Origin of the sequence: uncultured Rhodospira sp. (assembly GCF_937138205.1) — a bacterium.
Classification (GTDB): domain Bacteria; phylum Pseudomonadota; class Alphaproteobacteria; order Rhodospirillales; family Rhodospirillaceae; genus Rhodospira.
On the sequence record NZ_CAKZOT010000098.1, the window covers coordinates 1 to 44,401 of the forward strand.

Annotated in this window: 48 protein-coding genes and 1 other RNA gene; 25 read left to right on the plus strand and 24 right to left on the minus strand. The window is 68.8% G+C overall.

The genetic code is table 11. The features are described from left to right. Positions 1–272 precede the first annotated feature (272 nt). From Q0309_RS13950 to Q0309_RS13965, 4 genes are all read right to left on the minus strand, one after another. Positions 273–848 carry an exopolysaccharide biosynthesis protein gene (locus Q0309_RS13950; RefSeq protein ID WP_299442276.1) on the minus strand — a complete coding sequence of 192 codons (576 nt, stop codon included), beginning with the start codon at positions 846–848 and terminating at the stop codon, positions 273–275. Positions 849–992: 144 nt separating this feature from the next. After that, on the minus strand, positions 993–1,574 hold the full coding sequence (locus Q0309_RS13955) for an HdeD family acid-resistance protein (RefSeq protein WP_299442280.1): 582 nt from the start codon (positions 1,572–1,574) through the stop codon (positions 993–995). Positions 1,575–1,807: 233 nt separating this feature from the next. Beyond that, positions 1,808–1,936, minus strand: a complete 129-nt coding sequence (locus Q0309_RS13960; protein WP_299442283.1) for an entericidin A/B family lipoprotein — start codon at positions 1,934–1,936, stop codon at positions 1,808–1,810. 52 nt (positions 1,937–1,988) lie between these two features. Continuing rightward, positions 1,989–2,168 carry a DUF1328 domain-containing protein gene (locus Q0309_RS13965; protein ID WP_299442286.1) on the minus strand — a complete coding sequence of 60 codons (180 nt, stop codon included), beginning with the start codon at positions 2,166–2,168 and terminating at the stop codon, positions 1,989–1,991. A 454-nt stretch (positions 2,169–2,622) separates the two neighbouring features. Here Q0309_RS13965 and Q0309_RS13970 point away from each other — a divergent pair, with 454 nt between their 5' ends. From Q0309_RS13970 to Q0309_RS13990, 5 genes are all read left to right on the plus strand, one after another. Next, positions 2,623–3,036, plus strand: coding sequence for a DUF1523 family protein (locus Q0309_RS13970; RefSeq protein WP_299442289.1), 414 nt, complete (start codon positions 2,623–2,625; stop codon positions 3,034–3,036). A gap of 127 nt (positions 3,037–3,163) precedes the next feature. Next, on the plus strand, positions 3,164–3,403 hold the full coding sequence (locus Q0309_RS13975; RefSeq protein WP_299442292.1) for a hypothetical protein: 240 nt from the start codon (positions 3,164–3,166) through the stop codon (positions 3,401–3,403). Between the two features lie 79 nt (positions 3,404–3,482). Next, positions 3,483–3,710: a hypothetical protein gene (locus Q0309_RS13980; RefSeq protein ID WP_299442295.1), complete on the plus strand. Its 228-nt coding sequence runs from the start codon at positions 3,483–3,485 to the stop codon at positions 3,708–3,710. Between the two features lie 150 nt (positions 3,711–3,860). Beyond that, the gene (locus Q0309_RS13985; RefSeq protein ID WP_299442298.1) at positions 3,861–4,826 is read left to right on the plus strand and encodes an OmpA family protein; all 966 of its coding nucleotides are present in this window, start codon (positions 3,861–3,863) and stop codon (positions 4,824–4,826) included. A gap of 108 nt (positions 4,827–4,934) precedes the next feature. Next, complete coding sequence (locus Q0309_RS13990; protein WP_299442301.1) at positions 4,935–5,963, plus strand: sodium:calcium antiporter; 1,029 nt, start codon at positions 4,935–4,937, stop codon at positions 5,961–5,963. A gap of 81 nt (positions 5,964–6,044) precedes the next feature. On the opposite strand, the gene Q0309_RS13995 is transcribed toward Q0309_RS13990, so the two are convergent. Beyond that, positions 6,045–6,695: a hypothetical protein gene (locus tag Q0309_RS13995; protein ID WP_299442304.1), complete on the minus strand. Its 651-nt coding sequence runs from the start codon at positions 6,693–6,695 to the stop codon at positions 6,045–6,047. A 567-nt stretch (positions 6,696–7,262) separates the two neighbouring features. On the opposite strand from Q0309_RS13995, the gene Q0309_RS14000 reads away from it, so the two are divergent. Next, positions 7,263–9,455 (plus strand): ComEC/Rec2 family competence protein, encoded by a 2,193-nt coding sequence (locus Q0309_RS14000; protein ID WP_299442307.1) that lies wholly within the window; start codon positions 7,263–7,265, stop codon positions 9,453–9,455. Between the two features lie 200 nt (positions 9,456–9,655). Here Q0309_RS14000 and Q0309_RS14005 read toward each other — a convergent pair whose 3' ends face one another. The 9 genes from Q0309_RS14005 to Q0309_RS14045 form a co-directional block, all read right to left on the minus strand. Next, positions 9,656–9,853, minus strand: coding sequence for a light-harvesting protein (locus tag Q0309_RS14005; protein WP_299442310.1), 198 nt, complete (start codon positions 9,851–9,853; stop codon positions 9,656–9,658). A gap of 77 nt (positions 9,854–9,930) precedes the next feature. After that, positions 9,931–10,119 (minus strand): light-harvesting protein, encoded by a 189-nt coding sequence (locus Q0309_RS14010; RefSeq protein WP_299442313.1) that lies wholly within the window; start codon positions 10,117–10,119, stop codon positions 9,931–9,933. Between the two features lie 708 nt (positions 10,120–10,827). Continuing rightward, a complete protein-coding gene (locus Q0309_RS14015) occupies positions 10,828–13,515 on the minus strand; it encodes an ATP-binding protein (protein WP_299442316.1) in 2,688 nt (895 codons plus the stop codon). Next, positions 13,481–14,554 carry a flagellar biosynthesis protein FlhB gene (gene flhB / locus Q0309_RS14020; protein WP_299442319.1) on the minus strand — a complete coding sequence of 358 codons (1,074 nt, stop codon included), beginning with the start codon at positions 14,552–14,554 and terminating at the stop codon, positions 13,481–13,483. Before flhB ends, Q0309_RS14015 begins: the two co-directional genes overlap by 35 nt. Positions 14,555–14,571: 17 nt before the next feature. Further along, positions 14,572–15,333, minus strand: a complete 762-nt coding sequence (gene fliR / locus Q0309_RS14025; RefSeq protein ID WP_299442322.1) for a flagellar biosynthetic protein FliR — start codon at positions 15,331–15,333, stop codon at positions 14,572–14,574. 16 nt (positions 15,334–15,349) lie between these two features. Continuing rightward, the gene (locus tag Q0309_RS14030) at positions 15,350–15,616 is read right to left on the minus strand and encodes a flagellar biosynthetic protein FliQ (RefSeq protein WP_299442325.1); all 267 of its coding nucleotides are present in this window, start codon (positions 15,614–15,616) and stop codon (positions 15,350–15,352) included. Positions 15,617–15,686: 70 nt separating this feature from the next. After that, positions 15,687–16,019 (minus strand): flagellar hook-basal body complex protein FliE, encoded by a 333-nt coding sequence (locus Q0309_RS14035; RefSeq protein WP_299442328.1) that lies wholly within the window; start codon positions 16,017–16,019, stop codon positions 15,687–15,689. Positions 16,020–16,054: 35 nt separating this feature from the next. Continuing rightward, positions 16,055–16,465, minus strand: coding sequence for a flagellar basal body rod protein FlgC (gene flgC, locus Q0309_RS14040; RefSeq protein WP_299442331.1), 411 nt, complete (start codon positions 16,463–16,465; stop codon positions 16,055–16,057). Positions 16,466–16,521: 56 nt separating this feature from the next. Next, positions 16,522–16,941 (minus strand): flagellar biosynthesis protein FlgB, encoded by a 420-nt coding sequence (locus Q0309_RS14045; protein WP_299442334.1) that lies wholly within the window; start codon positions 16,939–16,941, stop codon positions 16,522–16,524. A 171-nt stretch (positions 16,942–17,112) separates the two neighbouring features. Between Q0309_RS14045 and Q0309_RS14050 the strand changes: the two genes are divergently transcribed. From Q0309_RS14050 to ykgO, 3 genes are all read left to right on the plus strand, one after another. After that, positions 17,113–17,517 (plus strand): EscU/YscU/HrcU family type III secretion system export apparatus switch protein, encoded by a 405-nt coding sequence (locus Q0309_RS14050; RefSeq protein ID WP_299442337.1) that lies wholly within the window; start codon positions 17,113–17,115, stop codon positions 17,515–17,517. Next, positions 17,514–18,014, plus strand: coding sequence for a hypothetical protein (locus Q0309_RS14055; protein WP_299442340.1), 501 nt, complete (start codon positions 17,514–17,516; stop codon positions 18,012–18,014). The genes Q0309_RS14050 and Q0309_RS14055 overlap by 4 nt, the downstream gene beginning before the upstream one ends. 411 nt (positions 18,015–18,425) lie before the next feature. Further along, positions 18,426–18,551 (plus strand): type B 50S ribosomal protein L36, encoded by a 126-nt coding sequence (gene ykgO, locus Q0309_RS14060; RefSeq protein WP_299442343.1) that lies wholly within the window; start codon positions 18,426–18,428, stop codon positions 18,549–18,551. Between the two features lie 71 nt (positions 18,552–18,622). On the opposite strand, the gene Q0309_RS14065 is transcribed toward ykgO, so the two are convergent. From Q0309_RS14065 to Q0309_RS14080, 4 genes are all read right to left on the minus strand, one after another. Next, positions 18,623–18,814, minus strand: a complete 192-nt coding sequence (locus Q0309_RS14065) for a DUF1192 domain-containing protein (RefSeq protein ID WP_366940629.1) — start codon at positions 18,812–18,814, stop codon at positions 18,623–18,625. Positions 18,815–18,956: 142 nt separating this feature from the next. Continuing rightward, a complete protein-coding gene (locus Q0309_RS14070; RefSeq protein ID WP_299442346.1) occupies positions 18,957–19,361 on the minus strand; it encodes a hypothetical protein in 405 nt (134 codons plus the stop codon). 107 nt (positions 19,362–19,468) lie between these two features. Continuing rightward, on the minus strand, positions 19,469–19,993 hold the full coding sequence (locus Q0309_RS14075; RefSeq protein WP_299442349.1) for a hypothetical protein: 525 nt from the start codon (positions 19,991–19,993) through the stop codon (positions 19,469–19,471). A gap of 23 nt (positions 19,994–20,016) precedes the next feature. After that, positions 20,017–20,676: a hypothetical protein gene (locus Q0309_RS14080; protein WP_299442352.1), complete on the minus strand. Its 660-nt coding sequence runs from the start codon at positions 20,674–20,676 to the stop codon at positions 20,017–20,019. A 241-nt stretch (positions 20,677–20,917) separates the two neighbouring features. Between Q0309_RS14080 and Q0309_RS14085 the strand changes: the two genes are divergently transcribed. After that, positions 20,918–21,952 (plus strand): NAD(P)H-quinone oxidoreductase, encoded by a 1,035-nt coding sequence (locus Q0309_RS14085; RefSeq protein WP_299442355.1) that lies wholly within the window; start codon positions 20,918–20,920, stop codon positions 21,950–21,952. A 173-nt stretch (positions 21,953–22,125) separates the two neighbouring features. Beyond that, positions 22,126–22,752: a DUF1013 domain-containing protein gene (locus Q0309_RS14090; protein ID WP_299442358.1), complete on the plus strand. Its 627-nt coding sequence runs from the start codon at positions 22,126–22,128 to the stop codon at positions 22,750–22,752. A gap of 148 nt (positions 22,753–22,900) precedes the next feature. Here Q0309_RS14090 and Q0309_RS14095 read toward each other — a convergent pair whose 3' ends face one another. Then, the gene (locus Q0309_RS14095) at positions 22,901–24,802 is read right to left on the minus strand and encodes an ABC-F family ATP-binding cassette domain-containing protein (protein WP_299442362.1); all 1,902 of its coding nucleotides are present in this window, start codon (positions 24,800–24,802) and stop codon (positions 22,901–22,903) included. Between the two features lie 105 nt (positions 24,803–24,907). On the opposite strand from Q0309_RS14095, the gene Q0309_RS14100 reads away from it, so the two are divergent. The 4 genes from Q0309_RS14100 to Q0309_RS14115 all read left to right on the plus strand — a co-directional run bounded on the left by Q0309_RS14100 (position 24,908) and on the right by Q0309_RS14115 (position 25,958). Continuing rightward, positions 24,908–25,144: a DUF6429 family protein gene (locus tag Q0309_RS14100; protein WP_299442365.1), complete on the plus strand. Its 237-nt coding sequence runs from the start codon at positions 24,908–24,910 to the stop codon at positions 25,142–25,144. Beyond that, on the plus strand, positions 25,141–25,362 hold the full coding sequence (locus tag Q0309_RS14105; protein WP_299442368.1) for a hypothetical protein: 222 nt from the start codon (positions 25,141–25,143) through the stop codon (positions 25,360–25,362). The genes Q0309_RS14100 and Q0309_RS14105 overlap by 4 nt, the downstream gene beginning before the upstream one ends. A 75-nt stretch (positions 25,363–25,437) precedes the next feature. Beyond that, positions 25,438–25,659, plus strand: coding sequence for a hypothetical protein (locus Q0309_RS14110; protein WP_299442370.1), 222 nt, complete (start codon positions 25,438–25,440; stop codon positions 25,657–25,659). Between the two features lie 8 nt (positions 25,660–25,667). After that, complete coding sequence (locus Q0309_RS14115; RefSeq protein WP_299442373.1) at positions 25,668–25,958, plus strand: hypothetical protein; 291 nt, start codon at positions 25,668–25,670, stop codon at positions 25,956–25,958. A gap of 14 nt (positions 25,959–25,972) precedes the next feature. Here Q0309_RS14115 and Q0309_RS14120 read toward each other — a convergent pair whose 3' ends face one another. The 3 genes from Q0309_RS14120 to apbC form a co-directional block, all read right to left on the minus strand. After that, positions 25,973–26,662 carry a hypothetical protein gene (locus Q0309_RS14120; protein WP_299442377.1) on the minus strand — a complete coding sequence of 230 codons (690 nt, stop codon included), beginning with the start codon at positions 26,660–26,662 and terminating at the stop codon, positions 25,973–25,975. Between the two features lie 45 nt (positions 26,663–26,707). After that, a complete protein-coding gene (locus Q0309_RS14125) occupies positions 26,708–27,376 on the minus strand; it encodes a hypothetical protein (protein WP_299442380.1) in 669 nt (222 codons plus the stop codon). Between the two features lie 134 nt (positions 27,377–27,510). After that, positions 27,511–28,632 (minus strand): iron-sulfur cluster carrier protein ApbC, encoded by a 1,122-nt coding sequence (gene apbC, locus Q0309_RS14130; protein WP_299442384.1) that lies wholly within the window; start codon positions 28,630–28,632, stop codon positions 27,511–27,513. 195 nt (positions 28,633–28,827) lie between these two features. Between apbC and hflK the strand changes: the two genes are divergently transcribed. Together hflK and hflC are read left to right on the plus strand one after the other, a co-directional pair. After that, positions 28,828–30,039 carry an FtsH protease activity modulator HflK gene (gene hflK / locus Q0309_RS14135; RefSeq protein WP_299442387.1) on the plus strand — a complete coding sequence of 404 codons (1,212 nt, stop codon included), beginning with the start codon at positions 28,828–28,830 and terminating at the stop codon, positions 30,037–30,039. Continuing rightward, positions 30,036–30,938 (plus strand): protease modulator HflC, encoded by a 903-nt coding sequence (gene hflC / locus Q0309_RS14140; RefSeq protein WP_299442390.1) that lies wholly within the window; start codon positions 30,036–30,038, stop codon positions 30,936–30,938. Before hflK ends, hflC begins: the two co-directional genes overlap by 4 nt. Here hflC and Q0309_RS14145 read toward each other — a convergent pair. Next, entirely contained in the window at positions 30,878–31,366 is a 489-nt protein-coding gene (locus Q0309_RS14145) for a hypothetical protein (RefSeq protein WP_299442393.1), read from the minus strand. The two genes, hflC and Q0309_RS14145, sit on opposite strands and share 61 nt — an antisense overlap. 177 nt (positions 31,367–31,543) lie before the next feature. Between Q0309_RS14145 and Q0309_RS14150 the strand changes: the two genes are divergently transcribed. The 6 genes from Q0309_RS14150 (at position 31,544) to Q0309_RS14175 (ending at position 36,740) form a co-directional block, all read left to right on the plus strand. Continuing rightward, a complete protein-coding gene (locus Q0309_RS14150; RefSeq protein WP_299442396.1) occupies positions 31,544–31,804 on the plus strand; it encodes a hypothetical protein in 261 nt (86 codons plus the stop codon). A gap of 7 nt (positions 31,805–31,811) precedes the next feature. After that, positions 31,812–32,180: a cell division protein ZapA gene (locus Q0309_RS14155; protein ID WP_299442399.1), complete on the plus strand. Its 369-nt coding sequence runs from the start codon at positions 31,812–31,814 to the stop codon at positions 32,178–32,180. 10 nt (positions 32,181–32,190) lie between these two features. Then, a non-coding RNA gene (gene ssrS, locus Q0309_RS14160) (6S RNA) lies at positions 32,191–32,349 on the plus strand. A gap of 101 nt (positions 32,350–32,450) precedes the next feature. Further along, positions 32,451–33,098, plus strand: coding sequence for a 5-formyltetrahydrofolate cyclo-ligase (locus Q0309_RS14165; protein WP_299442402.1), 648 nt, complete (start codon positions 32,451–32,453; stop codon positions 33,096–33,098). Continuing rightward, complete coding sequence (locus Q0309_RS14170; RefSeq protein ID WP_299442405.1) at positions 33,098–33,925, plus strand: TIGR00282 family metallophosphoesterase; 828 nt, start codon at positions 33,098–33,100, stop codon at positions 33,923–33,925. The genes Q0309_RS14165 and Q0309_RS14170 overlap by 1 nt, the downstream gene beginning before the upstream one ends. A gap of 79 nt (positions 33,926–34,004) precedes the next feature. Next, positions 34,005–36,740, plus strand: a complete 2,736-nt coding sequence (locus Q0309_RS14175; RefSeq protein WP_299442408.1) for a DUF4159 domain-containing protein — start codon at positions 34,005–34,007, stop codon at positions 36,738–36,740. A 436-nt stretch (positions 36,741–37,176) separates the two neighbouring features. Here the strand turns inward: Q0309_RS14175 and Q0309_RS14180 are convergent, their stop codons facing one another. Next, a complete protein-coding gene (locus Q0309_RS14180) occupies positions 37,177–37,875 on the minus strand; it encodes a tail fiber protein (protein WP_299442411.1) in 699 nt (232 codons plus the stop codon). A 287-nt stretch (positions 37,876–38,162) separates the two neighbouring features. Here Q0309_RS14180 and Q0309_RS14185 point away from each other — a divergent pair, with 287 nt between their 5' ends. Both Q0309_RS14185 and Q0309_RS14190 read left to right on the plus strand, forming a co-directional pair. Next, complete coding sequence (locus tag Q0309_RS14185) at positions 38,163–43,535, plus strand: DUF4347 domain-containing protein (RefSeq protein WP_299442414.1); 5,373 nt, start codon at positions 38,163–38,165, stop codon at positions 43,533–43,535. 97 nt (positions 43,536–43,632) lie between these two features. After that, positions 43,633–44,118, plus strand: a complete 486-nt coding sequence (locus Q0309_RS14190) for a hypothetical protein (RefSeq protein WP_299442417.1) — start codon at positions 43,633–43,635, stop codon at positions 44,116–44,118. Positions 44,119–44,401: the final 283 nt, after the last annotated feature.

Below are 44,401 nucleotides of genomic sequence, written 5' to 3' on the forward strand. Positions count from 1 at the left end.
GACTACCTCGCAAGCGTCGTCACGGCATGACCCGTTCACCCGATTCCCCTGGCGGCCTGTCCAGGGCAATCGCATTTGAACGACGATAAGCCCCTGGCCAAGCGCCATCGCTTTTGGAGCGCATCGCCGTTTCATGGGGAGGGAGACCGGCTGGTCCGTTCCGCCCGCGTGCCGCCGCACCAACGCGAGGACCACGCAAGTCCGTGATAAGCCCGTTTTTTGGCCAGCTTTTCACCGGACCCGCCGCACGTTCTGGCTGGCCCTCCCCGCGGCTACCCGAACGTCCAGACGGCGAACCCGAGGGCGCCGAGCGACATGCCCAGGGCCACCAGCATCAGCAGGCCGTCCTCGGCGAGAAGCGCCAGGCCGAAGATGGCGATGGCCAGCGAGGGCGGTCCGGCCCCGCCGGGAATGATCGCCAGGGGGTACATCGACAGCGCGGTTATCATGATCATGACCATGGCCAGGCGGCGCCAGACCGGGTTCATGACCGTCTCCATGCGCCGCCGGACCAGGACACCCGCCCGCTTGGCCCACGGCCGCACGGCGGCGATGGCCTGTCGGGCGCGGTCGCTGCTGACACTGGCCTGACCCAGGCGCCGTGGCAGTCGGGGCGGCCCTGTCGACAGCAACGCCTGCGCCAGGAACAGGGTCAACGCTGTCGCCAGCACGATGCCCGCCCCGGGGATCCAGTTGACCGGCGAGAGCATCACCAGGCCAATCGCGAAGACGAGGGGCCCCAGGGCACGCGGCCCAAAGGTTTCCAGGACATCATTGAGGGACACGGTGTCGCGCTCGGCGGCGCTACGGTCCAGCGTGTTGAGAACGCTTTCCACGGTCTGAGCCATTGTTGGTCTCCCCGTTCAGCGGTGGGCGGTAAAAAAACTCCGGACGGGCGGGGTTCAAGAATCGCGGCGCCGCGTTCACGGTCGAGAGGCTCGCCCCGACCGTGAATGCGGCTGCCAACTGGGATGCAACGGGCGGCGCGGCGCTCAGGCCCGCTCGTGGGTCAGCCCCAGTTTCAGCATCCAGGCCCCGTTGATCAGCAACTCGGCCGCCACCAGGGCGCCAAGCAGCGTCTTCGACAGAACCGGGATCATGAACAGGATCGCCACGCCAACGCCCAGACTCAACAGACCGCTGCCCAAGGCCCAGCCCCAGCCGTGCAGCCGGCGGACCGAAAAGGAAAACGCGGTCTTCGTGAGCCCCGACGCGGTCAGCAGCAAGCCGACGACCTTGGTCAGCGTCAGGGTGCCGGCCAGCGGCTCGACGATGAACATCAGACCGGCACCGGCCGCGATCACGCCGAGCACCAGGTGCCAGATGGAGCCGCGTTCGCGATTGAACGGCAGGGCGTGCATCACCTCGAAGCCACCGAGAACGATCAGCGCCAGGCCAAGGAACCATTCGACGGCCGTGGTGGCCAGCCACGGCACGAAAAGCGCCGCCAACCCGGCCAACAGCGAAACGACGCCGATGCGAGTCAGGTCGCCCTGATCAATGCCCCAGATCCGTTCCTCGGGCGCGTCCTCGAACGTGTGCTCGTCCGAGGGGGATGTCATGGAATGTGCCATCGGGTCATCCTCCTCCTTCCGTCCCGACGTCCGGGCAGGCCGGACGCCGGGTTGGGGACCGCGCGGGCGCCTGCCCGCGCCGCCTTGGGCGGATCGCGTCCCATTTGACCCGCTCCGCAGGGCAAATGGGACGCGTGAATCCGCCCTAAATATTTGATATAGAGCAGATTCACGTGATCAATCTGAAGCACGAGGTGATTCAGATTGATCACGATCTGCTCTAGACTTCAGGCTCAATCTTCGGCCTCTTCTTCGATGGCCTCGCCCGCCGCCTCGACGTCCTCGCCGATCCCTTCGGCCGTGTTGCAGCCGGCGACCGCCAGCAGGCCGAGTATGGAAAAAACCGTGATCGCGTGCCTCATTGGTGGGCTCCTGTCGTTTGCCGTGTGCTGTGATTGTCTTCTCTTGCGGCTCTTACGGCGCCGGCGGACGCCGGCCGGAGATCACCGAGGCGACCACGGACACCAGGAACAGAACCAGGAAGATGACGAACAGAATCTGCGCAATTCCGGCCGCCGTGCCGGCAATGCCGCCAAATCCGAAGACCGCCGCGATGATGGCGACGACGAAAAACATGATGGCCCAACCCAACATGGGACCCTCCTTTTCCTTTGTGACGATGGCGCCGTCGCCCCCGCCATGACGGGGGCAACGACGGAACGTGGCGGCTCCGCCACGCTGCGACTACCCTCACAACTCCGATCATCCCTGTCGGGTTCCCATGCCGTCGGCGATTTCATTGCACGCCCGTTGCGCGTGCCGCCGACCCTCTGTGAGTGGCGCCTTTCATCCCGGTCGATACGATGCCCCCTCGTAGCGTGGGGTCATTCGGCTCATCTGATTGAAACGATCGTGCTTTTCCGCCTGAGAATGGGGGTCAGAGGATGCCAGGCAGCGGGCAATTCGCGCCGTGACGTGCAATTGGGCGCCCCTTCACGGGAACCCCGAGGCGGTTCCCGCGTTTCCGGATGGCGAAGCGAAATGAAGGAGAAAAATGATGAAAGTCGATGATCCAGCTCGCACAAACGGGAACGCGTCGGTGAGTCCGATGACCAAGATGAAGATCGCGCTGGGGCTGGTCCTCGTCGTCATTCTGGCATTCGTCTGGGTCCGTTGGGGACCGGGGTCCTGGGAGGTCCAGATCACCGGCACGACCGGCGACGGTCGCGAAGTCCAGTACCGGATCGAGACGGTCTATGCCGGCACCGCCGACACCCTGATCTTCAAGAACGTGGATGCCGGGTTCGCGCCGCCCTATTTCAAGTTCGATTCTGCGGACCTGCAATCGGTGGCCAACCGTGTGACTCGTGAATGTCCGCAAGAGGCCGTGATCGTGAACGGCTATGGCCTGCGCATTCCCTTCCTGGACATGTTCCCGAACGCCGTCTCGATCGAGGCGCCGGAGCGGTGCAAGAAGGCCCCGTCCGACCAAGGCGAGGGCGAGGTCACCGGGACTGGCTGACGCCCGCACACCGATCCCGCGGCCGGAACCGTCGGCGTTGTCAGGGCGCGCCATCAGGCTCCCGGGAACGGATCGGCGGGGGCGGACGTTGCTGCGGTAACGCATGACTGCAAGAGGAGAACCGAACATGAAACAGGCGCTGATCGCCATTGCGATTGTTGTGCTCGTCGCCGGGGCCGTCATGGTCGGCATGTCGTTGACCCAGTCGGACAGCGAACAGGCCGCCGATCAGGCCCGGGATGCCGTCGAGGAGGTCGGCGACGCGGTCGAGGAGACCGGCGAGGCCCTCAACGAGGCCACCGAGGGCGCGGTTGACGCCGTCGAGGACGCCGCCGACGAGGCCGAGGAGGCCACCGACACCAATTAGGGCGGCGCCGACCGAGCGACCGGCTCCGCCGGTTCCATCACAGACGCGATCACCCAAGACCCGAAACGGAGGTTGTCCCATGACCCTGCGCACGACCCTGGCCCTGGCCGTGGCCGCGCCGTTGGCCCTGGGGGCCTGTTCGAACATGACCCATCAGCAGCAAAGCACCGTCAGCGGCGGCGCCATCGGCGCCGGCGTCGGGGCGGCGGGCGCGGCCATCACGGGCGGCTCGGCGGCCGGCGGCGCGGCCCTGGGCGGAGCCGCCGGTGCCGCCGCCGGGTTCCTGAAGGAAGAACTGCGCGAGTAGGCGCATTGGCCGCGGGCGGCTCCATCGACGGGGCCGCCCGACGCTCCCTCCCCCCCCGCCCGTGCGCCCGCATCCCCCTGACGCGACGGCGGCGCCGGCCGAAGCCGCCGGCATGGGGTGACGCGTGCTGACCCAAGGAGACCACGACCGATGATCATGTCCAAGACGACCAAGCCCAAGATGACATTGGGCCGGCTTGGCGCCGGCGCCGTCCTGACTCTCGCCCTGGCCTCGCCGGCCCATGCCCTGTTCGGGTTCCAGGGCGTCCAGACCATGCGCGACGTGCAGATTCCGGCCGACGCGCCGACCTTCCAGGAACAGGCAACCCGCTACTACAAGCAGTTCACCCTGTTCGAGGCCGACGCCATGGCCGACTGGTACGACGCCGAGCATTTCGCCGAAAAGGGCGCGGCCATCAGCCGTGGCGAGGCGCCGATGCCGGCCATCGCCGCCGATCAGGGCATCACGGACGAAACCCACCTGGCGCGCCTGAACCAGGCCCGCGAGGCGCTCATGCACGTGCTGACCACGGATGGTCCCCAGATCGCGCCCAAGGCATCGGCTTACGCGCTGGTCAGTTACGACTGCTGGGTCGAGCAGGTGCAGGAAGGCCATCAGCACGAACACATCGAGGCCTGCCGCACCCAGTTCCGCGACGCCATGACGGTGATCGCCGCCCGGATGACCATGGACGAGCCGTCCTCGGTGGTGGCCGAGGCCGTGGTGTATTTCGGCTTTGACGAGGCGATCCTGACGGCGGAGGCGCGGGGTATCCTTGATAACCTTGAAACCGCCCTGGACGACCCGGACTCGGTGGCGATGCGCGTGGTCGGCCACGCCGACCGCTCCGGCCCGGCCGACTACAACCAGGAGCTTTCGGAGCGCCGCGCCATTGCCGTCGCCGACGCCCTGACGACCATGGGCCTGACGGTGCAGGAGATCGACACGCTGTCCCTGGCGGCCGAGGGCGAAACCGAACCGGCCGTCCCGACCGGCGACGGCGTGCGCGAGCCGCGCAACCGCCGCGTCGTCGTGCAGGCGGTGGGGCAGTCGACGCCGGATGTCGTCGCCGTCAACACCGGGGACATGCCGGTGCTGGAATCCACACTCTGGTAAACCGTGCCCGCGTCTGACGCGACCCTTGACGCCCCGGCGCGACCTGCCGTGTTGTAAGGTCGACCCGGGGCGTCGCCTGTCCGACCCTTTCGGAAAAGGTGACCGCCGATGATTGCCTCGCTGTCGTTGCCGATGGTCATCGTCCTGTTTACCGCCGCCGGACTGACCATCGCCGTGCTGGGCGTGCGCATGACCGAGCTCGCCGACCGGCTGGGCGACCGCACGGGTCTAGGCGAGGCTTTGGTTGGCGGTGTCCTGCTCGGCCTCGCGACCTCTCTGTCTGGTGTTGTCGTTTCGATCACGGCGGCCCTGGACGGACGGGCCTCGCTCGCCTTCTCCAATGCCGTCGGCGGCATCGCGGCGCAGACCGCGTTTCTGGCGCTGGCCGACCTTCTGTTCCACCGTGTCAACATGGAGCACGCGGCGGCCGAAATCGCCAGCATGGTTCAGGCCGCCCTGTTGTCCCTGCTGCTGGCGGTGGCCCTGCTGGCGGTGACAGGGCCGGACGCCGCCGTGCTGGGCGTCCACCCGGCCTCTGTGGTGTTGGTGGCGGTTTATATCCTGGGGACCCGCACCACGGCCCAGGTGCGCAAATCGCCCATGTGGCATCCCAAGCAAACCCGGGAGACGCGCACCGATACGCCGGACGAAAGCCCCGCGACGCGGGGCGGCATCGCCCCGCTGCTGGCGCAGTTCCTGGGTCTCGCCGTGGTGCTCGGCGGGGCCGGGTGGCTCATCTCCAAGACCGGTGGGCAACTGTCCGACATGCTGGGTGTTTCGGAAACCGCTGTGGGCGTCCTGCTGACGGCGGTGACGACGTCGCTGCCGGAACTGATCACGACGCTGGCGGCGGTGCGACGCGGCGCGCTGCAACTGGCGCTTGGCGGCATCATTGGCGGCAACACCTTCGACGTGCTGTTCCTGTCCGCCTCCGACGTGGCGTATCGCGAGGGCTCGCTGTATCACGCCGTGGGCCTTGCCGATCTGTTCTGGCTGGTGATCGGCCTGGCGATGACCGCTGTCCTCCTGCTCGGTCTCGTCGTGCGCGAGCGCAAGGGCATCGCCGGCATCGGCTTCGAGAGCGTCGGCATTCTGGCACTGTACGCCCTGGGGATTGGCGTTCAGATGGTCCGGTAAGGGCGCATGAAAAGCGGGAGCCGCCGACGCGGCTCCTGCCATTTCCGGTTCGGTGCCGTGCACCGCGATCCGTCTGGTCCGTCAGGACTGCGTGTTGTCCTCCAGGGTGACCACCGTGCTGGCCTCCAGCACCTGGCCTTCCATGAAGTCGCTGTCGATCAGGCCGGAGACGCTGACGCGATCACCGGCGTCGATCTGCTGGTAGCCCTGGTCGTCCAGCGGATTGTAGGGCAGGCTTTCGACCTCGACGGTCACTTCGGTCGGACCGACATCGAGCATGAACTCCTCGCCCGCTTGGTCCACCGAGGTCACGATGCCGCTGGTATGGGTGCGGCTGATGACCACCGGCGGCTCGACGTGCCAGGACATGCCGGATTCCTCGTCCATGCTGCTGGCATAGAACGTCGTATTGAGGTCTTCGACAAAGACCCGGCTGGCCTCGATGGTGTCGGCGCCGAACGTGTTGTCGTCGACGCGGCCGTACACCGTCACCTTGTCGCCGCTGACGATGCCGAAGGCGTCGGCATCGGAGTCCCAATCGTCCATCTCGACGGTGATCACGCCGTCGCCATAGTCCAGGGTAAACGTGGACAGGTCCGAGGAAACCACGGTGCCACCCAGGCTGATCCAGGAGCCGTCGGCCTGGTTATACGGCTGAGCGGCCATGGCGGTGCCGCCGGCCAGGCCCACGGTGCCCATCGCAACAACGATCGCGGTCAGAGTCCTGGTCATGAGGAACCTCCGTTTTCGTGGTTGCCACTATCGGGGGTGCCAGTTTGGTTCCTGGTCTTCGGCGGACCCACGCGGCGCCGGTGCGCCGCGCCGTCCTGTGCGGGGAACGCATGGCGGCGGATCGGGTTCCCGGCGCTGACGAATTATACCAAGCGACGGAAATCGTGACACGTTTCCCGGACCGTCGGCACGCCACCTTGGGAGATCCCTCGCGTCCTGACGGACGCTTCGGGATGACGGATAAGTTTATAAAAAACAAAAACATACGTCATCCCGAGCGAGCGACAGCGAGCCGAGGGATCTCCCGCCTCGGCACCGCACCCGGCGAATGGCGACGAGTCATGACTTCGGTCGGCTGGTATTAATGGTAACGGGAGGGATCATGCCGCCCGACGAAAAGGTTCCCCTTTTCGGCGGCCGGAATTCTCTACACGCTGCGCTGCGCGCGGGAAACCGCAAACCGGGCCGCGTCCGCTCTGGCCGAGGTCGCGCCTGTTTGATTGTGCGCGACGCCGGAACTCGCGAAGATTGGGGCTGGTCTCCGGCCCCTCTGGTGCGATCGGTTTCATGACACGGTTCCGGCCCCAACAGCCTCCCCGCGCCGTCGCCGCGCCTTGGACCGCCCCGGGGACCGGCGCGCTCGACGGACGCGCGACGGCCCGCTGGCTGGTGGCGACGCTGGAGGCCGAACGCACGCGCTGGCCGCTGTGGCTGCCGGTGGCGCTGGCCCTGGGCATCGCCGCCTACTTCGCCTTGCCCCAGGAGCCGCCGCGCCTGGCGGGGGCGGGTTTGGCCGGAGCGTGCCTGCTGCTGGTGCTGGTGGCGCGGCGCGCCGCCTGGGTTACGGCCCTGCTGATGGCCCTGGTGGCCGGCACGGTGGGCTTCGTCGTCGCCCAGGAACGCGCCCACGCTGTGGCGGCGCCGGTGCTGACAGAACGACTCGGGCCGATCGAGACCGCCGGCCGCGTCGTACTGGTCGAGGCGCGCCCCAGGGGCCACCGCGTCACCCTGGCGGACGTGACCCTGCGCGGCCGGCCGCCCGCGCAAACCCCGGCCCGGGTGCGCGTCACACAGATGCGCGGCCCGCCGCCGGTGCCGGGGGCGTGGGTTTCGACACGCGCCATTCTCTCGCCGCCGCCGCGTCCGGCGGCGCCGGGCGCCTATCAGTTCCCGCGCCGGGCGTGGTTCGAGCGCCTGGGCGCGGTCGGATTCGCCGTCGGTGACTGGGCGCCGCGCGACCTGGTGCCGGCCCCAACCCTGGGCCAGCGGCTGGCGGCGGTGCGCGAGCGCGTGCGTTTGGCCGTGGCCGAGCGGATGCGCGCCGGGCTGCCGGGCGAGACCGGCGCCCTGGCCGCCGCGCTGTCGACGGGCGACCGGGGCGGCGTGCCCGAGCCGGTGCTGGAGGCGTTCCGGGTCTCCGGGCTGGCGCACCTGTTGGCCATCTCCGGCCTGCACATGTCGATGATCGCCGCCCTGATGTTTGCCGGCGCGCGAGGCCTGTTGGCGGCGGTGCCGGCCCTGGCCGCGCGCTGGGACCTGAAGAAGCCCTGCGCCGTGCTGGCGCTGGCGGGGACGGCCGTCTACCTGATGCTGGCCGGGGCCACGGTGCCGACGCAACGGGCATTTCTGATGACCGGGCTTGTGTTGGTGGCGGTGCTGGTCAGCCGGGTGGCCATCTCACCCCGGCTGGTGGCCTGGGCGGCGGTGGCGGTGCTGCTGACACAGCCGCAGGCGCTGCTGGGGCCGTCGTTTCAAATGTCGTTCGCCGCCGTGCTGGCGCTGGTCGCCACCTGGGAACTGGCCGCGCCTCGACTCGCCACCCGGCGCGGCCGCGACGGCCCGTGGCCGGGGCGGATGGCGCGGACGGTGGCGCTCTACCTGGGCGGCGTGCTGCTGACCAGTCTGGTGGCGGGGATGGCGACCATGCCGTTCGCCGCCTTCCACTTCAACCGCGTGGCCGCCTTCGGGCTGGCGGCGAACATGCTGGCCGTGCCCTTGATGGGATTGTGGGTCATGCCCTGGCTGCTGGTGTGCCTGATCCTGCTGCCGCTGGGGCTGGAGGGACTGGCGCTGGCGCCGCTCGGCTGGGGCCTGGCCGCCGTCACCGCCGTCGCCGAGACGGTTGCCGGCTGGCCCGGGGCGAGTCGGCTGATCCCGGCGGTGCCCGTCTGGGGACTGGCGGCGGTGGCGCTGGGCGGGGTCTGGTTGTGCCTGTGGCGGCGGCCGTGGCGCCTGTTGGGCGTGGCCGGCATCGTCGCCGGACTGGCCAGCCCGTGGACCCAGCCGCTGCCTGACCTGATCGTCAACGAGGACGGCGGGTTGTTGGCCGCGCGGGCGGGGGACGGCGGCCTGATCCTTTCGCCGGGGCGAGCGGACGGCTTCGCTCGGGAGGTCTGGGCGGCCCGCTTTGGCGGAGCCGGCGGCGAGTCGTGGCCGGCGCCCGGTGCCGCGACGGCGGACGACCGCCTGCGCTGCGATCCCCGGGGGTGCCTGCTGGCGCGGGGCGGTGTGGTGGTGGCGCTGGCCTGGCACCGCGCCGCCCTGGCCGAGGACTGTGCGCGGGCGGACGTTGTGATTACGCCCTTGCCGGCGCCGGACGGATGCGACGGACCCCGGCGGGTCATCGACCGCGCGGCGCTGGCGCGCGACGGCGCCCACGCGCTGTGGCTGGCCGACGGCCGGGCTCGGATCGAAACGGTGGCGGCGGGAGAGGGGCGTCGGCTGTGGTCCGGCGCGGCCGAGGAGCAGGACCGCCGGTGATGCCAGCGTGGCGCGTGGCCAGCGGAACCCATTTCCGTTCGGCCTGCCAGCGGCGGCGCAGTCTCGCCTCCCAGACGCACGACACCGCCCGGCGAAGCTCCACGCTTCCGGACGGTATCGTCGAGTCTGACTCTGCGATCTATCGACCCGCGAACCGGGCGTGGCGGGGTCAGCCTCCCCGCCCGCCGGTTCGGATCGGATCAACCCATCCAGGCGGTGGCGTAACGCTCGCTGCCGAACAGGATGGCAAGATGCAGGACAATGCCGAGAATGGACAGGCCGACGAAGGTCACGGCGATGCCTTCGATCGGGCGCACGATCTGCCAGAAGCGCCAGTCTTCATTGAAGAAATTCGGCACCTCGACCTTCTCATCCTTTTTCAGGCAATTCGGAAGCATGTGTATTCTCCGGGATCCGGTGTGATCGTCTTAACGACGGATGCGATGGAGCGGTTGGCTCGGCGAGACAGGCGGGATCAGCCGCCGGTCGGGCCGGGGTACCACGGCATCCAGGACCACAGGATGAAGTGCGCGATCAGGCAGATCGCGAAGAAGATCTGACCGCCACGCTGGAACATGGCGTGGAAGGCCTTCGCCTCCTCATCGGTCAGGCCGGTCCGGTTCAGTTTCTGGTGGCTCACGGCAGGAGCAGGTTGTTCAGCCATTACACTCATCCCCTCAGCAAGGATTGATCCTCAATCCGACCAGGATTGTCCTGAACCACGGCCCCGCGCCACGGAGCCATGGTTGCGCCACACGGGCATCCCGTCCACTGTCGTCGGCCAGCCTTTGCCCGGCCGTGGCCAAGAGCCCACGGACCGAAGCCGACGCGCCCGGAATGCCCGCTGCATCCCCACACTCTGTTGATCGTTTTCGCCCATCGGCGGCGGAGTGTCAACATTGGTTTTCGTTGCGCTTGTCATTCTGGATTGACACCGACCCCGCAGCCGAGGCGCGCCGCCAGGACCGGGCATCGCGGGCGCGCCGTCGCGGCGCATGGCGCAACCCATGGGAGCATAACGGGCCGCGCAAATCTCCACGCGACCGGAAAGCCCCTCGCCGAGTCGTCCGCGCCCCCGATGCGCTGGCCGGCGTGGATTAACAATTCTTCATGTGCCGGACGGCCCGACGTTAGGGGCACCCGCCCATTCTCAAGGGGTCGCGGGTCATCGGCTTTTCCACGGTGGTTCGGTGCCTCCTCCGACACGGACCCACCGGGCGCCTTCAGCTGGCACCCATGCAGCGATCACCGGTTTTTCGTCACCACGTTCCTCCCGCCTTCCGCCACCTCCATGACCGATCACACAGCCGGCGGCGCGCGCCACTCGCGCCGCCGGTTCGAGTCTGGGGTTGTGCTTCTCTGGGCCTGTGCCTCACGTCTCCGCCAGCATGGTCTTCACGGTTTCGGCCAACAGCTTGAGGCTGAACGGCTTCGGCAGGAAGGCGATGTGCGGCTGCTCCAGGATGTCGCCGCGCGCGGCGTCCTCCGAATAGCCCGAGATGATGATCACCCGCAGGTCGGGGCGCCGCTCACGGGCGCGGCGCGCCAGAGTGGCGCCATCGATCCCGGGCATGACCATATCCGTGATGAGCAGGGACAGCGGCTGCGGGTCGTTCAGCATGTCCAGCGCCTGTTCCCCGGCGTGGGCCTCCAGCACCGTATAGCCCTTGTTGCGCAAGGCGCGGGCGGCGAAGGTGCGCACCGGGTCCTCGTCCTCGACCAACAGAATCGTACCGGCACCCGAGAGGTCCTCCACCTCACCGCCGGCGGCTCGCGGTGGTTCGTCCTCCTCCGATGAGCGATCCGGCGGCTCCGGCCTGGGCGGCGGCGGGGCTATCGCCGGACGCGTATCCTCGGCCGACCAGCGCGGCAGGTGGATGGTGAAGCTCGTGCCGCGTCCCGGGTTCGACTCCACATCGATGAAGCCCCCGGTCTGGCGCAGGATGCCGTACACGGTGGACAGACCCAGGCCGGTGCCGGCGGCCGCCCCGCCCTTGGTGGTGAAGAACGGTTCGAAGATGCGGGCCAGGTTCTCGTCCTCGATGCCCTTGCCTGTGTCGCGCACCTCGATAACCACGTACTCGCCGGCCGGCATGGTCTCGACCCCCCGGTCGACCGGCTTGTCCAGCACGCCGCGCCGGGTGGCTATGGTCAGGGCACCGCCGTCCGGCATGGCGTCGCGCGCATTGACCGCCAGGTTGATGATCACCTGGTCGAACTGGCCGGGGTCGGCGCGCACGAAATCCACATCGCGGCCGTGCAGCAGGCGGAACTGGATGGTCTCGCCCAGCAGGCGGCGCAGCAGGTGCGACAGTTCCGACAGGGCGGCGCCGACGTCGAGCCGGCGCGGCTGCAAGGGCTGGCGGCGCGAGAACGCCAGCAACTGGCGCACCAGGTTGGCGGCCCGGTTGGCATTCTGGCGGATCTGCATGATGTCGGCGAACGAGGGATCGCCGGTACCGTGCCGCTGCAGCAAAAGGTCGCTGTAGCCGATCATGGCGGTCAGAAGGTTGTTGAAGTCGTGCGCCACGCCGCCCGCGAGCTGCCCCATGGCCTGCATTTTCTGCGCCTGAGCGAACTGGCGTTCCAGGCTGCGCTGCTCGCTGGTGTCGATCAGGTGGGCAATGACGCCTTCCACGACGGGACCGTTGCCCAGGCCTGCCCTGCCCTGGGGGCCACCGCCGCCCTTGCCGCCCATGGGACCAAGGAACATGGAGGCGGTCACGGGACCGAATTCGCCGTCGCGATCGGCCGCATCGGGCGGGGCCAGGCTGATATCGATCTGCCGGCCTCGGCTGGACGCGCCGCGCAACACCTGATCGACCGCCGTGCCAACCCGCGCCCGGTCCGACGGCGCCGCCAGGGCCTCCAGCGACTGGTCGAGCAACTGGTCGCGGGCTTGGCCCAGCATCACCTCCAGCGCCCGGTTGCAGTCGGTCAGGCGGCCGTCGGGATCGGTCAGGGCGATGCCCACCGGCGCGCCGTCGAACAGCCAGCGGAACATGCGGTCCCAGCGCCAGGGGCCGATTCCGTCCTGGCCGGTGGCGGCCGGCGGCGCCTCGATGGCGTCGCGCATCACCACCGTCCGGGTGAGCAGTTCCCCCGCGTCGTCGTGCGACACCTGGCTGACCAGGGCCGAGAAGCGCCGGCCGGTGGCGGAGACGAAGCGCACCTCGCCGCGCCAGTCGCCGTCCTGCAGCGGCGGCACGCCGCCTTCAACGAGATCCGCGAGCGGCGCGGCGCGCAGGGACTCCGGCGTCCGGTCCAGCCATCGAGCCATGCGCTGGTTGACGAACCGCAGGCGGCCGTCGGTGTCGGCCGAATACAGCCCCACCGGCAGGTAGTACAGAAAGTCCGACAGGCTCTCCCGCTCGCGCGTCAGCACCTCGTCGATGGCGCGCCGGGCGGTGACGTCGCGGGCCTGCCACAGGCGCGGCCAGCGGCTGGCGGCGTCCGAGCCGGCGCCCGCGTCCCCAGGGGGCGCCACGATTCGCAGCGAGACGTCCCACCACTCGGGTTCCTGCAGGGCGGGATTCGGCGGACCGGCCGGGTCCTCCTCCCGGTCGGGCCGAAGGGCCAGGGTGAGGCGCTCAACGTACCCCGCCGCGCCCGCGGCGGCGAGGCGGTCGAGCCGGCTCGCGCCGTCCTCCAGGCCGACGAACCCGCGCGGATCGTACAAGCGGGCGCGCAGGTCGGCGGGCGGATCGAGCGTCGGCCACAGGGCGCGGGCGGCGGCGTTGGCCAACAGAACCGAACCGTCGCAATCGAGTACCAGGCGCGCCTCGGCCTCCGCCTCCAGCATGTCGCTCAGCACGCCGACGATCGCGGCCTCGCGGTTGTGCCGGGCCAGCGCCTGCAGCACGCCGGCCGCCGACAGCCCGAGCAGGGTGATACCGATACCGGCCAGGCCCGGCGCCACCACGGGCGCCAGGGTGGGGTAGACGGCCCAGACCGCCGGATGCCCGGCCACCACGGCGGCCACCACAAGCAGGCCGCCAGCCACCAGGCCCCAGACGGACCAAGCCTCAATGAAACGCGGTTTTGCGGAGACGCATGACATACCCGATCACCTCAGCCACCGCCTGATAATGCTCGGGTGGGATTTCCTGGTCCAGGTCCACGGTGGCATAAAGCGCGCGCGCCAGCGGCGGATTCTCCACCAGGGGGACCTCGTGCTCTTCCGCCACGTCGCGAATCCGCAAGGCCAGGTGGTCTTGTCCCTTGGCCACCAGGCGTGGCGCGGCCATGGTCTCCATGTCGTATTTCAGGGCGACGGCGTAGTGGGTCGGGTTGGTGACCACCACATCGGCCTCCGGAACCGCCTGCATCATGCGCTGGCGCGCCCGCTCGGCCCGCAGGCTGCGGATACGGGCCTTGACCTGGGGGTCGCCCTCGGTGGTCTTGTGCTCGTCCTTGACCTCCTGCTTGGTCATGCGCAGGTCTTCGGTGTGCTTGTAGCGTGTGTAGACTAGGTCGATCAGGGCCACCACGACCATGAACAGCAGCACGCCGATCAACAGCGCGATCAGCGCCTCGTGCAGGTCGTTCAGGCTGGCCAGGATGTCCTGATCGACGAACCGCTGGGGCGACGTGATGACGGGCCGCAGCACCACGTAGGCGAGGGCGGCCACCACCCCCAGCTTGAACAGCCCCTTGACCGTTTCCAGCAACTGCTTGATCGAGAAGATGCGCTTGAAGCCCTTCAGCGGCGAGATCTTGTCCAGTTTCGGCGTCAATGGCTTGGTCGTGATCAGCAGCCCCACCTGGCCGACCTGGGCCACCAGGCCCATGACCAGAAAGATCGCCATCGGCAAGGCCACGTAGGGCAGGATTGCCATGACCGATTCGGCCAAGCCAACGCCCATGCCGCCGTGCTCCAGCGGAAACAGGTGGGCCTTGCCCAGGAACCCCGCCAGACGCACGGTGATCCCCTCGGCGGCCCAGGGCAACAGCGCCATGACGAACAGGGTCGCGCCCAGCAGGACCGCGAAGCTGCCGATTTCGCGGGAGTTGGCGACGTTGCCCTCCTTGCGGGCCTCGTTCCTGCGTTTCGGCGTCGGGTCTTCTGTTTTCGATGCCTTGTCGTCGTCCTCGGCCACCGCCGTCCCCTTTTCGCTTAAAAACTGATGAAGGAGTTCAAGCCTTCCTCGAAATACGACAGGTAGACCAGCATGACCGCCGGCAACGTCAGGAACAGCAGGCCCAAGCCCAACATGATGATCAACGGCAGGCCGACGAAGAACACGTTCATCTGCGGCATCAGGCGGGCCATGATGCCCATCGAGACGTAGTAGACGATCGAAAACAGCACCATGGGCGCCGCCAGCTGCCAGCCGACGCGGAACGACCGCACCAGGACGTCGGTGCTGTAGGACACGAAATCGCCCAGGGGCGGCAGGACGCCGGGCGGAAACAGGGCGTAACTGTCGACCAGTGCCCGAATGATGAGGTGGTGCAGGTTCAGCGCGAACATCAGCACCAGCCCCACCATCATCAGGAACGTGAGGACCAGGGCGCCATGCTGCGCCGACGTGGGGTCGAACGCCTGCGCGTTCATCAGGCCGCCGGCGAAGCCGATCGCCGTGCCTCCCAGGTGCAGGGCCGCCTGCAGCAGGTGCACCACCAGCGCCAGGAAGGTGCCGATCAGCACCTCCCCGACAAGCAGCATGACCAGCGCGGTGCCGCTGTCCGGCTCCGGCGGCAGCATGGGCCCCACCAGGGGCGTGATGACCAGGGCGAACGGAAAGGCAAAGGCCAGGCGCACGCGCGGTGTCACGTACGCGGCCCCGAACCCCGGCAGCAGCATGAACGCAAAGCCCAGCCGGGTGAAGATCAGCATGACGTGGAACAGGGGCGTCGCGAACAGATCCTCGGCCATGATCGCGCCCTCTTCGCTACGCCAGGCTGATCACGATGTCCATCAGCCGCTCGGTCAGTTCGGTCAATTGGCGAATCATGAACGGCAACAGGACCAACGTCGCCAGGAAGACGATGATGATCTTCGGCACGAAGACGAGCGTCATTTCCTGGATCTGGGTCAGTGTCTGGAACAGCGAAATAATCAGACCCACCGTCAGCCCGGCCAGCAGCACCGGCGACACGATCAGCACCATGGTCAGGATGCCGTCGCGGGCGACGTCAATGATCTGGGTCTCCTCCATAATGGGCTTTCCTGGGGGACCGAATGCAAAGGTGACAGGTGGCGGTTGACGGCCAGCGTCGCGTCCCGAACTAAAGCGGCATCCGCATGATGGTGTCGTAGGCGCTCACAACCTTGTCGCGGATGGCGACCATCGTCTGCAGCGTCAACTCGGCGCTGTTGACCGCCAACACGACGTCGCGGGCATCCGCCTGCCCGGCGATGCCCTGCATACTCATGCGCTCCCCGTGTTCCATGGTCTGGACCGAGGTGTGCATCGCCTGCCGGACCATGCCGGCGAAACTGGAGGTGTCGCCGGCCGGGTTGGCCGCCGCGGCGCCGACCTCGTGCGGAACAATGTCCCCCGCCTGACGGGCGGACGCCTTGTAGGCGGCGATGGCGCTGGGAAAACTGATGTCGGGCATTCCGTGCTGTCCTGTTCAGATCGTCGCGCCCGCCGTCAACGCAGCAGTTCAAGGGTTCGTTGCGACATCTCGCGGGCCACCGAAATTGTGCTCATGTTGGCCTCGTAGGAGCGCTGGGCCTCCTGCATGTCCATGATCTCGATGAGCGGATTGACGTTGGGTTTCATCACATAGCCGTCGGCGTCGGCGGCCGGGTGGCTGGGGTCCAGGTCCTTGGGGAACGGCGTCATGTCTTCCTTGACCCGCCGCACCCGCACGCTCTCGGCGCCCAGTTCCCGGTCCAAAGCGCTTTCGAAGGTGATCAGCTTGCGCCGGTACGGCTGCTCCCCCGGGCGCTGACCGACGGATTCGGCATTGGCGAGGTTCTGGGCGACGACCCGCAGGCGTTCCGCCTGGACCTTCATGCCCGCGACCGCGATGCGCTGCGATTTGCTCAGTTCGTCCATGGATCACAGGTCTCCGATCCGTGCCGCGCCAGCGCTGGCGCCGCCGAAGCTCATGCTCAGCGGTTCGGCTTGATGGCGGTCTTCAGCATGGCCATGTTTCGCTCGAACAGGCTGGCGGCCATCATGTACCTGCCCTTGGTCTCGCCGACCTTCTGCATCTGTTCTTCCAGGACGACCGTGTTCTCGTCCAGGGTGGTTTCGAACGAGCGCGTCTGCGCCCGCACGCGGTAGGGATCCGGTTCCGGCAGCGTGCCCGGCTGGTGGGCCGGATTGGTCCGCGCCACCGGCACGGCGGCCGGGTTCCCCGCGCCGCCTTCGTTCAGGATGCGGCGGAAATCGGGCTCGCGGACGTCGCGCGTGCGGTACTCTGGGGTGTTGATGTTGCTGACGTTCTGGGCCAGCACGCGGTGGCGCTGAACCGCCCACTGCATCCGGGCATGAACCATCTTGAACAGCGGCAGGTTTGTCAGGTCCATGGTGTGCGGGTCCCATACGACGTGGCGCCGACGGCGGCCGAACATGATGCCCTCACTGTCCCGTGTTGGCTTTAACATTCGGTAAAATGGGGAGCGGATGACGCGCTTAACCGTTTCTTCAACGAGCGCCGCGAGGATATCCAGGCGCCCAAGCGACGCGGGAGCCCCGCCATGTCCGACCGCCCCGGTCCCGAATCGGGCTCCGAAGCCCGCGCCGTCGCGGTCGCCCTCGGCTACGATCCGGACAGCGGCCGCGCCCCGGTGGTGCTGGCCAAGGGCCACGGGACGATCGCCGAACAGATTCTCAATCTTGCGTTTGCCCACGGCGTTCGTGTGCGCGAGGATGCCGATCTCGCCGAACTGCTGGCGGCGGTGGACATCGACACGGAGATTCCGGTTGAAGCGATGCTCGCCGTCGCCGAGATCCTGACCTATCTCTACCGGACCAACGCCAGACTCGGCGAGAGCCCGGGCATGGCGGCCCGAGGCCCAACAGGCGCCGGACCGTGGAGTGACCCGGTCGACGACGGGCGGGGGGACGAGACTCAGGACGGGGGGCACAGGCGGAGACCATGAGCGAGCCGGATGCATATCACGAGAGAGCGACCCTCGCCACATCGCAGGACATCGCCCATGCGCTGACCCAGGTGCTCAGTCTGATCGCCACCGCCGAGCGCCTGTCGCGCGAGCATCAGCTGGTCAACCTCAGCAGCCTGGACCGGCGGGTGGGCGCGCTGTGCGCGGCCATCGCCGCGCTGCCCGGCGACGAGGCGCGCCGGTTTGCACCCGGCCTGACGACCCTGGTGCAGGGCCTGGACCGGCTGGAGGTCGCCACGCGCGACGCGCACCAGGCCCTTAACGCGCAACAGAAAACAGCGGGAAGCGGCCAGATCACCGGGCTGTCGGAGTCGACGCGGGCCAACGCGGCCTATGCCCGGGCGCTGTCTGTCGAACCGCCGCCGATGGCGGAGCCGGTGCGCTCCGGCTCGGAGCGACGCCGCGTGGAACGGCGCCAGCGCGACCGGCGAACCGGCGAGGACCGGCGCCAGGGCCAGCGCCGTGACGACGAGTGACCGCGCCCGCGGGGTGAGGGGGTTTTCGGGCGGGCGCGGCGGCCAGGGCAATCGGGTGAACGAAGCCTGTGTGAGCGACAATCCGCATGAGCAGTTTCTTCGCGAGCAGAGCACGCAACCTGTCATTGCGAGGAGCGCAGCGACGAAGCAATCCAGGGCGAATACGAGCGATTTCCGCTCTGGATTGCTTCGCCGGCGTCCAAGAAACGCCGGCTCGCAATGACGGGTTTCGTGCAGGCCGCTGACCCCGGGGACCGTCTCAGCGATGGAACCCCTTCACCCGATTCCCCTGGCGCGGCGGCTGATTCGCGTTGACGCGGTGGGCCGCGCTCGGTAGGGTGCGCGCTCCTCGGTTCAGGCGGCGTGCCCGAACCGACCTTTTCGTTTTTGATGATCACCGGGGATAGTGCGATGCGTGTGCGTAACTCGCTGAAGTCGGCCAAGGTCCGCGACAAGAACTGCCGCGTCGTGCGCCGCAAGGGCCGGGTCTACGTCATCAACAAGACCAACCCGCGCTACAAGGCCCGCCAGGGCTGACGGCCCGCGAGTTGGCGCGTGTGACGGGCGGGGGCCGGAAACGGCCCCCTTTCTCATCCCGCCTTGAACTCTCATCCCGTCTTGAACACCGACTCGGCCGCCGCGCGGGCGCCGCCCTTGGCCTCGATCATGGCACGGGCGCGGGCGATCTCCGCCTCAAGCTGACGGATGTAGTGCTCCAGGTCGGCCACCGCCATGACCTCCATGTTGGGCGGGGCGGCCAGGGTCGGGCGGGGTTCCAGGTCGTCGCTATCGATGGGCATGGCGCGTCGGTCCGGGGTGCTGTGGAAAACTCTATTCTGCCAGTTTAACAGGCCGCGCCCGCTCGAACAAAGATCGGGGCGGCGTATCCCGCCGCCCCGTGTCGGCACCCGTCCGCAGGTCCGGAGTTCCCACTGCCGCGCGTCAATGCAGCCGCGCGCCCGGGTCCTCGGCCAGGGTCTGGCCGGACGTGCCCACCGGCCCCGCCATCAAACGGGGATCAATCCTCAGGATCACGGCTTTCCCCGAGTCGCCATCGCCCTTTCGCTCGGCGGTTTGGGCGGCCGAGGGCGGGGCCACGCCGTGCGACGCCAGGGCGTCGAACCCGCGCAGCGCGGTGCGGTATTCGGCGGCCTCTTTGGAGTCGCCGCAGGCATCGGCATGATGGACGCACCGCTCCAGCGTGTCATGAACTGTTGCCACGCCATGCGGCTGGGCCAGCGTCATCTCGGTCCACGCGCTCGCCAGGATCGGCGACATGGAGAATTCCCGCGCGATCACCTGAACATGCGGCGCATCGCGCGCGACGAGGGTTCGATCCACCAACATCGTTCACCTCCCGGAGGGACGGCTCCTTTGGCTGAAGCTCCCTCCCATCGTTGTCCTATATCATTGGACAGATATAGTCTGGCGCAATACCCTACGAAAGTCAAGGGTTATGGGAGATCGGGACCGGCCGTAAGCCTGAACGCCGCGATGCCACCGCCCTCATCCAGGCCGGCCACGACACCAATGGCCACCTCGACCCACACGGCGATAGGGGGACACGGGCGCCGTTCGATGGACAGGAGGCCGCGCGCGTCGTCCACCGTGATGTCGATATCGGCATCGACCGAGGCGAGGCCGTTTTCGTCGAAGTCGGCGTCCAGCCGGATCGCGCCTTTCGTTGACGTCTCAATGGGATCAAGGCTTTGGCGGTGCCAGCCCGTGGGCGCGCGCCGGATGTCGAAGCCGGATAGGAGCCGGTTGGAGTCGCCCGACAGCATGAGGTCCCCCAGCGCAAGCCGGTACATTGGTTGCGGGATGCCGACAGCGGTTTCGACGCGAGAGACGAGGGGGGGTGTCCGGGGTATGACGGCGTCGGGCACGGCAAAGCGTACGTCCAAGGTCAGGCTTTCGGCGTCCCAGAGAATGTCCGCGACGGAGAGCGTCTGGGTCTCGATTACGGTGTCGGGCAACATGTTGGATCGTCCTCGCAAGTCACTCACTTGTACACGAAATGTAGAACGGTGCGATCAGTCTGCCGCAGCAAAACCTCTAGCGTATATGGTTTGCCGTTCCTGAACATCTGAATCGTGTAGAGGAAGGCGTTCTTAGTGCCTTGAGGATCGGCCACTTTTTTACCGTGCTTGACGGCTAACTCAAGGATGTGAATCGGGACATGTCGGCCCGGTGTGGCCATGCGAGCGGCAGTTGTGGCAGTGAATTTCAATGACGTCGGCAGGATCCTGGAAAACACCTTGCGCATCGCCTGCAGCGCGCTTGGTGGTACTGATTTGGCGGCGACGGTTTTCACGACACCCGCGCCCATGACCCGGGCTCCCAGGCGTGGTGCGGCCTTGGTCAATAAGAGGCGGCTCACTCCGCCAAGAATAAATATTAGGTCAATCGGATCGATGAGGGGCTTTTCCAGGCCTTTTTCCATTCGACCAACTTGACGCCCAAAAACATCGAAGTAGTAAATCCAGCCATCATTTTCTGCTTTCTGGTATCCTATGACTGCGTTAAGATCTCCATCAAAGATAGGCGTGGCGCCCGGAACAACGTTTTGCTTGACTTCAAAGATCGTGTTTGGCTCGGGTGATTTTCTTGCCCCCAAAGGCTGCCCCGACTCGGCTCCGTTCGTGGTGGCGGCATCGCTCATCGAAACCCCTCCAAGTTAATCACCAAGAAAGAGCAAGGATGATCCTCAGTCTCTGTGGCAAGAAAAAGACGCCGCAACCAGTGGCGGCTTAGGCTGAGGGGGCGATTGCTTGTCGCCGGGCCCGGGCGGCGGGTACGGTCGGCATCCGACGGCCAAGCCACGCACCATGACGTGATCAAATATGGCGATCGCCTCCTGATGCGATCCGCACCAACGCAGAGCAACCTGGAGAACCCGCCCCATGACCGACCCCGAGTCTTCGCCCCTCCCCGCCACCATGCCCTGCGTCGAGATCAGCACACCCGGCGGCCCCGAGGTGCTGGTCCCCGCCGAGCGACCCGTGCCGCAGCCGGCCGAGGGCGAGGTGCTGATCAAGGTGCACGCCGCCGGCGTCAACCGGCCGGACGTGATCCAGCGCCTGGGGCACTACCCGGCGCCGAAGGGCGCCTCCGACCTGCCGGGGCTGGAGGTGGCCGGCGAGATCGTCGCCCTGGGCGGCGGCGACACGGGCGGGCTGGCGGTCGGCGATCGCGTCTGTGCCCTGCTGGCCGGCGGCGGCTATGCCGTGTATGTCGCCGCCCCCGCGCCGCAGGTGCTGCCCCTCCCCGACGGCTTCGACATGGTCAAGGCAGCGGCCGTTCCGGAGACCGTCTTCACCGTCTGGCACAACGTGTTCGAGCGCGCTGGCCTGCGCCCGGGCGAGCGGTTCCTGGTGCATGGCGGCTCCAGCGGCATCGGCACCACGGCCATCCAGCTCGCCAAGGCGTTCGGCGCCACCGTCTTCACCACCGCCGGCAGCGACGAGAAATGCGCCGCCTGCCGCGACCTGGGCGCCGACCTGGCCATCAACTACACCACCGAGGACTACGTCGAGGCCATCAAGAGCGCCACCGACCGCAAGGGGGTGGACGTCATCCTCGACATCGTCGGTGGCGACTACCTGCCGCGCAATATCTCGATCATGGCGCCTGAGGGCCGCCACGTCTCCATCGCCTTCCTGGCCCGCTCGACGGTGGAGATGAACTTCATGCCGGTGATGCTGAAACGCCTGACCCTGACCGGCTCGACCCTGCGGCCGCAGCCGGTGGAGGCCAAGGGCCGCATCGCCCGCGCCGTGCACGAGCACGTCTGGCCGTTGCTGGCGGCCGGTACGGTGCGGCCGGTGATCCACACGACTCTGCCGCTGGCCCAGGCGGCCCAGGCGCACGCGCTGATGGAGTCGAGTGCCCATATCGGCAAGATTGTCTTGACCGTCGACAGCCTACCCGCCACATAGGGGCTACCCGCTCCGCGCGGGCCGGCCCGCTGGGGCCGAGCCCCGGAGCCTGGACGCTCACGCTCTCCACGATGCCGAGGATGAGGGTCCACCGGGTCCAACCGGATCCGGCGGGCCGATCGCGTGTTTTTTTGTGCGTTTGATATGTTGTTTGACCCTTGGAGGACCGCCCGATGGCTCTGCCGCTGATGCCCAAGGCCACCGCCGTGTGGCTGGTGGAGAACACCGCGCTGACGTTCGAGCAGATCGCGGATTTCTGCGGGATGCACGAACTGGAGATCCAGGCCATCGCCGACGGTGAGGTGGCCATCGGCATCACCGGGCTCGATCCTCTGGCCAACGGCCAGCTCACCCAGGCGGAACTGGACCGCTGCCAGTCCGATCCGGATGCGCGTCTTAAGCTGCAGAAGGGCGAGAACCCGATCCCCCAGGGCCGGCAGAAGGGCGCGCGCTACACCCCCGTCTCGAAGCGTCACGACCGCCCGGACGGCATCGCCTGGCTGCTGAAGAACCACCCGGAACTGTCCGACGCTCAGATCGGCAAGCTGCTGGGGACCACCAAGCCGACCATCCAGGCAATCCGCGACCGCTCGCACTGGAACGCGCCCAACATCAAGGCGCGCAACCCCGTGATTCTCGGCCTGTGCACCGAGGCCGATCTGGAAAAGGCGATCATCATCGCCCGCAGCCGCGCCGGTCACGCCCGCCAGCCGGAGCCACAGGTCGCGTTCGATCACGACGAGCACAAGGACGACGATCCGCTGGCCCCCGTGGTGCCCGACGAGGATCAGGAGGGGTGATGCCGGCCGGCATTCGAAATGACCGGTTCATCCCGCGATATCGGTCGCAACCGTGTTTTGGTGGAGGCGGGCAGACGTCGTGGGACTGATCGGGTCGGAGGGGAACCGCGAGGTCCCCTTCGACCCGATTGCTCATCCGCGGCTGGTGTTACTCCGCCGCCGCCTCCGCCGTTTCCAGGGCCTCTTGCGCCTCCATCCAGACCGCCTCGGCGGCTTCGATCTTTTTCGACACGGCGCCCAGGTCCTTCTGAAGGGCCGTCAGGCGATCGGCCGGGCCGTCGTAGAGCTTCGGGTCGGCCAGCTTTTCCTCGATCCGCGCCTTTTCCGCCGTCAGGCGTTCCAGGTCCTTTTCCGCCGCCTGGATGGCCTTGCGCAGGGGCGCGTTGCGCTGGCGCAGTTCGGCGGCGGCGCGGCGGTCGTCCTTGCGGTCGCGTGCGGTCGCCCCCTTCGGGGGTTCGCTGTCGGCCCTGGCCTCGCGGCGTTCCTCGCGCGCGCGGTCCAGCAGCAGGCGGCGATAGTCCCCCATGTCGCCATCGAACGGCGCCACCGTGCCGCCGTCCACCAGCCAAAGCCGGTCGGCGGCCAACTCCACCAGGTGCGGGTCGTGGGTGATGAGCACCACCGCCCCCGAGAACGCGTTCAGCGCCGCCACCAGGGCCTCGCGGGTGTCGATGTCCAGGTGGTTGGTGGGCTCGTCGAGGATCATCAGGTGCGGCGCCTCGCGGCTCATCAGGGCGATGAGCAGCCGCGCTTTCTCTCCCCCGGACAGGTTGCCGACCACCGTGTCGACATGCCGCGCGGTGAAGTCGAACCGGCCCAGGTGCGCGCGAAGTTTCGTATCGTTGGCGTCCGGCATGGCCCGGCGCAGGTGCCACAGCGGCGTCTGCCCCGGCACCAGTTCGTCCAACTGGTGCTGGGCGAAGTAGCCCACCGTCAGCTTGTTCGAGGCCTTCAGCGTGCCCGACATCAGCCCCAGCCGCCCGGCCAACACCTTGGCCAGGGTGGACTTGCCGTTGCCGTTGGCGCCCAGCAGGGCGACGCGGTCGTCCATGTCGAGGCGCAAGTTCAGCCGCTTCAGAACCGCCGTGTCGCCATACCCGGCGACGCCGTTGTCGATGGCCACCAGCGGCGGCGCCAGCGGCTGCGGCTCCGGAAAGTCGAAGGAGATGGCGTGATCCTCGACCACCGGGGCCACCATCTCCATCTTTTCCAGCAGCTTGACGCGGCTCTGCGCCTGCCGCGCCTTGGTGGCCTTGGCGCGGAAGCGGTCGATGAAGGCCTGGATCTTCTGCCGCTGCGCCTGTTGTTTCTCGTAGGCGCGGGCCTGGAGGTCCAATTGCTCGCGCCGGGTCTTCTCGAACGTGTCATAGGCGCCGCCGTAGGCGGTCAGCTTGCAGCCGTCCAGGTGCCAGATGCGGTTGACCGCCCGGTTGAGCAACGCGCGGTCGTGGCTGATGATCAGCACCGTCCCGGGGTAGCTCGCCAGATGGCCCTCCAGCCACAGCGTGGCCTCAAGGTCCAGGTGGTTGGTGGGCTCGTCCAGCAGCAGCAGGTCCGGCCGCGCGAACAGCACGGCGGCCAGGGCCACGCGCATCCGCCAGCCGCCCGAGTAGTCGCCCACCGCCCGGCCGTGCGCCTCGGCCGGAAAGCCCAGGCCGGACAGGATGCGCGCCGCGCGCGCCTCGGCGGTGTGGGACTCGATCGCCGTCAGGCGCTCGTGAATCTCGGCGATGCGGTGGCCGTCGGTGGTACGGGTTTCCTCTTCGAGGAGCGCCGCGCGTTCAGTATCGGCGGCCAGCACACAGTCGAGCAGGGGCGTGTCGCCCTCCGGCGCCTCCTGCGCCAGCCGGCCGACGCGGGCGCGCGGATGCACGGTGACCTCGCCCGCGTCCGGCGCCACCTCGCCCAGGATCAGGCGCAACAGCGTCGACTTGCCGGTGCCGTTGCGGCCCACCAGACCGACGCGCGCCCCGGCCGGCAGGCTCACGCTGGCGCCGTCGAACAGCACCCGGCCGGCGATGCGGTATGTGAGGTCCTTGATCTGCAGCATGACGCGCCGGGTGATAGCACGCGGCGAAGGATGGGGACAGGGGGCGTGGCACCAGCATCACCGCCGCGCTACCCTGGTCCCTGTTGCACTGAAGGGGATTACCTCATGCCGAATCTGGACCGCATCGACGATACCGTCCTGGCGCTGCTGCTGCTCGGGCTGCACGACGACGACCGGGCCTGGAAAGGTTTCGACTGGGACGCCATGGACCGCCTGCACGAGAAGGGCTACATCACCAATCCGGTCGGCAAGGCCAAGTCCGTGGCTTTCACGCCCGAGGGGAAAAAGCGCGCGGAAGAGCTGTTCGAAACGCTGTTCGGCGACGGAGAGCCCGGCGCATGACGGAACCGATGCCGGGCGGCGCGCCCACGGAGGCCGCGCCCCCGCCCAGCCTCGACCCCGTCGCCATCGGCTGTAACCTGCTGTTCAGGCTTTTAATGCTGATTCCGGCCGTGGCGATCATGCTGGTCTTGGTAGTCGCGGCGGCGGGCCGGGACAGGGCCACGACAGCCATGCACTTTTTGCCGGGCCGCCTTGCGCCGGACGCGGGATGTGCGTAGGCTGCCCTACTCCTTCAGGCTTGGCCTTTCCCGGTCAGCGGGAGTCCCTGCAACAGGCAACGGAAGGACGGATCGATGTTCCGAGCATTCTCCGACATGCTGGGCGGCGCCCAGAACCTGGTGCGCTCCGTGACCAACGTGACCGGCTCCAACGCGCTGACCGACTCCGTCGACAAGGCGTTGTCCAGCGCCAAGTCCCAGTCCGACAGCACGTCGAGCACCATCGAACACGCCGAGACCGACGTGAACAACATCGGCCGCGCCGCCGAGGACATGAACGACACGACCAAGAGCTGACGGCCGGCGTGCGCGCGACGGCTGGCGACGGGACACCGGACGGCCGCGCCGGCGACCGTCCGGACGTGACGGATGCGTCCCCGGCGGTCCCCCCGCCGCGCCGCTTCGACCCCGTCACCATCGGCTGCAACCTGCTGTTTGCGCTGTTGCTGTTGATTCCCGCCGTGGCGATCCTGGTCCTCGTCACGGTGGCGGTGGCCAGCGTGCCGGTGCTGGTGGTGCTGTTCCCGATCACCCTGACCGTGGCCGCACTGGCGTTGGGCGTGCTGTACTGGCGCCACCGGCGGGGGCGGGGGTAGGCGGGCGTGGCCCGCTACGGCGAACCGCCCCGGCGCATCCGCCCGATGGCCGAGACGATGTCGTCCAGCGTTTGCGGCTCGGCCGGCAGCGTGAAGGTGCCGGGGCGGGGCTCCCGGTTCGACGCCGACGTCAGGCGCACCTCGTCGCTGCGCAGCAGCCCGAGCCCGAGGTCGCGCACGGCAACGGCGCGCGGGCCGGGATCGTGGCCCAGCGCCGTCTCGAACGCCGCGATGGCCGCCGCCATCTCCACCGCCAGCGGATCGTCGCTCAGCACCATCCGGTCCGTGTGCCGGGCGCCGGCGGTGTCGGTCCAGACCATCTCATAGGTCTTGCCCGGGATGCCGGCGACGACCGCCTTCGGCCCGACCGCGCGCAGCGAGTCCACCGACGCCGCCCTAGTCCGCGCCGATCCGAACCCGGGCAGCAGGCCGGCGGCCTTCTCCCCCAGGCCGCTCAGCGTCAGGACAACGAAGTTGCGGTTCATGCGCCGGACCGCATAGGGCGCGCCGTCAACCAGCAGCAGGGACACGTCCCGCAGCGGCGTGTTGACGCGCACGGTCGCGCCGTCGTCCCGCCAGACGATGGAGAACGCCTGGGCGCGCTGTCCCCTGCCGGTCTCCAGCATGGCGATGCCATCCGCCCCGGCGGGCGGGACGGGCGCGGCGGCCAGCACGGCCGCCAGGATCAGGACCCTTCTGAACATGACGCGCATCTCCCTGTCGGAGTGGCGAGCCGGCGGCACGGGGGCCTACTGCCCCTGTCCCGGCATCATGCCCTTCATCATCTGGTCCATGCTCATGGGCGGCGCCGGCAGCGTGAACTGGTCGGCCGGGGGCACCTCGCCCGAGATGGCTGTAATGTGGAACGCGTCCCCCTTGCGCAGGACGCCGAGACCGCGCTCGCGCAGGGCCACCGTGCGGGGGTCCTCCGGCTGGCCCAGCGCCCGGGGAAAGATCAGGAACGCGTCGGTCATCTCGATCACCAGGGGATCGTCGCTGAGGATGACCCGGTCGACATGCGGGCTGCCGTTCGCGTCGGTCCAGGCCATTTCGTATTCCTCGCCGGCGATGCCCGCCACGGTCTCCGTGGCCCCCGTCGCCCGCAGGGACTCGACGGAGGCGGCCTGGTAGCGGTCCGAGGCGGGACCGAAACCCAGGCCCACGTGTGGCGTGATCCCCTTCAGCGACAGGACCATGGTCTGCCCGTCCATGCGGTTGACGGTGTACGGCTCGCCGTCCCGGACCAGCGTGTAGGAGCCGCCCCGGGGCAGGTCGATGCGGGCGGTGTCATCGTCCTGCCAGGAGATGGTCATCGACTGCACGCCGTTCGGCGTGGCGGATTGCAGGGTGGCGGTACCGGCGGCCAGCGCCGGCGAGGCGGCCAGCAGGGCGGCGACGGCGAGGATCGGTTTCAGCATGGAAAAGCCTCCCTGTCTCGGGGATCGGATGGCCCCACAGTGACCGCAAGCGCCCGGCGCCGCAACCCCGGGGCAACGGGACCCTTTGGACCCAACTCTGTCCGTCCTGAGTGTCCGCCCAGCAACGGTCACCATCACGTGAACCGGATCTTTGGCTTCGGCTGCGCGGCCGCGCCGGCGGTCTCAAGCTGCGCCGCGATGCGGTCGGCGATGGCCCGGTAGGCCCCGGCGTGCGGGCCGTCCGGCTCGGCGGCGACGATGGGCGTTCCGGCGTCCGAGGTCTCGCGGATACGGATGTCGAGCGGGATATCCCCCAGGAACGGACACCCCAGCGCCTCGGCCGTCCGTTGCGCGCCGCCGTGGGCGAACACCTCCTCGCGGTGGCCGCAGTTGGGACAGACGTAGTAGCTCATGTTCTCGACAATGCCGAGGATGGGCACGTTGACGCGCTGGAACATGGCCAGCCCCTTGCGCGCGTCCAGCAGGGCGATGTCCTGCGGCGTCGAGACGATGACCGCCCCGGCCAGTTCGACGCGCTGGCTCATGGTGAGCTGGGTGTCGCCGGTGCCCGGCGGCATGTCGACCACCATCACGTCCAACTCGCCCCAGTCCACGTCGCGCAGCAGCTGTTCCAGCGCCCCCATGACCATGGGGCCGCGCCAGACGACCGGATCCTCTTCGTTGACCATGAAGCCGATGGACATGACCCGCAGCCCCAGGCTGTCCAGCGGCTGGATGCGGTCGTTCACCAGGGGCGGCCTTTGCCCGCCGAGGCCGAACAGGCGCGGCATGGACGGGCCGTAGATGTCGGCGTCGAACACGCCCACCCGCAGGCCGCGCGCCGCCAGTCCCAGGGCCAGGTTGGCGGCGGTGGTCGACTTGCCGACGCCGCCCTTGCCGGAGGCCACGGCGATGATGTGCCGCACCCCGGGCGGCGCGATCGAGGCCGCCCGGCCGCCGCCCTGGCGTGGCCGGGCCTGCGCGGGGGCCTCCTGGCCGGCCGGGGCGCGCTGGGCGGTGAGGACAACCGTGGCCGTCTCCACCCCGTCCAGGGCCGACAGGCGCCGTTCCGCCTCCTCGCGCAGCGGTTCCAGTGCCGGCCCCAGGTCGGGCGGCACCTCCAGGGCGACGGTCACACGGCCGTCCGCGAGCGACACGCCTTGCACCCAGCCGAGGGAAACCGGATCGCGCCCGGTCTTGGGATCGGCGAGGCCCTTCAGGGCTGTCATCACCGCATCCCGGTCCACGCTTGCCATGCTTGAAAACTCCCAATCATTTTCCGATATGCGGGGGGCGTCGCGTGCCCCGCCGCGCTCCGTTGCGCGTTGCCGTGCGGAACCGGGTGTCCTATACCGGGGCCACGACGCGCCGGCCGACGACAGCGGCCGGCCAAGGCCCAGTCACCGGTCACTGTTCCCGACCGGAGGTATTGAGCGGAAGGATCATCGTCAATGGCATGGAATCCGCAAGGCGGAGGCGGCGGCCCGTGGGGCGGCGGAGGCGGTAACGGGGGCGGTGGCCCCTGGGGAGGTCGCGGCGGCGGAGGCGGCGGCATGGGCGGTGGCCCACGCAACCCGCCCCCGGATCTGGAAGAGATGTTGCGCCAGGGCCAGAATCGGCTGCGCACCATGCTGCCGAAGAACCTGGGGCCGAAGGCGATCGGGCTGGTGATCCTGGCCCTGCTGACGATCTGGGGCCTGACCGGGTTCTATTCGGTGCAGGCGAACCAGCAAGGCGTGGTGCTGCGGTTCGGCGAGTACGTCTACAGCACCTCCGAGGGCCTGCACTACCATCTGCCCTACCCCATCGAGACGGTCATCAAGCCCAACGTGACGCGGGAAAACCGCATCATCATCGGCTTCCGCCAGATCGGCGACAACCCGGACGCACGTCGCGACGTGGCCGAGGAAAGCCTGATGCTGACCGGCGACGAGAACATCATCGACATCGACTTCGCGGTGATCTGGGTCATCAAGGACGCCGGCGACTTCCTGTTCAACCTCCGCAATCCGGAAAGCGCGGTGCAGCTGGCGGCCGAAAGCGCCATGCGCGAGGTGATCGGCCAGACCCCGATCCAGGTGGCCCTGACCGAGGGCCGCCAGGAGATCGAGACCCGCACCGAGGATACCCTGCAGTCGCTGCTGGACGAATACGAGGCCGGCATCCAGATCCGCCGCGTGCAGCTTCTGAAGTCCGACCCGCCGGCCGAGGTGGTGGACGCCTTCAACGACGTGCAGCGCGCCCGCGCCGACCGCGAACGTCTGCGCAACGAGGCCGAGGCCTACCGCAACTCGATCATCCCCGAGGCGCGCGGCCAGGCCGAGCAGTTGACGCAGGAGGCCGAGGCCTACCGCGAAGAGATCGTCAACCGTGCCGAGGGTGACGCGTCCCGGTTCGACGCCGTCTATGAGGCCTACAGCGTTGCCAAGGATGTCACCACTCAGCGCATTTATCTGGAGACCATGGAAGAGGTTCTGGGCAACGTGGACAAGGTGATCATCGGCACCGAGGGCGGCAGCGGCGTCGTGCCCTACCTGCCGCTCCCCGAACTGCGCAACAGGCTGCAGCAGCAGGGCTCGGGCGGGGCCAGCCGGTCCAGCAGCTCGACCTCCGGCTTCATCGCCCCCGGTGATACCGCGCCGAGCAAGGAGGCCGCACGATGAGAAACGTCATTCTGATCGCCCTGGCCGTGCTCGTCGTCGTCAGCGCCATCGCGGCCTCCAACGCCCTGTTCGTCGTGCGCGAAACCGAACAGGTGATCGTCGTGCAGTTCGGCCGTCCGCAACGCGTCATCCAGGACCCGGGCCTGCACGTCAAAGTGCCCTTCATCCAGAACCTGCGCGTGTACGAGAAGCGCGTGCTGGACTCCGACCCGCCCGGCGAGGAAGTCATCCTCGCCGACCAGAAGCGCGTGGTGGTCGACACCTACACCCGCTGGCGGATCGCCGATCCGATCCGCTTTTATCAGGCGGTGAACAACGAGGCCTCTGCGCAGTCGCGCCTGTCGGACATCATCATCTCCGCCCTGCGGCGGGTGTTGGGTAATTACACGCTGACCCAGCTTCTGTCCGAGCAACGCACGGAGGTGATGGCCCAAATTCGTCAACAGGTCGACGACGAAGCCCAGGCCCTGGGCATCTCGGTGACCGACGTGCGGATCCGCCGGGCCGACCTGCCGACCCAGACCAGCCAGGCGATTTACGACCGGATCCGCTCCGAGCGTGATCGCGAGGCCCGCGAGGCACGCGCCCAGGGCCGCGAACTGGCGCAGCAGATCCGCGCCCGCGCCGATCGTGAGAAGACGGTGATCATCGCCGAGGCGGAAAACCGGGCCCAAACCATACGAGGTCTGGGCGATGCGGAGGCGATTCGCATCTACGCCGACTCCTTCGGTCAGGACCCGCAGTTCTTCGCCTTCTACCGCTCCATGGAGGCGTACCGGAAGGCCTTGCCCGGCGACGGAAGCTCGTTCGTGCTGTCGCCGGACAGCGACTTCTTCCGCTACTTCGGCGATGTCGAGGGAACGCTGCCGGTGGGGCCGCAGCCGGTGCGTCCCGAATAGTCGGGGCCGGTGTGGCCGGCGGGCGTCGTCCGCACGGTCACACCGGCGGCTCCGGCCCGGGCGGCCAGCGCGGTCACGGCCTCGCGGGGCACGTCCGCGTCGACCGCCAGAACCAGGGTCCAGCCCGGCGGCGCCGGCCAGTCGGCCAGGGCCGCCAGGGCGAAGCCCACGGCCGGGCCGCAATCCCACACCAGCACGACGGGCGGGGGCGCGTGGTCCGGATGCGTGCGGCCCCAGGCATCGCTGAACGTCTCGGCCAGCGCGCGCGGCCAGCCCGGCCCCAGGGCCTCGGCCGTGCCGTCGGGCGCGGCCACGACCAGCGGCCGGTCGGCCGGGGCCGCCCGCGCCGCCGCCATCAGGTCGGCCGGGCCGCGCACGGCCAGCGGCGCCGCCGCGAACAGGGCATCGGAAAGGGGTGGTGTCGCCATTGACGCGAGTCCGTTGCCTGCCTATTCTAAGGCACAGTTCCAGCCTGCCAGAATAGCGCCCTGAATTCGATCAAGAAAAGACGGCTGTGACGGCCAATGCCGGTGCGCACGGACGGAGCGACCGAGGGGAAGCGGCGCGCGGGCGGACGGCACTCTGCGGGATCCAGGAGGGTTGAGATGGCCGGGCAACGGGTTGACGAGGCGCTGCAGGCCCTGGGGCAGGCCATCGCTCGCCTGGAAGCGGCGGTCACCGCCCGCGAGGCGCGCCAGGCCGAGGCCAGCGCCGAGGGCGACCGGGACGACCAGGACCGGACGGCGCTGCGCCAGGAATACGAACTGCTGCGCAACGACTATCACGAATTGCGGCAAGTGGTCGAGCAGGTGGACGGCCGCCTTGACGGCACCGTTGCCCGACTGCGCGCCTTGCTGGAAGGATGAACGGGCCATGCCGCAGGTCACCATCACCGTCAACGGGCGCGACTACCGCGTCACCTGCGATCCCGGCGAGGAAGACAGCGTCATCGCGCTCAGCCGGCGTCTCGACGGCATGGCGCGCGACCTGACCGACCGGCTCGGCCACCTGAGCGAGGGCATGGCCCTGGTCATGGTCGGGCTGACCCTGGCCGACTCGCTGGCCGAGGCGGAGGGCGAACGCGACGCCCTGCGGGAGCGCGTGGCCCCCCTGGGCGCGGCGGCGGAACAGGCGGAGGCGCGCGACCGCGCCCATGCCGAGGCCGAGGATCAGGCCGCCGCCGTCATCGCCGCCATGGCGCAACGCATCGAGACCCTTGCCGTTCACCTGGACCAGGCCTAGGTTGAGAGGTGCGGGGCTGCCCGGTTCGTCAGGCACGCACACTCCCGGGGGCTATACGTCTGAAAAAGGGAGCTGTCCCTGGCGAGACCCTGGTCTCGACATACGGCGCCCACGTTGTTGCCGCGGCCCATGTGGAGGTCGCACCGCCAACGGCCAGGGTGGCTCCGCACCGTTTCTGTTCCGTTTAGCCTTGCCCGGGGCACCACCGGGTCATGGCCTCCGCGACATCGCCGCGCCGACGCCGTCGGGCTCAGCTTCTCCGAGGGCCGCGTGACCCTGCCCACGTCGTCCGCTTCCCTTCCCCCTGCCGCCATCGACGCGGCCGCCCGCAAGGCGGCGTTGCGGCCCGCCCTGCTGGCGGCGCGGCGCGCGGTGGATGCCGAAACGGCCGCGCGGGCGGCCCTGGCCGCGCGCGACCACTGTCTTGCCCACGCGGCGCCACCGGCCGGGGCGGTGGTCGGCGGCTCCTGGCCGCTGGCCGGGGAACTGGACCCGCGCCCGCTGCTGGCGGCTTTGCGTGCGCGCGGCCATGCCGTGGCCCTGCCGGTCACGCCGCCGCCGGGCGCCGCGCCCGCCTTGGTCTTCCGCCTGTGGGACGGGGAGTCAACCACGCTGGAAACCGGCCCGTTCCGCACCCGCCACCCCCTGGCCCCCGCGCCGGAGGTCCGGCCCGACTGGATTCTCGTACCCCTTGTGGGGTTTGACCGGCGCGGCCACCGGCTCGGCCACGGCGCGGGCTACTACGACCGCGCGCTGGCCGGCGCCGACGTGACCGCCATCGGCTTCGCCTTCGCCTGCCAGGAGGTGCCTCTGACCGAGGGCGGCGTGCCGGTCGAGCCGCACGACGTGCCCCTGACGGCGGTGGTGACCGAGCGGGAGGTCCTTGTCCCGCGCCAAGACCATGAAGGCCCATCCTGATGCGCATCCTGTTTCTGGGGGACATCGTCGGGCGGACCGGGCGTGATGCGGTGTGCAAGGCCGTGCCCGGCCTGCGCGAGGACCTAGCCGTGGACGTGGTGGTGGCCTGCGGCGAGAACGCGGCGCACGGCTTCGGCCTGTCGCCGCGCCTGTGCCAGGACCTGCTGGCGGCCGGGATCGACGTGATCACCCTGGGCAACCACGCCTGGGACCAGCGCGACATCATCCCCTACATCGGCGGCGAGCCGCGTCTGCTGCGGCCGGCCAACTACCCGCCCGGCACACCGGGTCACGGGGCCGTGCTGGTGACCGACGCGCGCGGCCGGCGGCTGCTGGTGGTGCAGGTGATGGGGCGCCTGTTCCTGGACCCGCTGGACGACCCGTTCGCCGCCGCCCGCCGCGAGATCGAGGCGGCGCCGCTAGCTGGACCGCCAGGGCGCGGCGCCGACGCCATCCTGGTGGATGTCCACGCCGAAGCCACCAGCGAGAAGATGGCGTTCGGCCATTTCCTGGACGGGCGCGTCTCGGCGGTCATCGGCACCCATACCCATGTGCCCACGGCGGACGCGCAGGTGCTGCCCGGCGGCACCGCCTACATGACCGACGCCGGCATGTGCGGCGACTACGATTCGGTCATCGGCATGATCAAGCAGCCCGCCACCGACCGTTTCGTGCGCAAGATGCCCACCGAGCGGCTGACCCCGGCCGACGGCCCGGCCACGGTGTGCGGCGTCGTAGTGGAGACCGACGACGCCACCGGCCTGGCCCGCAGCATCCAGCCCCTGCGGCGGGGCGGGCGGCTGCACGAAACGAGCCCCGGTGCCTGAGGGACTCGACCTTCGCGGTCCGCGATCATACATGCCCTAATCATACCGGATGGTCTGGACCACGGGAGGGTCGGCGGCCGTGCTGAGTTTGGGTCCCCTCGCGTTCAGCGCGCCCTGGGTGCTGCTGGCGGCGGCTGCCTTGCCGCTGCTGTGGTGGCTGATGCGCGCCACGCCGCCGGCGCCGCGCCGGCTGGCCTTTCCGGCCATCGGCCTGCTGTTCGGCCTGCGCGCCGAGGAGCATGTGTCCGTCCGCACGCCGTGGTGGCTGATCCTGCTGCGGATGGTGATCGCGCTGCTGGTGATCCTGGGGCTGGCGGGTCCGCTCCTGCTGCCGGCCGGCGACGCGGCCCGGGTCGGCGACGGACCGCTGGTGCTGGTGGTGGACGACACCTGGGCGGCGGCGCCGACGTGGCGCGCGCGGCAGGCCCTGATGCTGGACCGCGTCGAGCGGGCCGGGCGCCATGGCCGGGCGGTGCTGCTGCTGCCCACCAGCGCGCTGGCGCCGGATGACGTGGCGCAACCGCCGGCGCCGATGCCGGCGGCCGAGGCGGCGACGGCGTTGCGCGCGCTGGACCCGCGTCCCTGGGGCAAGGACCTGACGGCCGCGCTTGAGCGCCTGGAGCCGGCCCTGCCCGACACGGGCCGGGCGGTGTGGGTGCACGACGGCCTGGCCGCCCCGGGCACCGAGGCGCTGATCGAGCGGCTGCGGCGCCTGGGCCGGTTGGTGCTGCATCGGGCCGGCCCCGGCGAAACGCCCCTGATCCTGCGCCCGTCGAGCGACGATGCCTTGGGACCCACCCTGGCCGTGGCCCGGCCGGCCGGTGACCGCCTGCCGGAACGCGCCTTGACGGTGCAGGCGTTCGACGCCCAGGGCCGGGCGCTGCGGGCCGTGCCGGTGACCCTGGCCGAGGGCGAGACGTCGGTGCCGGTGCAGCTCGACCTGCCGGCGGATCTGGCGCCGGACCTCAACCGCCTCGACATCGCCGGGCACGCCGGCGCCGCCGCCGTGGTGCCGGCGGACGACCGCTGGCGGCGGCGCCCGGTCGGGCTGGTGGTCGGCACGGGTGTGGGCGAGGGCGCGCCGATCCCGCTGCTGGACGAAACGCACTATCTGCGGCAGGCGCTGGTGCCGGTGGCCCAGCCGCGCGAGGGGGCGATCCAGGGCCTGTTGCGGGGCGGGCTGTCACTGATGCTGATGACCGACGGCGCCCATCCCGACGCGCGGGCGGTCGACGACCTGATCGCCTGGGTGCGCGAGGGCGGGACGCTGGTGCGCTTCGCCGGACCGCGCCTGCAACCACTGGCGCCGGAGCTGCTGCCGGTGCGGCTGCGGCCGGGCGAGCGGGCCATGGGCGGCGCCCTGTCCTGGACCGCGCCGGCCCGGCTGGCGCCGTTCCCGGACAGCGGCCCGTTCGCCGGCCTGACGCCGCCAGCGGACGTGACGGTGTCGCGTCAGGTGCTGGCCGAGCCGACGCCGAACCTGTCGGCCCGCACCTGGGCGCGGCTGGAGGACGGCACGCCGCTGGTCACCGGCGCGCCGCTGGGGCGCGGCCGGGTGGTTCTGGTGCATGTCACGGCCGATCCGCGCTGGTCGTCGCTGGCCATGTCCGGGCTGTTCATCGACATGCTGCGCCGGCTGGTGGACACCAGCGCCGGCGTGCGCGGAACCGAGGAGGCGGCGAGCGAGGACGCGGCCCTGCCGCCGCACCGGGTGCTGGACGGGTTCGGCCGCGCCGGCGATCCGCCGCCGGGAACCCGGCCCCTGCCGGCCTCCATGATCGAGACGCCGCGCGTCGACCCGGCGCATCCGCCCGGTCTGTACGGCGCGCCGGGACGCCTGCACGCCCACGCCCTGGGCGCCGCGTTGCCGGCGCCTGAAGTGCTCGCGGCGGTGCCCGACGGCGTGCACGACGCCGGCCTCGACGGCGGGGCGAGAGAGCGCGACCTGCGGGCTCCGCTGCTGACCGCCGCGCTGCTGCTGGCGCTGGCCGACATGGTGGTCTCCCTGGTCCTGCGCGGGCTGCTGCGCCCGCCCGCGTTGAGGGCGGCGGCGGCGGTGGCGCTCGCGTTGGGGCTGGCGACCGTCGCGCCGAACACCGCCCGGGCGCAGGACGGCACGGGCGGCGACGCGCCCATGGACCCGATGGCGCTGGCGGCGGCGCTGCACACGCGGCTGGCGTGGGTCGAGACCGGCGCGGCGGAGACCGACCGCGTCGCCGAGGCCGGGCTCCGTGCCCTGACCCAGGTCCTCAGGCGCCGCACCTCCGCCGAACTGGCCGAACCCATGGCCGTCGATCCGGCGCGCGATCCGCTGGTCGTGTTCCCGCTGCTCTACTGGCCCGTGACGCCGGGCCAGACGCCGGTCACGCCAGCCGCCCGGTCCCGGCTCAACGACTACCTGCGCACCGGCGGCATGATGATGCTTGATGTGCATCCGGGCGGTGATCCCGCCGTGGTGCTGAAGGGCGTGGACATCCCGGCGCTGGAGCCCCTGCCCGAGGACCACGTGTTGACCCGCAGTTTCTACCTGCTGGACCGCTTCCCCGGCCGCACCGACGGCCAGACGGTGTGGGTCGAGGCCGACCCGCCGACCCATGACGGTGTGGCGTCGGTGGTGGTGGGCGCGCACGACTGGGCCGGCGCCTGGGCCACGGACGAGAGCGGGCAGGCCCTGTTCGCCACCGTGCCCGGCGGATACCGGCAACGCGAGATGGCCTACCGCTTCGGGGTCAATCTGGTGCTGTACGCCCTGACCGGCAACTACAAGGGCGACCAGGTGCATTTGCCGGCGATCATGGAACGGCTGACGAATTGAAGTGTCGGCGAAGCCGGCGCGACGCGAGTCGCGCGGAAACTTGAAGAAAAAACGCGCGAAATGCCACACGTTTCTTGTGTGCTCCAAAAGATATATTGATCACTGCTTGTGATTCGTCCATAATGATAGCGTGAACCCGTGACTGAATGCTCGGACCGCCCGCGAACGCGGCCCGGGTGGGGCCGCTTGGATGCCCGTTTCAGGCCTGCCCTAGGGGCGCCCGCGCGGACTCATCCATTCCACATCTGGAGACGGCGAAGGCCAACCGGGCCTGGGGTCTCCAGGGAGACCAGGAATGCACCATGCCGCTGACCATTGGACCCGGGTCCGGCCCGCTCCCCTGCCCAACCGTCCCGGGCAGGGGGTCCTCGCGCGCGTGGTCAGGGGGGCGCGGGATGGCGGCGCGGGCTGGCGCGGTCCTCGATTGGGACGTGCTCTAGGGGCGCGGCGGGAACAGGCCGGTCACGGCCAGGCAGAACCGCACGCCCACGCTGGGATCCACGACGCCGAAGGACTGCCCGCCCCCCGTGGCGCCCACGGTCACGTCAACCGTGCCGCCACCGCCCTGTGTGGTGACGCCGGCCAGGGCCGCCGTCGAACGGGGGGTGGCGGTCGTATAGATGGAGGCGCCCCCAGCAAGGTAGGCCCCGTCCGCCGGCGCGGACTTGTCACCGTTTCCGGTGCTTGCCGCGACCGTGGTCTCGACGCCGTCCGGCGAGAAGTCCGCCGTCGCCGGATGCGTGTGGTTGGGCATCTCGGCGATGGTCAGGGTCCGGGTCTCGGCCCCGCGCATTTCGCCCTGAAAGATGTCGGACGTTGCCGGGCCCTGGCCCAGCCCGATCGGAATGCGACCGCGCAAATCGGGCACCCCGAACGTAGTCGTGCCGTCGCCGCCGTAGTTCGTACCCAACAAAGCGTAAACAGCCGTGTACTGGGCAATGGGGAGCAATTGCCCCCTGGCCTCGACGAAGCCCTCCGGGCAGAAGGTCGCCGCCGTCATGCACAGGGATCCCATGTACGGTTCGGACGAGCAGGCCTGGGCCGGGCCGGCGGTCGCGAACAGGCCCATCGCGGCCACAAGGCTGGCCGCCACGGCCGAGGCCGCACGCGGCGTGTTTTTGAAACGCGTCGTCATGGCGTGATCCTTTCCCTGGGGTTCGGGCGCCGGCGACTGGCCGGGCGCCTCGGTCGAGAACGCTACCAAGAACCCGCACGGGTTGCTATCGCGAAATCCACAATGGGCGCTCAAAACGCTTTTAAGGTGCGAGCGTCGCCACATATGCAATTCAGGCGCTGCACGAATCGCCTCGTCAGGATGCGCGCCCATCCTCCGACGCGTCACCCGTTCGAGCCGCCCACTCGGAGGTGCGGGGCATCCTCTGCCCAGGCCTCGGAACCCGGGACCAGAAAGGAGACCCAGAGATGACGGTCATTTCGCCTGCTGACGCCCGCACCATCGTCTTCGTCGATGCCGCCGTGGCCGACGCGGCGCCGCTGCTGGCCGGGCTCGGTCCGGACACTGTTGTGGTTTCGCTGACGGGCGACCGGCCCGCCCTGGCGCAGATGGCCGATCATCTGGCGGGGCGCTCCGGCATCGAGGCGATACACGTCATGAGCCACGGGCGGGACGGCGCTCTGGACTTCGCCGCCGGCACGGTGACCGCCGCAACGCTGACCGATCACGCGGCGGACCTAGCCCGCATCGGCGCCGCGCTGACCGAGGACGGTGACCTGTTGTTCCACGGCTGTTCGGTGGCGGAAACGGAGACGGGGCGGGCATTCATCGGCGAGATCGCCGCGCTGACGGGGGCCGTCGTCGCCGCCTCCGACGACCCGACCGGCGCCGCGCACCTGGGCGGCGACTGGGACCTGGAGGTGACGACCGGTGCCCTCCACACCGATCTGGCGCCGGTTCGGGCGGCGATGGCCGGATATGAGGGGGTGTTGACAGTCTTCGACCTGACGTCAGGGTTCGTCTCTGGAAGCGGCACAGATACTGTCACTCAGGAAATATCCGGCAATATACTAAAGGCTACCACAGACCCAAGCGGAGAATTTTATTTAGGGTATGACGATCTCGGCATAAACGATTCAAGACCAGCACCATCTTATACAATAACATTGAACAATGGAAGCGCATTTAGTTTCGGCGGCCTGACATGGGTTGTATTCGATCCACTCGCATCAGGCAGCACAAACACCTACAGAATTACTGGTGTCACTGGGGGAACAAACGACATTCACACCTTCATGGCGAGCGATGATGACAATGGCTCTGCTTCAAACACACACCTACCAAATACGTATACGGCTCTTATTATTGATGAAGTAACGACCACAAACAACCACGTCGGTCTATGGGTCGATAATATTAACCTGACGGCCGCAGCCGACACCACGGCGCCGGCCTTCGACACCGCGCCAAGCGCCTCGAACATTGACCACAACAGCTTTGATTTGACCGGCAGCCTCGATGAGGCCGGCGACGTCCACTACGTTGTGTTGACCGACGGTGCCACCGCACCGACCACCGACGACGTGCAGGCGGGTACCGGCTCTGGGGGCGCCGGTGCGGTGGCAAGCGGCACGGCATCTCCCAGCACCGGTAACTTCGACTTTTCGTTCGCAGACATCACCGGCTTGGCGGCGTCCACAGCCTATGACGTCTATGTCGTCGCCCAGGACGACGAAAGCACGCCGAACGAACAGGCGTCGCCGACCCTGGTGGAGATCACCACCACTGCGGCGCCGAACACCCCCCCCACCTTCGACAACTCCGACCCCGGCGGCCTGGCCGTCGACGAGACCAGCACCGACACGACGTCGGTGATCCACGACGTCAACGCCAACGACGGCGACGGCACGGACTCCGTGACCTACAGCATCACGAACGGAAACACCGGCGGGGCCTTCGCCATCGACGCCGACGACGGCGAGATTCGGCTGGCGACGCCATCCGCGCTCGATCACGAGAGCAAGGACACCTACACGCTGGAGATCACGGCCGACGACGGGGAGTCCTCCAACAACACCGCCACCCAGACCATTTCGATCAGCATCAACGACATCGCCCCGGCAATCACCGGCGGACAGAGCTTCGCCGCCAACGAGTCCGACACCAACACCACATCGCTGGGCACGGTGGCCACCACCGGCGACGACGACACGGTGACCTTCTCCATCCAGTCCGGCAACACCGGCAACGCCTTCGCCATCGACCCGAACACCGGCGAATTGAGCGTCAACGACACCAGCCAACTCGACGCCAGCGCCACGCCCAGCTACACGCTCGGCATCCGCGCCAGTGACGGCGCCACGAACTCGGATGTCACCGTCACGGTCAACGTCACCGACGATGTGTCGCCCACCGTGACATCGGTCGCATCGTCCTCCGGCGACGGCACCTACAAGGCGGGCGACACCATCACCGTCACCGTGCAGTTCGACGAGGCGGTGACCGTGACCGGCACGCCCACCCTGACGCTGGAGACCGGGACCACCGACCGGACCGCCACCTATGCCTCCGGTAGCGGCACGGATACGCTCAGCTTCACCTACACCGTGCAGGCGGGCGACGAGTCCGCCGACCTGGACTACACGGCGACCACCGCGTTGGCGCTGAACGGCGGCACCATCAAGGATTCCGCCGGCAACGACGCCACCCTGACGCTGGCCAGCCCCGGCGGGGCCGGATCGCTGGGCGCCAACGCCGCGCTGGTGGTGGACGGCGCGGCCCCGACGATCACGTCCATCACCTCGACCTCGGACGACCGCACCTACGGCGTCATTGCAACCATCAACATCTCTGTGCGGTTCGACGAGGAGGTGGACTTCACCGCGAACGGCGGCACCCTCCAGGCCACGCTGTCGACCGGCGCGACGGTGACCCTGGCCAGTTCCACTATCGCCAACCAGATCGGCTTCACGGGCATGTACTGTGTGGGAGAAGGCGAGACCGACAGCGCCGATCTCGACGTCACCGCCGTCACCCTGACCGGCGGCGCCACGCTGGTTGCCCATGACGATGGCGTTCCCGCCGACCTGTCGCTCCCCACAGGCAACAACCTCGCCGACAACAAAGACATCGCGGTCGACGCCAACACGCCGGCCACGCCGACCATCGACCTGGACGCGGCCTCCGATACCGGCGTGAGTCAGACAGACAACGAAACCAACGACACGACCCCGACGGTCTCCGGCTCCGGTGAGACCGGGGTGCGCGTGACCGTGTACAACGACGCCGACAACAGCGGGCACGAGGGCAGCGGGGAACTCCTGGGCTATGCAGACGTCACGGGTGGCACCTGGAGCCTGACCGTCGCAAGCCTGGGTGAGGGCACACACAACCTCCGCGCCTACCAAATCGACGCCGCCGATAACACCTCCGATTCGACGGCGATCCTGGCCGTGACCGTGGACACCACCGCCCCCTCCGGACACGGCATCAGCGCTGACGATTCGACCATCAACAACAATGAGAAGACCTCCACGAGCTTTACCTTCTCCGGCGCCGAGGTCGGCACGACCTACGACCTGACGGTGTCGAGTTCCGGCGGCGGAACGAACGTTACCGCAAGCGGCACGGTGGGCTCGTCCACCGAACAGATTACCGGAATCGATGTCTCCGGGCTGAACGACGGCACCCTGACCTATTCGGTGGTGCTGACCGACACCGCCGGGAACGCCGCCGGCGCGGTGACCGACACGGCCACGCTGGACACCACCGGCCCGACGGCGGTGGACGACACCGACGCATCGGTCAGCGAGGATGCGAACGATGCCGTTCTGACCGGGGTCAGCACGGGCAACGACAATCTCGCCGACAACGACACCGGCGCCGACGGCACGGCGCCGGTCGCCGCCGTCAACGGCAGCGGCGCCAACGTCGGCGCGCAGGTCGCGGGCACCAACGGGGGGCTGTTCACGGTCAATGCGAACGGCACCGTCAGCTTCGACGCCAACGGCGACTTCGAGGCGCTGGACGACGGCGGGTCCGACACCACGTCGGTCACCGTCTCCATCCAGGACACGGCGGGCAATACGGCCGACTCCACCCTGACCGTCACCGTCACCGGCGCCAACGACGCCCCCAGCGGCGCCGATAAAACGCTCACCGTCACCACCGGCGCCGTCCTGACGATCCAGACGGCCGATTTCGGTTTCATCGACCCCGACACCGGCGATGCGCTGGACCACATCACCGTCGATACCGTGCCGACCACCGGCACCCTGTTCGTCGACACGGACAGCTCCGGCGCGCTGGACGGCGGCGAGACGGCTCTCACCGACAACGACACCGTGTCCGCCGCCGACATCGCCGCCGGCAAGCTGCTGTACGAAGCGCCCGCGACCGCCGGCAGCGAGGCCCTGGTGTTCACGGTCAACGACGGCACCGTGGATTCCGCCAACGCCACCCTGACCCTGACCACGCAGGCGCCCTCCAACGGCGGCGGCGGCAACACCGGCGACTCCACGACCACGCAGACGACCGAGGGCACCACGGTTACCACCACGACCACCACCAACAGCGACGGGACGACCACCGAAACCAAGACCATCGACCCCTTCGACGGCTTCCAGGCGGGCGAGGACGAGGACGACGGCGACAACGCGCTGTCGGACCATGTGCTGGCCGGCACGACCGCCGCGCCCGCCGTGATCGCCCGCCTGCCGCTCGGCGTCGGCCTGACCAGTTCCGGCAAGACCTCCACCCAGTCGCCGGATCAGGCGCAGCCCGATCTGATCGCCCGCATCGAGGCCGAGACCGAGGCGGGCTCCGAGACCCAGACCGAGATGACCGGCGCCGGCCGGGCGTTCCTGAACGGCTTGGCGGAGGGAACGCAGCTTTACGTCAACACCATCACCCCGACGGTGGACGGCGATAGCCCGCCCGACCAGCCCATCATCATCACGGGGGCCGACTCCGAAGCCGGCACGCAGGAGGCCCTGGTCATCGACGTTTCGGGGCTGCCCTCGGGCACCGTGCTGCAACTCGACGGGGTGGAGTTCGCCGCCATCGTCGGCGCCGCCACCGTCACCGGCGGCGCGGGCGACAACGTGGTGGTCGGCGACGACGGCGCGCAGGTCATCGTCCTGGGCGAGGGCGACGACATCCTGGACGGCGGTGGCGGCGACGATGTGGTCGGCTCGCTGGGCGGCGACGACATCCTCGTCGGCGGCGCCGGCAACGACACCATCAGCGGCGGTGACGGCGTCGACGTGGCGCAGTACGCCGGCACGTTCGCCGAAACGGCGATCGAGCGGGGCGAGAGCCTGGCGGTTCGCGACGGCGGCGGCACGGATACGGTGGCCGACGATGTCGAGCTGCTGGCCTTCTCCGGCGACGGCACCATGACGTTGGCGCGGCCGGGCGGCGCGACGTGGCTCGACGGCCTCGGCTTCGACGCCGGCTTCTATCTGGCCCAGAACGCGGACGTCGCCGAGGCCGTGGCGCAGGGTGCCTTCACCGACGCGGCCGCGCATTTCAGCGCCTTTGGCCTGTTCGAAGGGCGGGCGCCGTCGGCGCTGTTCGACGAGGCGTGGTACCTGGAGGCCTATGCCGACGTGGCCGCCGCCGTGGCCGCCGGCACCTTTGCGTCCGGGCTGCAGCACTATGCCGAGTACGGGCAGTCCGAGGCCCGCGACGCGGGACCGTGGTTCGACCGGTGGGCCTATCTTGAAGCCAACGCGGATGTCGCCGACGCCGGCATGGACGCGGTGGTGCATTTCCTGCTCCACGGCGCCGGCGAGGGCCGCATGGGATTCGTGCTGGACGACGACTTGCTGGTGGCCTGACCTTATGGCCTGAACTGGGGGGGGCCGTTCGAGTGCATCCTACGTCTGTTTCTGATCCGATTCGCTCGCGCGCATGTATGTTTATGACGTCGAAACCATGACGAACAGCCTGTCCGACAAATCGGTCCCAGACCTGCTCGCCCTCCACGCCGCCGTGATGGAGGAACTTCGGGCGCGCGGCGTGTTGCGGTCGGCGAACGGCCCCACCGGCGACCTGGCCGAGTTCTTGTTCTGCAAGGCCTTTGGATGGAAACCGGCGGCGAACTCGGTGAAGGCCTTTGATGCGACCGGCGAGGACGGCACGCGCTACCAGATCAAGGGCCGTCGCCTGCACCGGCGCAACAGGTCAAGACAGTTGTCCGCGATCCGCGACCTTGACGGCTTCCATTTCCTTGCCGGTGTCCTCGTGGACGATGACTACCGCGTTGTGCGAGCGGCGTTGATTCCGGTGGCCATCGTCCGTGAGCGCGCGAATTACATCACTCATACCAACAGCCACAAATTCATGCTGCGGGATGAAGTGTGGGTTATTCCAGGCGTCACGGATGTGACCGATCGCTTGAAGGCCGCTGAAGAACAATAAGCCGCAGCCACTTTTTTTATGCCCCATACCCTATCCATTTCACACAATTATTCTTCATATAGTCATTGCGAGGAGCGAAGCCCAAAAGTCAAAAATTGGGCAATCCAGAGCGGACATCTGCGTCTTACGCTCTGGATTGCTTCGCCCGCGTCTTGCGACGCGGGCTCGCAATGACGGATCATGCTACCGTCGGAGCTGGGGTCGCTAACTTGGGGGGAAAACAACCGAGACCCAACTTGAACAGCGCCCGTGTGACAGACCGTGAACAAGCCCCGCAACCCAT

Coding starts and splice junctions, on each gene's coding strand:
- Q0309_RS14085 (WP_299442355.1), top strand. CDS start 20,918: ATGACCGACCCCGAGTCTTCGCCCCTCCCCGCCACCATGCCCTGCGTC.
- Q0309_RS14110 (WP_299442370.1), top strand. CDS start 25,438: ATGTTCCGAGCATTCTCCGACATGCTGGGCGGCGCCCAGAACCTGGTG.
- Q0309_RS14095 (WP_299442362.1), bottom strand. CDS start 24,802: ATGCTGCAGATCAAGGACCTCACATACCGCATCGCCGGCCGGGTGCTG.
- hflC (WP_299442390.1), top strand. CDS start 30,036: ATGAGAAACGTCATTCTGATCGCCCTGGCCGTGCTCGTCGTCGTCAGC.
- Q0309_RS13950 (WP_299442276.1), bottom strand. CDS start 848: ATGGCTCAGACCGTGGAAAGCGTTCTCAACACGCTGGACCGTAGCGCC.
- Q0309_RS14010 (WP_299442313.1), bottom strand. CDS start 10,119: ATGGCTGAACAACCTGCTCCTGCCGTGAGCCACCAGAAACTGAACCGG.
- Q0309_RS14065 (WP_366940629.1), bottom strand. CDS start 18,814: ATGCCCATCGATAGCGACGACCTGGAACCCCGCCCGACCCTGGCCGCC.
- Q0309_RS13965 (WP_299442286.1), bottom strand. CDS start 2,168: ATGTTGGGTTGGGCCATCATGTTTTTCGTCGTCGCCATCATCGCGGCG.
- Q0309_RS13990 (WP_299442301.1), top strand. CDS start 4,935: ATGATTGCCTCGCTGTCGTTGCCGATGGTCATCGTCCTGTTTACCGCC.
- Q0309_RS14050 (WP_299442337.1), top strand. CDS start 17,113: ATGTCCGACCGCCCCGGTCCCGAATCGGGCTCCGAAGCCCGCGCCGTC.
- Q0309_RS14030 (WP_299442325.1), bottom strand. CDS start 15,616: ATGGAGGAGACCCAGATCATTGACGTCGCCCGCGACGGCATCCTGACC.
- Q0309_RS13980 (WP_299442295.1), top strand. CDS start 3,483: ATGACCCTGCGCACGACCCTGGCCCTGGCCGTGGCCGCGCCGTTGGCC.
- Q0309_RS14170 (WP_299442405.1), top strand. CDS start 33,098: ATGCGCATCCTGTTTCTGGGGGACATCGTCGGGCGGACCGGGCGTGAT.
- Q0309_RS13975 (WP_299442292.1), top strand. CDS start 3,164: ATGAAACAGGCGCTGATCGCCATTGCGATTGTTGTGCTCGTCGCCGGG.
- Q0309_RS14015 (WP_299442316.1), bottom strand. CDS start 13,515: ATGTCATGCGTCTCCGCAAAACCGCGTTTCATTGAGGCTTGGTCCGTC.
- Q0309_RS14180 (WP_299442411.1), bottom strand. CDS start 37,875: ATGACGACGCGTTTCAAAAACACGCCGCGTGCGGCCTCGGCCGTGGCG.
- Q0309_RS14000 (WP_299442307.1), top strand. CDS start 7,263: ATGACACGGTTCCGGCCCCAACAGCCTCCCCGCGCCGTCGCCGCGCCT.
- Q0309_RS14100 (WP_299442365.1), top strand. CDS start 24,908: ATGCCGAATCTGGACCGCATCGACGATACCGTCCTGGCGCTGCTGCTG.
- fliR (WP_299442322.1), bottom strand. CDS start 15,333: ATGGCCGAGGATCTGTTCGCGACGCCCCTGTTCCACGTCATGCTGATC.
- Q0309_RS13970 (WP_299442289.1), top strand. CDS start 2,623: ATGACCAAGATGAAGATCGCGCTGGGGCTGGTCCTCGTCGTCATTCTG.
- Q0309_RS14070 (WP_299442346.1), bottom strand. CDS start 19,361: ATGTTGGTGGATCGAACCCTCGTCGCGCGCGATGCGCCGCATGTTCAG.
- Q0309_RS14105 (WP_299442368.1), top strand. CDS start 25,141: ATGACGGAACCGATGCCGGGCGGCGCGCCCACGGAGGCCGCGCCCCCG.
- Q0309_RS13960 (WP_299442283.1), bottom strand. CDS start 1,936: ATGAGGCACGCGATCACGGTTTTTTCCATACTCGGCCTGCTGGCGGTC.
- Q0309_RS14120 (WP_299442377.1), bottom strand. CDS start 26,662: ATGTTCAGAAGGGTCCTGATCCTGGCGGCCGTGCTGGCCGCCGCGCCC.
- Q0309_RS14090 (WP_299442358.1), top strand. CDS start 22,126: ATGGCTCTGCCGCTGATGCCCAAGGCCACCGCCGTGTGGCTGGTGGAG.
- Q0309_RS14155 (WP_299442399.1), top strand. CDS start 31,812: ATGCCGCAGGTCACCATCACCGTCAACGGGCGCGACTACCGCGTCACC.
- Q0309_RS14190 (WP_299442417.1), top strand. CDS start 43,633: ATGACGAACAGCCTGTCCGACAAATCGGTCCCAGACCTGCTCGCCCTC.
- Q0309_RS14145 (WP_299442393.1), bottom strand. CDS start 31,366: ATGGCGACACCACCCCTTTCCGATGCCCTGTTCGCGGCGGCGCCGCTG.
- apbC (WP_299442384.1), bottom strand. CDS start 28,632: ATGGCAAGCGTGGACCGGGATGCGGTGATGACAGCCCTGAAGGGCCTC.
- ykgO (WP_299442343.1), top strand. CDS start 18,426: ATGCGTGTGCGTAACTCGCTGAAGTCGGCCAAGGTCCGCGACAAGAAC.
- Q0309_RS14125 (WP_299442380.1), bottom strand. CDS start 27,376: ATGCTGAAACCGATCCTCGCCGTCGCCGCCCTGCTGGCCGCCTCGCCG.
- Q0309_RS13955 (WP_299442280.1), bottom strand. CDS start 1,574: ATGGCACATTCCATGACATCCCCCTCGGACGAGCACACGTTCGAGGAC.
- hflK (WP_299442387.1), top strand. CDS start 28,828: ATGGCATGGAATCCGCAAGGCGGAGGCGGCGGCCCGTGGGGCGGCGGA.
- Q0309_RS14185 (WP_299442414.1), top strand. CDS start 38,163: ATGACGGTCATTTCGCCTGCTGACGCCCGCACCATCGTCTTCGTCGAT.
- Q0309_RS13995 (WP_299442304.1), bottom strand. CDS start 6,695: ATGACCAGGACTCTGACCGCGATCGTTGTTGCGATGGGCACCGTGGGC.
- Q0309_RS14045 (WP_299442334.1), bottom strand. CDS start 16,941: ATGGACCTGACAAACCTGCCGCTGTTCAAGATGGTTCATGCCCGGATG.
- Q0309_RS14035 (WP_299442328.1), bottom strand. CDS start 16,019: ATGCCCGACATCAGTTTTCCCAGCGCCATCGCCGCCTACAAGGCGTCC.
- Q0309_RS14005 (WP_299442310.1), bottom strand. CDS start 9,853: ATGCTTCCGAATTGCCTGAAAAAGGATGAGAAGGTCGAGGTGCCGAAT.
- Q0309_RS14080 (WP_299442352.1), bottom strand. CDS start 20,676: ATGAGCGATGCCGCCACCACGAACGGAGCCGAGTCGGGGCAGCCTTTG.
- Q0309_RS13985 (WP_299442298.1), top strand. CDS start 3,861: ATGATCATGTCCAAGACGACCAAGCCCAAGATGACATTGGGCCGGCTT.
- Q0309_RS14055 (WP_299442340.1), top strand. CDS start 17,514: ATGAGCGAGCCGGATGCATATCACGAGAGAGCGACCCTCGCCACATCG.
- Q0309_RS14075 (WP_299442349.1), bottom strand. CDS start 19,993: ATGTTGCCCGACACCGTAATCGAGACCCAGACGCTCTCCGTCGCGGAC.
- flgC (WP_299442331.1), bottom strand. CDS start 16,465: ATGGACGAACTGAGCAAATCGCAGCGCATCGCGGTCGCGGGCATGAAG.
- Q0309_RS14150 (WP_299442396.1), top strand. CDS start 31,544: ATGGCCGGGCAACGGGTTGACGAGGCGCTGCAGGCCCTGGGGCAGGCC.